We start from the raw sequence: 51,554 nt of genomic DNA, 5'->3' as shown, positions 1-51,554 counted from the left end.
CAGGGCGATTGCATGTTGATGTCGTCGTGCCGCCGCGTCGGGGCTTGAAAGCCCCGCCTACGATCCTGCAGTCGCTGCGCGACGCTCCAGTCGCACCAGTGCCTGCCGTTCCCGACGGCCGTCGCGCAGCGACGGCATGCGTGTAGGCGGGGACTTCAGTCCCCGACGAGGTCGCAGGACGTGCTCGTCATGCAATCGCCCTGGACCTCCATCCAGGGCGATTGCATGTTGATGTCGTCGTGCCGACCCGTCGGGGCTTGAAAGCCCCGCCTACGATCCTGCAGTCGCTGCGCGACGCTCCAGTCGCACCAGTGCCGGCCGTTCCCCACGGCCGTCGCGCAGCGACTGAATGACTGTAGGCGGGGCTTTCAAGCCCCGACCGCTCGTCTAGTCGCGCTTCGGGTACACGGACGAACATGCAATCGCCCTGGCCTACCCCCGAAACCTGAAACCCAGAACCCGACACCTCGTCCACGGCCCAGAACGCTACGGCGCCGGTGGGCCGCCGTCCGCGCCGCCCAGCGCGATCTGCTGCACCAGCCGCCGCGCCTCGGGGAGATAGCTCTCCAGCGTCACGCCGCCAGCCTCAGCCGCCCAGCCGCCGGCCGCCAGCTCGCGCTGCCGGAGCTGCTCCGCGACCGCCCGCACCGCCGGATGATCGTCGGTCAGCGGCTGACCGTCCACGATGGCCACGGCGGACCGGGGGCGCTCGGCGGGCGCGGGAGCGGAGCCGCCGCGCAGCCAGTTGGTAAGCTGTTCCAGGAGTGCCATCGCCGGATTTCGCTCCGCATGCTGAGATGTGGGGCCGTCGCGCCGTCAGTATACCGAACGGCGTCTATGATGTCCATAGCTGCAAGCCTATCCAGCGCGCGAGATCCCGTTCAGCGTGTCCGTCCGGACTGGCTGAGTCTGTCCTCCGCGTTTGCATCAACGCATCCTGGCTTGACGCCATCTCGCGGGCGGTGGCAGAATGCGGAGTCGTTTTTCCAGCAGCAGCCTGCTGGCCGCTCTCACTAACTCTCGCCCTCCTGGTCGCCGTCTGCGCGACGGTGGGCGCAGCCGGCTCGGAGGGTCTTCAATGGCGGTTCAACAGCACGCACCCGCGCAGGCGCTTGAGCGCAAGCTCCTTGAGCGGACCGCTCGCGTCGGGGTGCTCGGGCTGGGGTACGCCGGCCTTCCCATGGCCGTCGAGATCGCCCAGGCCGGCTTCGCGGTCACCGGGCTGGATGTCAACCCGGTCCGCGTCAACGCCGTCAACGGCGGCAGCAGCCCGGTCTCGGACGTCTCGGACGCCACGATCCAGGAGCTGCTGGGCGAAAAGCGGCTCCAGGCCTCAACCGATCTGACCAACCTGGCCGAGATCGACGTGGTGCTGATCGCGGTGCCGACGCCGCTCAAGGACGACCGTCAGCCAGACCTGCGCTACGTCCAGTCCGCCACCGCAGACATCGCCAGGCACCTCCACCCGGGCATGATGATCGTCCTCCAGAGCACCTGCTCGCCGGGCACCACCCGCGAGGTGATGCTGCCGAAGCTGGAGGCGACGGGCCTGGAGGTCGGCAAAGACTACTTCCTGGTCTTCGCGCCCGAGCGGATCGATCCTGGCAACGCCCGCTGGAACGTCCGCAACACGCCGAAGCTGGTGGGCGGCATCTCCCCGACCTGCACCGAGCTGGCCCAGATCCTCTACCGCTACTTCGTGGACCAGGTCGTGCCGGTCAGCTCGCCGGAGGTCGCCGAGACCTCGAAGCTGGTCGAGAACACGTTCCGCTTCATCAACATCAGCTTCGTCAACGAGATCGCCCAGTTGTGCGACAAGATCGGCATCAGCGTCTGGGAAGTGATCGAGGCGGCGAACAGCAAGCCGTTCGCCTTCATGCCGCACTACCCGGGCGCGGGCGTCGGCGGGCACTGCATCCCGATTGTGCCGTTCTACCTGGAGGCGATCGCCCAGCGGCACGGCGTGATGGCGGCGATGATCGAGGCGGCCGGCCGCATCAACGACCACATGCCGACCTTCGTCATCGACAAGACGGCGCGGCTGCTCAGGGAGCGCGGGAAGGTCAACGGCAAGGCGGCCAGGATCATGGTGCTCGGCGTCACCTACAAGAAGGACGTGGCCGACCTGCGCGAGTCCTCGGCGCTCGAAGTGCTGAAGCGGCTGGCGGCGGACAACTACACGGTCAGCTACCACGACCCGCTGATCCCAACCCTGAACCATGCCGGGATGTCGCTGGCGTCCACGCCGATCACCGCCGAGACGCTGGCGAACGTGGACGCGGTCATCGTCTGCGCGCCGCACACGGCGGTGGACTACGACCTGCTGGTGTCGAAGGCGGCGCTGGTACTCGACACGTCGAACGCGCTCAAGCGGTACCAGCAGGCGAACGTCGTCCCGCTGTAGGCGGCCCGGACCGGGAGCCGTGGCCGCCCTCACCCCCGATCCCTGAACGGGCCAGTGCACAGGGTCGTGCGGAGGGAGTCATGCTGCGAGTCGGGCTGGTCGGGTGCGGGTTCATGGGCCGGCAGCACGCCCTGGCCTACCGCGTGGTGGCGCGCCGGCTGGAGAGCGAGCATCCTGCCGCCATGCCGAAGCTGGTGGCCGTCTGCGACGCCGATCCGGGCCGGGCGGATGCCGTGGCCGCCGAGGTGGGCGCGGTCCCGTACACCGACCTCGGCGCGATGCTCACCAACGAGAAACTCGACCTCGTGGACGTGGTCACGCCCGACTTCGCGCACCGCGAGCCGGCCCTGACGGCGCTCGCGGCCGGTTGCCACGCCTTCGTCGAGAAGCCCATCGCCCAGACCACGGCCGACGCCTCGGCCATGATCGAGGCGGCCCGGCGGGCGAATCGCGCGCTGGCCGTCAACTTCAACCGCCGCTTCGCGCGGCCCTACGCCCTGGCACGGCAAGTGCAGCAGGACGGACGCCTCGGTCGTCTCTCCTACGCCATGCTGCGGGTCGCGCTCAAGGCTGGCCGTGCCGCCATCACGCCGTACGAGCTCGTCTACGACTCGCTGATCCACCTGCTGGATCTGGCGCGCTGGTACGGCGGCGAGGTGGCCGAGGTCTCGTGCACGCTCGACGGGCTGGCCGAGAGCGGCTACGGGCGCGCCTACCATGACGCGGCGATCTCGCTGCGGTTCGCCGACGGCGGCGTCGGGACGGTCGTCGGCTCGTGGCGCGGGAGCCGGCTGCACGGCATCGAGTACGCCGAGCTTCAGGGCGCCGGCGGGCGGGCGACGGTGGACAACGTCGTGTCACGATTCAGCTTCGCGCCGAACGACGACGGGCTGGCGTCGGTCTGGGAGCCGCGCCCATTCGGGGACGAGACCCGCCTGCTCCAGTTCTACCCGACGACCGTCGAAGAGCATCTGGCAGCGCTGCTGCCGGCCCTGGCCGAGGGGCGACCGGTCCCAGTCAGCGGCGAGGACGGACTGGCAGCGCTAAGACTGGTACGCGCTGCCGTCCAGTCGTTCGAGACGGGCCGGCCGGCGGCTCCGGCCGAGATCGTCTGATGCCGGGCCAGGACAACCTGCCGGGCCAGGACAACCTGCCGGGCCAGGACAACCTGCCGGGCCAGGACAACCTGCCGGGCCAGGACAACCTGCCGGGCCAGGACAACCTGCCGGGCCAGGACACCTCCAGCACGCCGCCAGCGCCAGCCCCGCAGCAGCCCCGTCTGCGCGTCGCCTGCCAGACCTACACCTGGCAGATGGTCGGCACACGCTGGCTCGGGCAGTTAGAACCCGTGCTGGATGCCATCGCGGCGGCCGGCTACGAGGGCGTCGAGATCACCTGGCAGATGCTCGGGCCGTGGCTGGATCGGCCGGACAAGGCCCGGCGTGCGTTCGACGCGCGCGGTCTGGCGCTCGCAGCCGTGGCGATGTCCCCAACCTCCGGCTGGACCGACGACAGCCTGATCCCCGAGGAAGAGGCGCTCGTCGGGCGGGTGCTGCGCTTCCTGGCGGCGTTCCCCTCGCCGCGCATCGGCTTCGGCGGCGGGCGGCTGATCGGCGGCCTGGCCTTCCCCGAGGATGTCGTGCCGCCGCCGAGCGCGGCCGACCCTGCCCGCTCGGCCGCGTTCGACCGCATGCTCGCGCGGTATCGCCTGACCGCCGAACGGGCGGCAAGCCGAGGCGTGTCAGCCCACATCCACCCGACCTCGACGGTGGACTCGCTGATCCGCGTCCAGGCCGACTACGACCGGCTCGCAGACGGGCTGGCGGACGCGCTCGCGGCCGGGCTGCTTCAGCTTGGCCCAGATACCGCCCACGTCGTGCGCGGAGATGAATCTCCCGCCCGCTACGTCGAGCGCTATGCCGCGCACATCGGCCACATCCACCTGAAGGACGCCGGCGCCCGGGGCGGCCCGTTCATGCCGCTCGGCGCCGGCGACGCGGAAATCTCCACCGTGGTCGAGAGGTTGCGCACGGCCGGGTACGGCGGCTGGGTGGTCGCGGAGGAGGAGTCTGAGAGCGCCGCCGACGATCCCGCAACCGCCGTGCGGGCCGCCCGCGCGTACCTGCGGAGCATCGGCGTGTAGCGCCTGTGCCGCTTCTCGCAGGAGGCGATACCCTTCTGGCTGGTCACGCAGATGTCGTCGAATGTGGAGCTCATTCAACCATGGGCGAAATCAGTCCCATTCAGCGTGCGCTCAATCATGTGACCACGCTCTCACACGGAGAACCGCTCGACCCTTCGCTACGCATCACCCTGCAGTTTCACCCGGATCGAAGGTCACGCGACGGGCGACCACTGCTGACCGCCCTGAGACAGGACGGGTGCTATCGATCCCAGTTCGAGACTGGCACGAGCAACGGGGGACTTACGGCCTATCCTGGGGGAGAGCGGTGGCGGTGGGAGAGCCGGATCTTCGCAGGGGCGTATGATCGCGCACCGGCCGCTCTTCGCCCGAAATACGGAGCGCTCAACGTTCGCCACAAGGCCATCGGCGGTGCTCCTCGGTACCGTGGTCACCACGTCGTAGAGCTGGGGCTTCGTCTAGCTCACGACGGTCACCTTGATGCACGGGTTATCGGCGACGCGGTCCGCCAGGGTGTCGACGACGAGCACATGCTCAAGCGTGTCTGGCACTACGTAGCACGTTTCGGCGAATCTGCTGACTAGTGGGTCAAGCTGCACTCGATTGAACCCATCACCTCCCGTTTCCCTCTCCCGCACGCCAGAGCGATCGCATGATGGGCACGTCGCGCAGCATCGTCGGGGGTTGATGACGTTTGACGAATTACTGCGGCAAACGCCCCCTCACCCCCCGACCTCCTCTCCCTGTGCGCGGGAGAGGGGGAGTCCACCTGCGACTCGTGTGTCTCCCCTCTCCCCTTGAGGGAGAGGGGCCGGGGGTGAGGGGTTCAAACGAACGCTCGTGCCGCCGGCACGACACTTCCGGTACAACCGACGCCGACCATCCAGCGCGCCTTGTCGGCGCACACGAAGCAGGGGGAAAAGCACTGAGGGCCGCCATCCGCGACGACGACACCTGCTTCTTCACCACGCCGGCCGCCCTGGAGCGCGTCTACGGCCGCTACTGGGACCGCATCCCGATCTCGTTGGCCGTCGTGCCCATCCATGCCAGCACGAGGTCGAAGGGGATCCCCCAGGAGCACTGGGAGGGCGGCGCCGAGTTCCCGCTAGCCGACAATCCCGCCCTGGTGCAGTTCCTGAAGGACGGCGCTGCCGCCGGCCGTCTCAACATCAACTTGCACGGCTACTCTCACAAGAACTACCCGACCGGCTGGGAGTTCGAGGTCGGACCGGACCTGGACGGACGGCTCCAGCGCGGTCGGACCTACCTGGAGTCACTGCTCGGCGTCACCATCCGGACGTTCGTGCCGCCGCACAACGCGCTGTCGAAGCGCGGCCTTCAGGCCATCGACCGGGCCGGCCTCAATGTCCTCGGCTCGTTCTACTCGTTCCGGCCAGACAAGAAGCCGCTCGACCGGCACGCGCTGGCGAACTACGCCCGCATCACCGCCCACCGCGTGCGGACCGGGCGCTCTCGGAAGCAACGGTTGATCTATCCGTGGCCCTTGCGTTACAACCGTCACGCCGAATTCGGTTGCCAGCCGCTCGTCCCGCGAACGACGCTCGACGAGTTGCTCTCTGCCTTCGAGGAGGCGCGGCGGTTCGGCGGTGACTTCTGCCTGGCGACCCATTACTGGGAGATCGACGATCGCCTGGCAGGCTTACTGGACGCCTTCATCGCGCACGCCGATCGTGCGGGCGTTGAGTGGGTGCCGGCCGACGCGCTCTTTGATGAGCCGTCGTCCGCTCGGGCGTCCAGGTGACCGGAGGCCGCGGATGAGGGGCCACGCATGAGTGCTGGCACGAACGGAACACACGGCGGAACCACCACCGGGGGGCGTCAGTTGACGGCGCTGGCGGTCATCCCGGCGCGCGGCGGCTCGAAGCAAGTCCCGCGCAAGAACCTCAAGCTGCTCGGCGGCAGGCCGCTGATCCAGTGGAGCATCGACGCGGCGAAGGCCGCCACCGAGCTTGACCGCTGCATCGTCTCGACCGACGACGAGGAGATCGCGGAGGTCGCCCGCTCGCTGGGGGCCGACGTGCCATTCTTGCGGCCGGCCGAGTACGCCCAGGACAACACGCCCGATCTGCCGGTCTTCCAGCACGCCGTGCGCTGGCTCGGCGAGCACGAGGGCTACCGCCCGGACATGATCGTCCATCTGCGCCCGACGCTCCCGTTCCGCGAGCCGCGCCAGATCGACGACGTCGTGCGGCTGCTGCGCGAGACCGGGGCCGACTGCGTGAAGTCGGTGTACCGCGAGCAGCACCACCCGCACAAGATGTGGAAGATGCACGACGGCCGCCTCGGGCCGTACGAGGACACGCCGCTCTGGCGACAGCTCGGGCCAGACTGCCCGCGCCAGATCCTGGAGCCGGCGTACTGGTCGGCCGGGCTGGTGGACGTGATGCGGACCGAGGTGGTGGAGCGCGGCTCGACCATCGGCGAGCACACCGTCCCATACCTCGTCAATCCCGAGCCGTGTGTCGACCTGGACACCGACCACGACTTCATCATCGCTGAGGCGGTCCTGGGGCTGCTGCGGCAGGAGGGAACGCTATGTCTCTGAGCACCATCGAGATCGCCGGGCGGCCCGTCGGCGAAGCGCAGCCGTGCTACATCATCGCCGAGGCCGGCGTGAACCACAACGGCGACCCGGCCCTGGCGAAGAAGCTGATCGACATCGCCGCCGACGCCGGCGCGGACGCCGTCAAGTTCCAGAAGCGGACCGTCTCGGACATCCTGATCGCGGCGGCGCTGGAGCGGCCATACACCGTCCCGACCTCCCTCGGCGCGACCTACGGCGAGCACCGCGAGAAGCTGGAGCTGTCGGCTGAGGTCTACGCCGACCTGATCGCCCATGCGAAGACGCGCGGCATCACCCTGCTGGCGAGCGCCTGGGATCCAAACAGCGTTGATTTCCTCGAAGCGCTGGGCATCCCGGCCTACAAGATCGCCTCGGCGGACTGCTCCAACCTGCCGCTGATCGAGTACGTGGCGAAGACGGGCAAGCCGGTCCTGCTCTCGACCGGTATGAGCGACCTGGCCGAGGTTGACGAGGCCGTGGCCACGGTCCGCCGCCACAACGATCAACTGGTGCTGTTCCAGTGCACCAGCACCTACCCCGCCGACAACGATCAGCTCAACCTGCGGGTGATCCTCACCTACAAGGCGCGGTACGGCTGCGTGGTGGGCTACTCCGGCCACGAGCGCGGGCTGGCCCCCACCGAGGCGGCCGTCGCCATCGGCGCGAACGTGGTCGAGCGGCACTTCACTATCGACCGCACGATGATCGGGCCGGACCACGCGGCCTCGCTGGAGCCGGACGGCCTCAAGCGGCTGGTCCGCAACATCCGGAACATCGAGAAGGCGCTCGGCTCGTCCGAGAAGAGGCTGCTCGACGCCGAGAAGCCGGTCCGCGACCGGCTCGCCAAGAGCGTCGTGGCGAAGCAGACGATCCCGGCCGGCACGATGATTACCGCCGACATGCTGACGGTCAAGGGGCCAGGCAGCGGCCTCCGCCCGAACACGTTGCCGTACCTGGTGGGCGTCGTGGCCGAGTCGGAGATCCCCGGCGACACGCTGGTCCCGAACGAGGCGATCAAGTGGCGGCGAGGGTAAGTGTCGATGTCGCCTGATGTGCGCGCACGCGCCCGCAAGATCAAACTCGTCGCCATGGATGTGGACGGCGTCCTCACCGACGCCGGCATGTACTACACCGAGAGCGGCGACGAGCTGAAGAAGTTCAACACTCGCGACGGCATGGGCGTGGCCCTGGTGCGGCAGGCCGGCCTCAAGACGGCGATCCTGACCCGCGAGAGCACCGAGATGGTCCGGCGGCGCGGCGCCAAGATGCGGATCGACCACGTGTTCATCGGCATCACCGACAAGCTCACCGTGATGAAGCAGCTGCTCGGCGAGCTGGGCCTGACGCTGGACGAGGTCGCCTACATCGGGGACGACGTCAACGACTACGAGCTGCTGGCCCACGTCGGGCTGGCAGCCGCCGTCAAGGACGCCAGCCGCCTGCCGAAGTCCGTCGCCCACGTCATCACCGAGGCGAAGGGCGGCGAGGGCGCGGTCCGCGAGCTGTGTGAGATCATTCTCGAAGCCCAGCAGGGGCTGACGGCGCTCGCCGACCACTGACAGGCGATGGTCTGCTGACGCGCCGCGCCGCTGCCCCGTACACTTTCCCCCAACACACTGCCGACGCGCCCCGCGCACGCCGACTGACACGAATGGACATGCATGCCTGATCGAACCTTCTGGACGGGCCGACGGGTGCTCGTCACCGGCCCGAATGGCTTTGTCGCGGCTCATCTGATCGAATCGCTCGTGGGGCACGGCGCGGAGGTGTACGGCTACGACCGCGCCCCGAACGGCTGCCTGGACCTGCACCCCGGCCTGCGCGAGAAGGTCAACCTGACCCTGGGCGACCTCACCGATCAGCCGAAGATCGAGGCGCTGCTCCAGAAGAACGGCATCCAGTCGCTGATCCACCTGGCGGCGCAGTCGAGCATCGCCATCTCGAAGGGCTCGCCGATCCCGGCGTTCGAGTCGAACGTGCGCGGGACGTGGTGCGTCCTCGACGCCGCCCGCAACTACGGCCACATCGACACCATCGCCGTGGCGTCCAGCCTGACGGCCTACGGCGACCAGGACCGGAGCCCGTTCGACGAGTCGTTCGCGCTGAACGGCAACGACCCCTATGCCGCGTCCAAGGCCTGCACGGACATCGTGGCCCGCTGCTACGCGGCGAGCTACGGTATGCCCATCGCCATCGCCCGGACGTCAAACATCTTCGGGCCGGCCGACGCTCATCTCGACCACATCATCCCTGGCACCCTGCTCTCGCTGCTGCGCGGCGAGCGGCCGGTGATCCGCAGCGACGGCTCCCCGAGCAAGGGCTACCTGCACGTCTCGGACATCGTGCAGGCGTACACGCTGCTGGCCGAGCGGGCAGCCGGCATGGACGTGCGCGGGCGGGCGTTCAACATCCACCCCGACCACCCGATCAGCGTGCTGGCGCTGGTGCGGCTGATGATTGAGGTGGCGGACCGCCCGGACCTGGAGCCGGTCATCACGCGGCAGGCCACGAACCACGAGCACGTCTGGCTGGCGAACGACCGTGCGAAGCGCATCCTCGGCTGGGAGCAGAAGGTCTCGCTCAAGGACGGCCTGCGCGACACGCTGAACTGGCTGCGCGACCACGCCGGCGCGCAGCTTGAAAAGGCAGCCCAGGTCTTTCATGGCTGATACGGGGAGTTCACTCCTCACCCCCCAGCCCCCTCGCCCTCAAGGGGCGAGGGGGGGCAATCCGAGGACCGTCTTTCTCTGCGTCCCCTCCGGGACGGCCGCCGCGAACATGCTGCGGACGGACGTCTTCCGGCTGCTGCGCGAGTCGCCGCTGCTCGGCAAGATCGTCATCCTCTCGCCACTGGTCCGCGAGGCCGCCTTCCGCGAGGAGCACGGCGGCCCGAAGGTCGCGTTCGCCGAATTGCAGCCGCATGAGCCGGGCTTTGTCGAGCGCCGCATCATCCGAATTCTCCAGGAGAAGTACGTCAAGACGATGCCCACGGAGAGCATGCGGATTCGGGTGGCTCGCGAGCGGCAGCTAGAGCTTGGCCGCGAGGTTCGCTACCTGGACCGTGGCGGGCTGGATGCGCCCAAGACGCGCGGTGTGCGGCTGGCCCTCGGCGCGATCGCGAAGCTGCCACTCTCGCTGCCGTTCCTGTTCAAGGTGCTGGACGTCGCCACGCTCGGCAAGAAGTACGACGCGCTGTTTCGGCGGGAGCGGCCGGCCCTGGTGCTGACCCCGACGACGGGCATCTACTTCGGCGAGGGTCCGCTGATGGGCCGGGCTGACGCGGAGGGCGTCCCGATCCTGGCGATTGACCTCTCCTGGGACCACTTCACCACCAAGACCGCCCCACTGCGCCGGGTGGCCGGCCTGACCGTCTGGAACGAGACGATGAAGCAGCAGGCAGTCACCATCCACAAGTACAAGCCAGGGCAGGTCTGCGTGGCGGGCGTCCCCCAGTTCGACATCTACGCTCGCCCGGACAGCTTCACGACCCGCGAGGCGTTCTGCCAGCGGATCGGGGCCGATCCTGGCAAGAAGCTGATCAGCCTGACGACGATCCCGCCGGTCCTGTACACCTACCACGACGTGGTGATCGACGAGATCGTGGCGGCGATGCGGAGCGGCCGGTTCGGCGGACCGACTCAGCTGCTGGTGCGCGTCCACCCCCGCGACGACATCGGCAAGTACGAGCGCTTCGTGGGCCAGCCGGATGTGATCGTGGAGAAGCCGTTCGAGCAGACCATCGTGGCCGAAGGCTCGAACGTGGACCCGAGCCGCGACAATCGGCTGCACCTGGCGAACACGCTCAAGCACAGCGACGCGATCGTCAACGTCGCCAGCACCATCGCCATCGAGGCGGCGGTGCTGGACACGCCGGTCGTGAACATCGCCTTCGACGGCCACGACGAGAAGCCGTTCCTGGACTCGGCGAAGCGGTTCTACCAGTACACCCACTACAAGCCGCTGGTGGAGATCGGAGCGGTGCGGGTAGCGCCCTCGCCGGCGGCCATGATCGACGAGATGGCAGCCTACCTGAACGATCCGACCCGTGACGCCGCCGGCCGCGCGCGCGCCGCGACGGACCTCTGCCATCGGGTAGACGGCCAGTCCGCCGAGCGCGTCGCCGCCTTCGTCCTGGACAGGCTGGCGAGCCTCCCGTGAGCGCACAGACGTTGCAGGCGATCCAGGCCGCCCACCCGAAGCGCATCATGGTGGTGGACAGCGAGGCCCGGTTCGCCCCGAGCGCGCTGCTCCAGCTCTGGGAGTACCGTGAGCTGGTCTTTGCCCTGACGCAGCGCGAGATCAAGGCCCGCTACCGGCAGTCCTTGCTGGGGATCGGCTGGGCCATCGTGCAGCCGCTGGCGTTCATGGTGGTCTTCAGCCTGGTGTTCGGGCGCTTCGCCCGGCTGCCGTCCGACGGCCTGCCCTACCCGATCTTCTCCTACACGGCGCTGGTGCCCTGGACGTTCCTGGCCAACGCCCTGACCACGGCGACCATCGGGCTGGTCAGCCAGCGGAGCGTGGTCACCAAGACGTACTTCCCGCGCGAGGTGATTGTGATCTCGCAGGTCGGGGCGCGGTTCGTGGACTTCCTGGCGGCGGCGCTGGTGCTGGCCGGCATGCTGGTCTGGTACGGCATCACGCCGACAGCATGGCTGCTCCTGGTGCCGGTCCTGGTGCTGGTCCAGGTGATGCTGATCCTGGGCCTGTCGCTGATCACGTCGGCGCTGCACGTGTCGTTTCGGGACATCGCGCCGGTCGTGACGCTGGGCCTGCAAGTCTGGCTCTACCTGACGCCCGTGTCGTACGCCCTCTCGCTGGTCCGCGACGCGATCCCCGCCGCCCTCTGGCCGATCTACATGCTGAACCCGATGGTCGGCATCATCGACGCCTTCCGCTCGGCGGTGGCCCACGGGCGCGCCCCGGACTGGAGCCTGCTGGGCGTGTCAACGGTGATGTCGATCATCATCCTGGTCGTGGCCTACCTGTACTTCAAGCGCGCCGAGCGCGCGTTCGCAGACATCATTTGAGCGTGTGGTCAGTGGCAGTTTCCGTACGACCCATGACCGGACCAGCGCGTCATCCTGAGCGCAGCGCGGCCACATCTGTCTGTCATCCTGAGCGCAGCACGGCCACACCCAAATGTCATCCTGAGCGCAGCACGGCCACACCTGTCTGTCATCCTGAGCGCAGCACGGCCACATCTGTCTGTCATCCTGAGCGCAGCACGGCCACACTCATCTGTCATCCTGAGCGTAGCGAAGGATCTCCCAAACTGACCGTCAAGGTTGGGAGATCCTTCGCTGCGCTCAGGATGACATCTGGTGCATCGTCGCGTACCGGGCCGCTGCCAACTTCCTCCCGCCTGCCGCTCGCCGATTCCTGCCTACCGCCTACTGTTCACCGCCTTCCGCCTCCTGTTCACCGCCTTCCGCCTCCTGGGTGACCCATGTTCGCCGTACGGTTTGAGAACGTCTCCAAAGTCTACAAGATCGGGCGGCAGCGCCAGTTCACCCAGTTGTTCGCAGCCTGGGCTGGCAAGGCTGTGGGCAAGGAGAGCGGCCGTCCGAAGCACTGGGCGCTCAACGATGTCTCCTTTGAGCTGCAGGAGGGCGACAGCCTCGGGATGCTCGGCTCCAACGGGGCCGGCAAGACGACCATCCTCAAGCTGCTCTCGCGCGTCACCTGGCCGACGGCCGGACGGGTGCTGGTGGCCGGCAAGGTCATCTCGCTGATCGAGCTTGGCGCTGGCTTCCACGCCGAACTGACCGGCCGCGAGAACATCTTCCTCCACGGCGCGATTCTCGGCCTCAGCTTCAAGGAGATCGCCAGCCGCCTGGACGAGATCGTCACGTTCACCGGCATCGAGAAGTTCGTGGACACGCCCGTCAAGTGGTACTCCTCGGGGATGTACGCACGGCTCGGCTTCGGCGTGGCAGCGCACAGCGACCCTGACGTGCTGCTGGTGGACGAGGTGCTGGCCGTCGGCGACACTGCCTTTCAGCGCAAGGCTATCGACGCTATGCGCGGCCTCGTCCAGAGCGGCAAGACGGTCATCCTGGTGTCGCACGATCTCGGCAACGTGCGGGGACTCTGCAAGCAGGTACTCTGGCTGGAGAAGGGCGAGGTCAAAGCACTCGGCCCGACCGACGAGATCGTGGCACAGTACCTCGACGACGTGAACGCGCGCGCCGCCGCCGAGCAGGGCGCCCGCGACCGCACCGAGACGCGCGGCGGCTCTGGCGACGCCCGCTTCACGACGGTCCAGTTGCTCGACCACTCCGGCCGCCAGACCGACGTCTTCCAGCCCGGCGAGCCGATCCGCATCCGCGCCGCCTACAAGACGTTTCGCCCCCTGGAGCGCCCGATCTTCCGCGTCCTGATCCGGGCCCCGCGCTTCGGCGTCAGCGTCTGCGCGGGCGACACCCACGCGTCAGATATCCCCGAAACGGTCGACGGCGAGGGCGTCCTCGAGGCCGTCTTCGACGGGCCGCCGATCCAGCCCGGCCTCTACTCCGTGGCGCTGGAGATCCGTGGGCCGGACGGCGTCGCGCTGTACGACTCGCTGGGGGTGGCCGCCGACTTCATGGTGCCGGTGACGGCCGGCAGCAACGGCTACGTCGTGGACCGCGACGACCTCGTGCGCGTGCCCGTGCGCTTCGAACACGTCTCCGGCCTGGGCTGAGCGGACGCGCGACGGCCCCTGCTCACGCCCCGCGTCGGGGTCTCACCCAATGAACAGGTCGGCGGCCGTCCGCGCGAGCAGCAGGAGCAGCATCCCGATCAGCAGCCAGCGCAACGGCCCCGACGGAATCCGCCGCGTCAGGCGGGCTCCAACCATCGTGCCCAGCGCGCTGCCCGTGACCACGATGGCCGCCTGGGTCCACGGCACCTGCCCCATCAGCGCCTTGCCGCTGGTCGAGGCGACCGCCGTAAAGATCGAGACCAGCATGCTGGTGCCGATGGCGCGGTGGATCGGCATCTTCAAGGCCGCTCGAAAGAGCGGGATCACCATGAAGGTGCCGCCCGCCCCGATGTTGCCAGCGATCACGCCCGTGAACATGCCGAACGCCGCCGCCTTCGTGTAGACGCGGGGCACGCGCCGCTGGACGCGCGCGGATGCGCCGCCGACCTTGACCAGCAAAAGGATCAGCGAGAGCGTGGCCGCCGCAAGGTAGATCAGCTTCACGGCGAAGGCGTCAACCCAGCCGGAGATCGCCGCGCCGATCAGCCCGCCGGCGACGCTGGCGATCCCGGCCGCCACGCCGATCCGGCCGTCCACCGCGCCGTACCGGCCGTGCACGAGATAGGCGAACACGCCGACGGCGAGGCCGTGCAGCGCCGCGATGCCCGTGGCAAGCTTGAACGGGATGCCGCCGACGAACGCCAGGGCCGGCACCAGCAGCAGTGCGCCGCCCATCCCGACGATCCCCGAGAGGAAGCCGCACGTCAGGCCAACGCCGAACAGCAGCACAATGTATCCCAGATCGATGCCTTGCAGCAGCTCCACAGCGCCAACTCCAGCGCGCGAACGAGCGACGATGCGGGTACACGCAAGAACCGGCGGAACCATAGCACGTCGGCCGGCCCCTCCTGGGGGCAGGGCCAGCAGCGCCCAGGGCGATTGCATGCTGGGTGCACCGTGCAGCGTCGTCGGGGCTTGAAACTCCCGACTGCGCGTCTCACGACAGTATGGGAACACCAACGAGCATGCAATCGGCCTGGCAGCGCCGTTCACGTGGCCCGCGCTCAGATGGCGGCGGTCGCAGGCTGGGCCGAGGATGCGCCATTCGTCTCGACGGCCGGCGTCTCCTGTGCGGGCAGCTTGAGCGACACCACCGTGCTCACGCCGACCGTGTCCATCGAGATCCCATACAGCGACTGGGCCGACTCCATCGTGGCGCGGTTGTGGGACACGACCACGAACTGGGTGCGGTCGCTCAGCTCGTTCAGGACGGCAGTGAACCGGCGCACGTTCGACTCGTCCAGGGCGGCGTCAACCTCGTCCAGCACGCAGAACGGGGCCGGGTTCGCCTTCAGCAAGGCGAAGATCAAGGCCACCATCGTCAGCGCCCGCTCGCCCCCGGACAGGCTCACCAGCGGCTGGAGCCGCTTGCCGGGCGGGCGCGCCACGATGTCCACGCCGCTTTCCAGCACCTCGTCCGGTTTGCTCAGCACCAGCTCGGCGTGCCCGCCCGCGAACAGCCGTGCGAAGTACTCCCCGAACGCCACGTTGACCCGCGCGAACGCCGTGTCGAAGGCGTCCTTCATCAGCCCGGTCAGCTCTTCCATGACGCCCTGCAGCTCCGTGCCGGCCTGCTCCAGGTCAGCCGTCTGGGTCACCAGGAACGCGTGTCGTTCGCTCAACTCGCGGAACTCGAGCAGCGTGGCCTCGCCGACGTCGCCGATGGAGCGCAGCTCGCGGCGCAAGGTCGTCATCCGGCGGCGGGCAGCATCCGGGTCGAACGGCGGACCGGCCTCCTCGGGCTCCTCCTCGCGCTCACCTGTCGGTTCGTCGCCCAGGTCGAGCCGCAGCTGGATCGTGTCGTCCAGGCCGGCCAGGTCGTCCACGTACTCCTGGGCTTCACGGCGGACCCGCTCCAGGCGGTCGCCGGCGCGGCTCTCCGCGATGGCCGCCGCTTCCAGGACTGTCCGCCCAGACCGGGCCACGGCCCGTAGCTCGCCGGCCCGCTGCTCGATGGCGGCGCGCTTCGCGCGGGCCTGCTGGCGGGCCTCGCGGGCAGCGGTCAGGGCGTCGAGCAGCGGCTGCACGGCCACCTCGGCAGCCTTGAGCGCCTGACGGAGCGTTCCGGCCCCCGCCCGCAGCTCCTGCCGACGCTGCCGCTCGCCGTCCACCCGCCGCTCGCTCTCAGCGGCCGCGCGGGCAGCGTTGGCGAGGTCGGCGTCGAGGCGATTGAGCAACTGATCCACGCCCTGGGCTTCGGCGCGGCAGCGCGCGAGATCGGCCTGGCGGCCGGCCCGCTCGGAGCGGCGCTCGGCCAGCCGGGCCGCCAGCGCGCCCTGTTCCCGTTCGGCCCGTTCCAGCGCTTCGACGCCCTCCAGCCGCTTCCGCTCGGCCTCGGTGCGGCGCGCCCCGGAGCCGTCGCGCTGCTGCCGGGCACGCCCGAGATCGGCCTCGATCGCCGGGCCGGCCGCCGTGGCCTCGCGTAGCTCACGCTCCAGTCGCGAGGCCTGCGCCGCCGCGTTGCCGGCATCCAGCGCGGCCTTGCGGTCGGCGGTCTCGGCGGCGGTCAGCGCATCGCGGACGGCCCGTTCCTCGCCGGCCAGCCCGGCCTGCTGGCGATCCGTCTCAGCCAGCCGCCGCTCGACGTCCGCCAGCGCCGCCCCGACCGCCTCCAGCTCTCCCTGGACGCGCTGCAGCTCGGAGCGTCGCCGCACCAGCCGCTCGGCCTGCCGGTCCCGCCCGACCCACCATTCGCCGGTCGCCCGAACCAGGACGCCGTCTTGCGCGGCCACCTGCCAGCCCGGCGGCACATCCGCCGAGGCCGCCAGCCGCCGCGCCGCCCTGGCGGCCTGCCCGGCGTTCGCCACGACCACGGTGCTGCCGAGCACCCGCCGCGCCACCGCCCCAAGCTCAGGCCCGATCTCGACGAGATCGTCGGCCCAGCCGGCGATGTCCAGATCGTCCAGGCCAGCCAGCGACGCCTCGACAGCCGCCCGCAGCCGGTCCAGGCTCGCGCCGCCCGCTGCATCGTCGGCGCTGACCAGCCCGACCCGCTCGTTGGCCCGCTCGTGGAGCAGTTGCAGCGCCGTCGGCAGCTCTCCGCTCTCCCCGAGCACGACCACCTGCGCCCGCTCACCCAGCGCCGCCTCGACGGCCGCCCGATGCTGTTCGAGCACGGACAGCTCGCCAGCCAGCAGCCCGCGCACGCTCGTGAGACGTCCACGCAGGGTCGCCGCAGCGCCGCCCTTCAGCCCGCTACCGCTCTCCTCCGCCGCCTGCCGCGCGATCTCCAGCCGCTGACGGTCGCCGGCCAGGCGGTGCTGCTCGGCCCGCAGACGGTCGAGCTGCTGGCGGATCTCCTCGCGCCGCCCCGTGAGCGCTTCGCGGCGACGGCGAGCGTCCAGCAGCGCGGCGGCGGCGCTCTCGGCGGCGGCGGCGCGTGTGGCGGCCTCACCCCTTACCCGTTCCAGGTCACGGGTCAGCCGTTCCACGTCCTCGCCCTGGCGGGACAGTCGCCGCTCCAGCCGCTCGACCCGCCCTGTAGCCTCGTCCAGCGAGCCGGCCGCGCCCCGCAGCTCGCCGTCCAACGCGCCCAGCCGCCGCCGTGCCCCCGCCACCTCGGCGTCGGCGCGGCGGGCGGCCTCGTCGTCGGCACGGTCAGCCTCCGCACCGGCCTGCACCGCCCGCTCGGCCTCGGCCAGGGCGGCGCGGGCGGCCGTCTGCTGGGCCAGCAGGGTCGTGCGCTCGGTGCTGAGGGCAGCCTCACGCTCGCGCTGCCGCTCCCACTCGGCCAGCAGGCGAGATTCGGCGTCGTCGGCCCCGGCCAGCCGCTCCTCGGCGCGGGCCAGCTCCCGCCCGACGCGCGCCACCTCCTCACGAGCCGCCGCGAGCTTCGGCTCCAGATCGGAGACCGTTGTCTCGGCCTCGGTGGCGGCGTGTTCGGCATCGCGGGCCAGCCGTTCGAGGTCGGCAACCTCGGCCTCCTGGCGCTCGGCCTGTTGGCGGGCGGCGGCGGCGTCTGTGCGGGCCCTGGTCAGCTCGGCGCGGGCGCCGGCCAGCGCGTGGCGCAGCCAGCGACCGGCCAGCCGCGCCAGCTCTTCGCGGAGGACTTTCGCCCGCTCGGCGCGCTCGGCCTGGGCGCGCAGGCGGATGACGTGCGGCTCCAGCTCGGCGATGACCGCTCGGCAGCGCAGCAGGTTCTCCTCGGTCGCGGCCAGCCGGGTGCGCGTCTCGTGCAGCCGCGCCTGATGACGGCGGATGTCGGCGGCGTTGTCGATCACCACCCGCCGTTCCTCGGGCCGCTGCAAGATCAACTGATCGACGCTGCCCTGGCCCACCACGACGTACGCCTCGGCGTCGAGCGCGGCGTGCATCAGCCACTGGTGGATGTCGCGCAGGCGGACCTTCGAGCCGTTGACGAGGTACTCGGCCTCGCCGGAGCGGTACAGGCGGCGGGTGATCTTCACTTCCGAGTAGTCGAGCGGGATGCGCCCCTCGGAGTTATCGAGCGTCAGCGAGACTTCGGCCAGCCCGAGCGGCTGCCGCCCCTGCGACCCGACGAAGATGACGTCCTCGCCGCGCCGGCCACGGATCGCACGCGGACTCTGCTCCCCGAGCGCCCAGCGCACGGCATCCGCGACGTTGCTCTTGCCGGAGCCGTTCGGCCCGACCACCACCGAGATGCCCGGCTCGAACAGGAACGTCGTCCGGTTCGCGAAGCTCTTGAAGCCGACGAGGTCAAGCCGTTTGAGGTGCATCAGGGAGCAGGGAGGTCGATGGGCTGGGGGGTGAGGGCCTCCCCCGATCCCGGCGTGAGGGCCAGCTCGGCCGCCTCGGCCCCGTCCTCGGCCGGCGGCTCGACGGGCATCGCTTCGATGGTCGCCAGGGCCTCGGCGGCAGCGATTTGCTGCGCCGACTGCTTGCTGCGCCCGACCGCTTCCGCCGAGACGCCGCCACCGGCAATCACCCGGACCGTGAAGATCGGGCTGTGGCCCGCGCCCGACACATCCAGCACCTCGTAGGTCGGCGTGACGCTGAAGCGAGCCTGGCTGACCTGCTGGAGGCGCGACTTGGCGTCCACCACCTGCCGCTCGCCCACCGTCACCAGCTCAGGCTGTACGAAGCGCTGCACCAGTTGTCTGGCCGCGCGGAAGCCCCGGTCGATGAAGACGGCCCCCAGCACCGCCTCGAACGCGCTGCTCAGGAGGGCGTCGCGGTTGCGGCCACCCGCCCGGCTCTCTCCGCGCCCGACCAGCACGAACGCCCCCAGGTCAAGCTCGCGCGCCCAGCCCGCCAGCGACGACGCCCGCACCAGCGCCGAGCGCAGCAGCGTCAACTGGCCCTCGTCGCGGTCCGGATAGGCCCGGAACAACTGCTCCGAGACGAGCATCCCCAGGACCGAATCCCCCAGGAACTCCAGCCGCTCGTTCGAGAGCAGGCCGCTCTCACCCAGGTCATTGGTCAGCGACTTGTGCACCAGGGCGTGCCGCAGCAGGGCCGGGTTCTTGAGCCGGACGCCAAGCCGGCGCTGTAGCTCCTCCAGGTCTGGCTCTGGCGGGAGGATGTGATCCTGCTCAGACATCACTCACCCCCGTGAACCGGAAGTGCGACAGCCGCATGGCCGGTGCCAGGACGGCCCCGCCCCACCCTTCGAGCAGTTTGCGCTCAGCCCCCAGCGCATCCAGGCCGCTCCAGGCGTCGAGCACGCCCTGGGTGAAGCGGAGGTTCCTGACAGGACGGGTGACCTCACCATGCTCGATCAGGAAGGTGCCGTCCTTGGTCAGGCCGGTCAGCACCGCCTGGTCGGACTTGACGACGTTCACGTAGTTGAAGCGCGTCACCCAGAGGCCGCGCTCGATGCCCTTCGCGAGATCGGCCCTGGGAGTGTCGCCGGCCGCCATCATCAGGTGCGAGGCGAACGGGCCGAACGTGTTCGGGGCCGGCAGGGCATGTCCCGTCGAGGCGCGGCCGGCACGCGTCGCCGTCCGGCTGTCGTAGACGACTCCGGCGCCAACACCGTTCGCGATCAGGTCGACATGCTCGGATGGCACGCCCTCGTAGTCGAAGCTCGACGGCAGCCCGTCCGACGAACGCGGATCGTCCACCACCGAGATGCGCGGATCGACGATCCGCTGCCCGAGCTTGCCGCGCAGGAAGCTGGTCCCCTCCAGCAGCGACAGCCCGCCGAACCCCATGTACGCGAGGTACATCAGCATCTCGCCGATGGCGTACTCCTCCAACACCACGGGGTACTCACCCGGCTCGACGCGGATCGCCCCTCGGCCGCGGACGGCCTTGTCCACCGCCTCACGGCCCAGCGCTTCGGCATCGACGCTGCCCACAGCGAGCGCCGTCTGCTCGGCGTACCCGCTGCCCTCGTCGTCCAGCACCACCGTCAACAGGCTGGCCCGCGAGCGCTGCTCGTACAGGCGCACCCCCCGCGAGCTGGCGATCCCGAGCTCGGTCGTCTCGGTGGCGCAGGCCCCGGACGCCTGCAGGCTGGCCTCGTTGGCGAGCCGGCAGACCACGCCAACCATCCGCGCCCGCTGCTCGGGGGTGCAGTCCGCCGTGGCCTGGTTGAAGCTCGCGACCGGCTGGACCGGCAACGGCGACGGCAGATCGGGCAGCGCCGGGTCTTCCGGCTGGCGCTGTGCCGCCTCGATGGCCCGCTCGGCCACCCGCACGAGGCCGGCGTCAGAGAGGTCGTTGGTGGTCGCCACGCCCGAACGTTTGCCGACGAGCGCCCGCACCCGCACCTCGGCGTTGCGCTCGGCCACGTTCTGGTGGATGCCGGAGTTGGCGAAACGGGTCAGCGCCGAGTCCGTCCCGAGCACTACGACCTCGGTCTGATCGGCGCTGGAGGCCGCCAGCACCCGGTCCGCGACGCGCTCGAAGGCAGTCTGCCCGAGCAGTTCACTCATCGCCATGCTACCGCATCACGCCGATCTGGACGTTCCGCACCCGGATCGGCGCGGCGCCGTGCCCGACGTGCATCGACTGCGACGGCTGCCCCTTGCCGCAGTTCGGCGTGCCCCAGACCGTCCACTCCCGCCCGACAGCGTCGCAGGCGCCCCAGAAGCGCGGGGTGATCCCGGTGTAGGTCGCGTTCTTCAGCATCGCCCCGAGCTTGCCGTTGCGGATCTCCCAGCCGATCTCCGTCCCAAACTGGAAGTTGAGGCGCACGTCGTCGATACTCCAGCTGCGGTTGGTCTGGAGGAAGACGCCACGCTCGGTGTCGGCGATCATCTCCTCCAACGACCAGTCGCCCGGCTCCAGGTTGATGTTCGTCATCCGGATCAGCGGGATGCGGCTCCAGCCATCGGCGCGCATCGTCCCGTTGCTGGACTCGCCCAGCCGCGCGGCGGTCTCGCGCGAGGTCAGGTAGTTCTTGAAGATGCCTCGATCCACGATGACCGTCCGCTGGGCCGGCACGCCCTCGTCGTCAAAGCCGAAGGTGCCCAGTGCGCCGGGGATCGTGGCGTCCGCGGCTATCGTGACATGGTCCGAGCCGTAGCGGTACGCGCCGCGCTTGTCGAGGGTCAGAAAACTGGTCCCAGCGTAGCTGGCCTCGGCGCCGTAGACGCGGTCCAGCTCGATCGGGTGCCCGCACGACTCGTGGACTTGCAACGCGGCCTGGCTCGAATCGAGGATGACCGTCGTCACCTCGTCGGGGCAGGGTTTCGCGGTCAGAAGCTGGGCGGCCTGCTCGGCGGTCTGGGCGGCGTGCGCGGCAAGGTTCATGGACAGGAAGTACTCGTAGCCGGCCGTCGAGTGCTGGCGTCCGAAGCTGTTCGGGTAGCTGCGGTGTTGGGCATCGGCGTCGCCGACGGCCAGCGCATCGATGCCGGCCCCGGTCTCGACCAGCGTCTGCTGCACGAAGCTGCCCTCGGTGGAGGCGAACGTCTTCGTGATCCGCTGGCACTCGAACGAGCCTTTGGCGACGGCGATGCCTTTGACGGACCGCATCTCGGCGTCGGCGGCCAACAGTTGCGCGAGCTTGTCGTCCACGGAGACGGTGAACGGATCGATCTTGACCGGTGTGGCGTAGCTGGCAACGGCGCGGATCGGCTCGCCAAGATCGACATGCTCGCTCCGCACCAGTGCGCTGGCCCGCGCGATCTCGACGGCCTGCCGCGCGATGCGCTCCAGCTCGCGCCCCTCGACCCGCGACGAGCTGGCGAAGCCCCAGGCGCCATCGACCAGCACCCGCACGCCGAACCCGTGGCTCTCGTCCTCGACGAGGCCATCCGGGCGGCCGTTCTTGACCGAGATGACCTGCCGCTCCAGCCGCTCGATGCGAACATCGGCATAGGCGGCTCCCGCGGCGACGGCAGCATCCAACGCGCGGTCTGTCAGGTCACGCATGCGGGCTTACCAGAAGGGGCCGTACGAGTGTTTCCATCTGTTGGAGTGTAAACGATGCCCGGGCCCAGCGGACTCACAAGCGCGTGACGGGCCGGCGGCAAGGGAGTTCTCACGACCGCGAAAAGCCCCCGCCCGAGCGTGTCGGGTGGGGGCCAGCGGCGTGCGAGAGTCGCTAGTTGGACGCAGCCGGGCTGGGCGACGGCTTGGCGGCCGGGCTGCCGGACGGCGCGGCAGCGGGGCTCGCGGCCGGGCTGGCAGCAGGGGAGGCCGCGGGCGACGCGGTGGGCGGGGTCGTCGGCTTCAGTGCCGGCGTGGGGAGCGGGGTGTTCGCGGGCGGGCTCGCGGTCTGGCAGGCGCTCAGGACCAGCAGGCCGGCGGCCGTCAGCCCGAGCAGACCACGGCGGCTGAAGAAGGCGCCACGAGACACAACCGATCGGACCTCAGACATCGACATGAAGCTCAATTCCTCCAACGCCCCACACTCCTGCCTCGCCGCGAAGCCACCGGGCACGACGAGGTCAGGCGCTATCGTTAAGGGGCGACGGCAAATTCTATAAGATTATTCGGCCAGATTGGCGGCGCTGCCCGCGGCAGTCCACTCAGCGGGCGCGAGCAGCCCGCCGCGCACGCCCCATGCCGGCCGCCAGGTCGAGCGCCACTTCCATGTTGACAGGCTGCGCCTTGCCCGTCCCGGCGATGTCGAACGCCGTGCCGTGATCGACCGACGTGCGGATGATCGGCAGGCCGAGCGTGATGTTCACGCAGTCGTCGAAGCCGGCCAGCTTGGCGGGGATGTGCCCCTGGTCGTGGTACATCGCCACCACCGCGTCGAACTCCCCCTTGAGCGCCCGCAGGAAGACCGTGTCGCCGGGGATCGGGCCGTAGGCGTCGATGCCCTCGGCCTGAAGCCGGGCAGCCGCCGGCCGGATCTCGCGCTCGTCCTCAGGACCGAAGAGGCCGTTCTCACCGGCGTGCGGGTTGATGCCCGCCAGCGCGATCTTCGGCGGCCGGCTGACCAGCGGCCCGACGGCCTCAGCAGTCAGGCGCGCCACCCGCACCACCCGATCCGTGGTCAGCGTCTGGACGGCCTCCATCATCGAGCAGTGGGTGGAGACGTGCGAGATCCGCAGGCGCGGCGAGGCCAGCAGCATCGTCACGTCGTCGTCGCCGATGTCGCAGAGGGCGGCCAGCGCCTCAGTGTGGCCCGGGTACATGTGCCCGCCGAGGTGCAGCGCTTCCTTGTTGAGCGGCGCGGTCACGATGGCGTCGATGGTGTTCGCCAGGGCCAGGGTCACGGCCGTGTCGATGTACTCGAAGGCGGCGTTGCCGTTGACGGCATCGACCTTGCCGCGCGTCAGACTCTCGAACGGCCGGTTCTTGAAGTCGAGCACCCAGATGGCGCCGTCATCCAGCGTGGCCGTGCCGATCTCGCTGGCGTCGCCGAGCGCCCGCACCGGCAGCGGACTCCCGACGATCCGCGCCGCGTCCTCCATGACGCTGGCGTCGCCGAGCACCACCATGCGCGCATTCGCCCGCAGTTCTGGCTTCATCAGCGCCATCGCGATGATCTCCGGCCCTACGCCGGCCGCATCGCCCATCGTGATCCCGAGTACTGGCCGTTCGTCCACGCTCATGCCGCCTCCCGCCACAAGGATATCTGAGGCCGTGTCCCTCTGGACGAACGACGCGCGCGGCAACCGGCTGGAGGCTCATCCGTTCTGTCGTGTGCATGGGACTGCGTGAACGGACGGTCAGGATGCACCGCGCATGAGGCGGGCGGTCAGCGCACGCTGGCGACGGACCACGCTGCCACGGGCCGCCGCCAGACTCTTCCTTCAGACGCTACTGGTGGCGGCCCTGCTCTGGCCGGCCATCCTCGGCCCGGGCAGCGCCCGCGCCGACGACGAGCACCAGGGGCTGCAAGCCGGCTGGGCCGTGGACGACCAGGGCAACGTCAACTTCACCTCGTCGTTCTCGCTCCAGAACCGGTACATGCACGAGGCCGAGGCGAGCTGGATTCGGCTCAACTTTCGCCTGGGGGCCTGCTTCACGGACTGGATCACCCCCGGCTGCAACGGTCGGACCGCCCTCCAGACCTACGACGAGGTGGTGAGCATCGCCCACGACCACGGGTTCCAGGTGCTCGGGCTGATCGGCCACGAGGCCTGGCGCGGCGAGCAGGCTGAGTGGACGGCGAACAACGCCGAGCATGCCGGCGGCAACGGCGACAACCCGTACCTTCGACGCTTCGCCGACGACGCGGCCACCGTCCTGGCAGCCCACTTCGACGACCGCATCCGCGCCTGGGAGGTCTGGAACGAGCCGAACGCCTGGACCGAGCAGGACGAGCGCGGCCGGCCCCGTGGCGGCAGCTTCATCTTCCCCTCGAACTTCGCGTGGGCGCTGACCCACGCCCACGCCGCCATCAAGGCCGTTCAGCCAGACGCCATCATCATCTCGGGCGGCCTCTTCGGGCACGATCTCGGCGATGCGGCGCTGCTGTTCGCGCGGACCGCCTGTCCGACCGGCGTCAACAGCGGCGCGGACTACCTCTGCGCCACCTACGAGATGGGCCTCCAGCACGCGGGCTGGCAGCCCGGCCGCTTCCCGTTCGACCACGTCGGGCAGCACCTCTACATCGACGGCGGCAGCCTGACCAGCGAAGAGAAGCTGCGGTTCTACCTGGACGACGTGCGCGACGCCTACCTGCAGTACGAGGGCGCGGAGACGACGAAGACGACCCACATCACCGAGTTCGGCTGGTCCACCAAAGACCTCTCGCAGGAGCTTCAGGCGGAGAACCTGGTGCTGGCGTTCGACACGTTCCGGCAGGTCGAGTACGTCGCGCGGGCCTACTGGTTCCACGCACAGGACGTCCCCGAGGCCGGGCTGTTCTACGGGCTGGCCGACTCAGCCGGGAAGCAGAAGCGCGCATTCGCGGCGTACCAGACGGCGACGGACTACCAGGCAGCGGTCGCGCGGGAGCAGGGCGGGGCGGTGGCCATCGGCGAGCAGCCGGCGGGCCAACTCACCGCCAACGCGCGGGCAGCGGGGCCAGCCGCGCCCCGCGTCTACGCTGCTGAGCCACCTCGGCCGGCCGCCAGCCCGACACCGAACCCAACCGCGCAGCCGACGCCTGCCGCAGTCACCACCGACGCGATCGTGCTTGACGCCGACGCGGACCCCACCAGCGGAGGACGACCATGATCCGGCCCCCTGCGCGCCTGCTGTCCATCCTGGCCCTCGTGGTGGGCCTGACCGGCCTCCCCGTCCCTGGCGCCACGGCTGAGGCGTTCCAGTCGCCCACGACGGCGGCGGGTACGGATGGTCCGGCCCGCTGCCACCTGATCGGTCGGGCCACGAAGCCGGCCGAGCGGCTCAGCTCGACGCAGTTCGCCGTGACGCTGGCCGTCGAGCGCGATCTGCGCCTGCCGCCGGGAACCGACCCGTCCGCCGCCCAGAGCGACGCCACGATCCTGGTCAACAGCACCTACGGGGCGACCTTCTACCGGCCCTTTGACGTGAAGACGGGGACGCCGCTGGAGGTGGCCGGCTACGTGCGGGCGGGCGGCCAGTGCGTGGTGGACACGCTGAACGTCGGGACGCTGGCCCCTGGCTACGAGGGGTACATCCGCCCGCCGGCGGTCTGCCCGACGGCCGGCGATGAGACGATCTCCGTCTACGAGCAGGCCAGCGTGCCGCTCGGGTGCGGGGTCGCCCCGATGTTCACGGCCCCGACGGCGGTCCAGCGCTTTGAGCACGGGCTGATGCTCCACCTGAAGGGGATCTACGTGTTGCAGTACGGTCCGGCCGCGCTGAACGGCACGCCGCTCGACGGCGGCCCCTGGGCCGGCGCGCGCGACGCCTGGCGCGAGCCGGAGCCGCCGAGCGGAGGCCTTCAGCCGCCGGCCGGCCTGTTCGAGCCGTTGCGCGGCTTCGGCAAGGCCTGGCGAGAGCAGGCCGGCGGCCCCGAGGGCGGGCTGGGCTGGGCTGTTGAGGAGGAGGCCACCGCCGACGCTAGCTGGCAGCTCTTCGAGAAGGGGATCGTCATCGTCACCCGGGCCGGCGAGGGGTTGATACTCTACCACGAGGGCCGCGTCTGGGAGCTGAAAGCCCGGTAAGTTCATCCCCCGTCCCTGCCCGCCGTACCGGCCAGGGCGATTGCACGTTGGGCGCATCGTGCAGCTTCGTCGGGGCTTGAAAGCCCCGCCTACCATCCTGCAGTCGCTTCGCGACGCAACGGTCTCACCAGTCCCTGCCGTTCCCGACGGCCGTCGCGCAGCGACTGAATGCGTGTAGGCGGGGACTTCAGTCCCCGACCGCCCGTTCCATGATGCTTCGGGGACACCAATGAACATGCAATCACCCTGAGCGAGGGGGCAGGGCAATCGTGTGTTGCGCACATCGTGCAGCTTCGTCGGGGCTTGAAAGCCCCGCCTACCATCCTGCAGTCGCTTCGCGACACAACGGTCTCACCAGTCCCTGCCGTTCCCGACGGCCGTCGCGCAGCGACTGAATGCGTGTAGGCGGGGACTTCAGTCCCCGACTGCCGTCTGGCGACGTTCACGCCCCGCGGCCTCGGCCAGCCCGCTCCCGGACGATCTGCAGCACCAGCCGGCCGTCGCGGACGCCCAGCAGCTCGAGCAGGACGAGGTAGACCACCCCCGCCACGCCCGCCAGCCCGAGCAGCAGCCCGCCCAGCATCAACGTCCCGTGGACGCCCGGCAGCAGCGCCGCCTCGGCCAGCCAGACCACGACGCCCACGCCGACCGACGCCACCAGCACCCGGACCGTCCACAACACGAATGGGCCGTCCAGCAGGCCCGCCCCCGAGCGCTCCAGGATCAGCAGCAGGATCACGCCATGCGCGCTGTTCTGGATCGCGTTGGCCAGCGCCAGCCCGGCCACGTCCAGCGGCCCGATCAATGCCAGCGCGGAGACCAGATAGAGCAGCACCGTCGCCACGCCCACCAGCACCGGCGTCCGCGTGTCTTTGCGCGCGTAGAACGCCACGATCAGCAACTGGTCGAGCGCCGTCAGCGGCAACTGGGGCGCGTACGCCAGGAAGACCAGCGCCGTCCGCGCCGTCTCGATCTCGCCGAAGCGACCCCGTTCGAACAGCAGCTGCACCAGCGGCTCGCGCAGCACGATCAGCCCGACCGTCGCCGGCAGCATCAACAGCAGCACGATCCGCGCGCCGAAGCGGAGCGTCTCGCGGTAGCCGCCGGCCGCCTCGTCGTCCGCGCGCCCGACGGCCACGGCCGCCGCCAGCGCGCTCGCGTGCTTCGAGAGCAGCGGCAGCACCGCGAACGAGGTCGCCGTCGCCACCAGCCCGAGCGGGAACTGGATCAGCCGCGTCGCATAGTTCATCACCGACAGGCTGCCCTCGGCCAGCCCGGACGCGAGGTTGCGGTCGATGACGATCCCGGCGATGGTCACGATCATCCCGGCCGCCACCGGGCCGTACAGCTTGAGGATCGCGCGGACCTCGGGTCGGTCCAGTTCCAACGCTGGGCGGTAGCGCAGTCGGCCCAATCCCGGCAGTTGCAGCAGCACCTGCCCGAGCGCCCCCAGCACCACGCCCAGCACCAGCGCGTAGACGTCCAACACCTCGTGCAGGAGCAGCGCGCCGAGGATCACGCCGCCGTTGTAGACGGCCACGGCGAAGGCCGGCAGCGTCACCCGGCGACGCGCGTACAGCACGCCCGTCAGCACGCCGGCGATCCCCTGGAGGATGACCGCCACCAGCATCAGGCGAACCATCGGGACGGCCGCCGCGCGCGTCTCGGCCGAGAAGCCGCTCGCCAGCACGTCCACCACCAGCGGCGCGGCCAGCCCGAGCACCAGCGCCACGCCCAGCAGCACCAGCGCCACCAGGGTCAGGACGGTGCTCAGAAGCCGCCACAAACGCTCCTCGTCCTCGGCGGCGTCCACGAAGACGGGCACCAGCGCTGCGCTGATCGCCCCGCCGACCAGCAGGTCGTAGACGATCATCGGGACGGCCGAGGCGGCGACAAAGGCGTCGGTGGCGGCCGTCGCCCCGAACAGGGCCGCCATGACCTGCTCGCGGGCCAGCCCCAGCAGCCGACTGACGATGTTCCCCAGGGCGATCACCGCCGCCGCGATGGCGACGCTACGCACGAGGTTCCTCCAGCCCTCGGTGAGGTGACCGCCCCCCACCCCCCGCCCCGCAGCGGGGCGGGGGGTGGGGGGTGTTCTTGAAGCCGCTCAACCGCGGCTCAGCCGGTACAGGCGGAAGTCGAACATGCGGCCACTCTCGACGGCCGGGCGCGGGTCCAGCGACTCGACCTTCAGCCGACCGCCGGCCGTCTGGGCATCGCGGGCGTTCAGGATCGCCAGCACACTCGGCCCGCCATCCCGCCCATCCCGCCCATCCCGCCCATCCCGACTGTCCAGGGCGTCCTGGAGCCGCCCGACGCTCGGACGGATCGTTCGGTACGGCACACGCTTGAACACGAGCAGATGCTCCAGGCCGCGAAGCTCGGTGACCCCGGTGTCGGGCAGCTCCGACCCGATGCTGTCGTCCACCAGGACCGTCTCGCCCGGGCTGCGGGCCGCCTCGATCTCGGCGGTCAGCTTCAGGACGCGGTCGTTGGTGTCGGTACGCTCCAGGGCGCGCTCGTAGTAGCGGTCCAGCGAGGCCAGTGGCAGCGCCGCCAGCAGCAGCCCGATCAGCAAGGCCGCCAGCAACGGTCGGCGGCGCGTGGAGGGCCAGCGTCGCAGGATCACCGTCGTGAGCCAGACCAGCCCCAGGGCCGCGCAGGCGAACAGCAGCGGCGCGATCGGCATCAGGTAGCGGCTGGTCAACAGCGTCTGGAACTTCGGGTTGGCGGCGGGCAGGATCAGCAGGAAGCCGCCGCAGGCCAGCAGCGGCAGCAGATCGCGCCGCGCCGCCAGCAGCCCGACGCCGAGCAGGGCCAGCCCGCCGACCAGCAGGACAGAGGGATCAGCCAGGTAGGCGGCGGCGCCCTCGCGCTGATCGACGGCCCCGCCGACCACCCGCCCGAGCAGCAGAAGCATCGAGGCGGCGGTCGGGCCGTAGCCGCTGGCCGACGCCTGATCCTGGGCGTACTCGGAGCGCATCCGCTGGGCACTCGTCAACGACTCGAACCCCTGCTGGGCGTTGTAGAGGATCACGTTGGCGTACCCGACCAGGAACAGGCCGGCCGCGAGATAGGGCCAGGGCGTGCGGAGGATGCGCCAGTCGCGCAGGAGAATGGCGAGCGCGACGCCCGGCAGCAGCGCGGCGACCAGCGGGTGCGTCTGGAGCGCCAGCCCGAGCACGAGTCCGGCGAGGGGTAGATCGAGGCCCTCACCCCCCAGCCCCCTCTCCCTGTGCGCGGGAGAGGGGGAGATGGCTCCCCCTCTCCCGCGCACAGGGAGAGGGGGCTGGGGGGTGAGGGCCCTCATCGGAGGGGGCTGGGGGGTGAGGGCGCTTTCGGACACTGGGGCAAGGGTTCTGAGCAACAGCCAGAACGCCAGCGTCGTCAGCAGCGGCGTCAGGCAGTTCGACCACGCGATGTGGCTGTTCACCACCACGTGTGGGCCGTTCGTGGCGAGCAGCGCCGCCGCCAACAGCCCCACGATCCTCGGCCCGACCGTACCGGCCGCCGCGTCCCCGACCAGCGGCAGTCTCGGGAGCCGCTTCCCCACCTCGACGCCCAGGAAGTAGGTCGCCACGACGGTCAGGATGGCGGCGGCCAGCACCACGACCCGCGGGGCCAACGGACTCTGCCCTGACACAGCCAGCCCGAGCGCGACCAGGTAGTTGTAGAGCGCCCCGTAGTAGCTGTCGTAGTTGGTGAGCGGGCGCGCGCCGTCGCGGACGATGGCGAGGCTGTGAAGCACCTCCAGCGTCTCATCCGTGAAACGGGGAATGGTCCAGAGATACGGCCAGCGGACCACCAGCGCCAGCACGGCGAGGCCGGCAGCGAGCAGGAGGTCGAGCCGCCAGCCGCCCCGGGCGCGCGCAACGCCACCCGATGCGGGCACGGTTGACGGCGGCCGATCTACGAGGGCGGTCATGATCGACGCGGGTGGTACCGGCTGCGAGCGCCGCCTGTCAACCGCGGGTCAGCTCGCACGAGGATCTGAGGCAAGGTCGTCGGGCACGTCGGCGACCGCGTCGGTGAGTCCGGCCTCGCCAGCGGCCAGGGCATCACGCGCCAGGGCATCACGCGCCAGGGCGTCTCGCGCCAGAGCCGTGGCCTGACGGGTCTCGGCGTCGCTGGCCGCCGCGCCCCCTGCCGCATTGTCGGCGTCACCTTCGCCGGCCAGCGGCGCCTCAGCCAGCGCGTCCTCGTCTTGCTCGTCGGCGGGCGCGTCCAGATCGGCCAGGGCGGCGTCGCGCACGCTGGCCGAGGCCACCCGGTAGAGGTCGTGGAGCGTCGCCTGCAGCTCCTCCTGGCCGCCCCAGCCCGGCGGTCGCCCGAGCAGCCGCAGGACCGCGCCGGGCACGTCCGGACCTCGGATCTCGAAGTGGAGGGTGTCCAGCTCCGCGCCGATGGTCCAGAACCGCTCGATGGCCAGCGGCTCGCTGGCGGCGGCCTCCTGCTCGGCGGCAGCGGCGGCGGCAGCGCTCTCAGCGGCCATCCGCGCAGCCCCAGCCGAGCCGAAGCTGCCCCGGCGTGCGCGCAAGGACGCCGTCAGCTCTTCGCGGGTCCGACCGCGCAGGCGAAACAGCAGGAACGGGTCGCGGTCCAGCTCGGCGGCGAGCGCGTAGTGGACGGCTGCGACATGCTTGCAGGGGACGGCCCAGTCCGGGCAGCTGCACTTCATGGTGATGTCGTTCGGGTGGGACGGAAAGAGGGGCGCTTCGGCCGTGTCGCACAGCTGCACGACCTCGGCCGGCAACTCGCCGGCCAGCAGCTTGGCGGTGTAGAGCGCCTGCCGCGCCAGCGCCCCGATGACTCGGTCCCAGACGGCGTCGGGGAAGCGTTCGAGGGTCATCTCGATCCGGTACGGCTGGCGCTCGGAGCCCTGGACGCGCGCCTTGACCGTGCCCGGTGTGATCTCGACGTCCACCACCCGGCCGTTGCGCGCGTACGACCGCCCACGACTCAGGCGGCCAGTCCAGCCGAAGCCGTCGAGCGCCGCCATCCAGCGACGCGCCCACCAGCTGGTCGCAAGCTCAGGCCCGCGCGCCATACCGTTCCTCGTTCATTCGTCCAGAACCGCCTCGGCCCGCAGTGTCAGCAATTCGCGCAATTCCGTGCTGGACAGCTCCGTCAGCCAGGTCTCGCCCGCGCCCACCACCTGCTCGGCCAGCTCTTGCTTGCTCTCGATCAGCGCGTCGATCCTCTCTTCAAGGGTACCGGCGCAGATGTACTTGTGCACCTGAACGTTCCGCAGCTGTCCGATCCGGAACGCCCGGTCGGTCGCCTGATCCTCGACGGCCGGGTTCCACCAGCGGTCGAAGTGGAAGACGTGCGTGGCGCGCGTCAGGTTCAGCCCGATGCCGCCGGCCTTCAGCGAGAGCAGGAAGATCGGCGGGCCACCTTCCTGCTGGAAGCGCTGCACCATCGCATCGCGAGAGCGGACCGGTGTGCCACCGTGCAGGAACATGACCTCGCGGCCGAGCCGACCCTGAAGGTACTCGCGGAGGCGCACGCCGAACTCGGCGAACTGGGTGAAGACCAGGGCGGCCTCGCCCTCCTCGATGACCTCTTCGAGCATCTCTTCGAGGCGCGCCAGTTTGCCCGAGCGTCCGCCGAGCGGCCGGCGATCCCCCTCGCCCAGGAAGCTAGCGGGATGGTTGCAGACCTGCTTGAGCCGCAGCAGCGCCGCCAGCACCCGCCCGCGCCGCTCGATCCCCTCGGCGGCGTCGATCTCGCGCAGCATCTCGTCCACGACGGCCTGGTAGAGGCTGGCCTGCTCGCGGGTCAGCGTGCAGTAGACGCGTGACTCCAGCTTGTCGGGCAGATCCTGGATCACGTTCGGATCGGTCTTGACGCGCCGCAGCACGAACGGCCGAACCAGCTTCCGCAGCTCGCCGGCCCGGTCGGCGTCGCGCCAGCGCTCGATGGGCACGGCGAACGACCGACGGAACGCCTCGCGCGAGCCGAGGTAGCCGGGGTTCAGGAAGTCGAGGATCGCCCACAGCTCGGACAGCCGATTCTCGACGGGCGTGCCGGTCATGGCGAAACGGTAGCTGCCGGAGAACGTCCGGACGGCCTTCGCGCGGCGGGTGGCCGGGTTCTTGACGTTCTGCGCCTCGTCCAGCACGATGCCGGCCCAGGGGATCGGCTTCAGCGACGTCTCGTCGCGGTCCAGCAGCGAGTAGGTCGAAAGCACCACGTCGTAGCCGTGGATCGCCTCCAGCAGCTGCTTGCCGAGCCGTCGGTCCGGCCCGTGATGGGTCATCACCTTCACGTCGGGGGCGAACCGCCGCAGCTCCCGCCGCCAGTTGCCGATCACCGAGGTCGGGCAGACCAGCAGGGCTGGCCGGCGGTCATCCTCCGGGAGGCGGTTCGCCAGCAAGAAGGCGATGTACTGGATCGTCTTGCCGAGGCCCATGTCGTCCGCGAGGCAGCCGCCCAGCCCGTGCAGAGCCAGAAAGCTGAGCCACGCTGCCCCGCGCGTCTGGTACTCGCGCAGCTCCCCCTCGAAGCCGTCCGGCGTCTCGAACGGCGCGGCGGCGGGCGTCCCCTCCCCGATCCGCTCCAGCAGGTCGGCCAGCCAGCCCTCGGCGGTGACGTCCACCACCGGCAGGCCCGGCGACTCGGTCGGCGGGGCCAGCGCGACCCGCAGCGCCTCGGCGGCGCTGACGCCCTTGCCGCGCCGCCGCTTCTCCCAGTACTTGATCGCCTCTTCGACCTTCGTCGCGTCGATCTCGACCCACTGGCCACGCACCTGGACCAGCGGCATCTTGAGCTTCGCCAGCCGCTTCAGCTCGCGGGCGTCCAGCTCTTCGTCGCCAATCGCCAGCTTCCAGTCGAAACTGACCAGCGACTCCTGCGTGAACTTGCCGTGGCTGTCCGTGCCGGCCGCCCCGGCCATCGCCTGCCGCGCCCCGAGGCGCAGCCGCACGCCCAGCCGCCGCGCGCCGCGCGGCGTCCACCAGCCGGGCACCAGCACGCCGAAACCGCTCTCCTCGAGCATCGGGACGGCTTCGCGCAGGAAGGTGTACGCCTCGACAGTCGTCAGATGGCACGAGCTTGGAGCCGCGCCGATCAGCCCCAGCTCGATAGGTGGAAAGAGGCGCGCCGCCCGCCCCAGATCGGCCAGCAGCCGTTCCTGGGGCCGCTCCAGCCGCCGCCCGAAGACGCCGAGCACATCGCCGGTCTCTTCCCAGACGCGCTCGGCCGGGACGATCAGGCTGGGATCGTCGGCGGCCTGGAGCAGGAAGCGCAGCGTCCAGGAGCGCTCGTCGCTGGTGGCCGCCGAGCCATCCGGCGGCGGCTCAAGCTGGAGGCAGGTCCGCAGCGCACTCGCCACGCCGACCCCGCCAACGGGGGCGGACCACTCGGTCACGCGCTCGCCGTACGAGCCCAGGTCATAGCCCCCTTCGGGCACGGCGCTGTTGCCCGTCGAGAGCGCCCAGACCCAGGCGTCGGCGGCGGTCGGCGGGCGGGGCACGTCGCGCGCATTGTGCAACTCGGCGGCGGCCAGCCCGTCCACCACCAGCGCGTCGACGGCCGCGCCGAGCGCTCGACTCAGCACCGTCTCGGCGCTCTGGGTGGCGTCGCCGATGGCGCGGCAGGCCGGCGGCATCGCGCGGGCCAGCAGTGCGAAGCGGCTGGCGTCCCGTGGGTCGATGAGGACTGGACGCCAGCGGGCGCGCAGGCCGGCCCGCGCGTCAAGGGTGGGCACGAAGCGCTCGCGGGCCACGAGTTCGAGCGCCAGCTTCGCGACGGAGCGCCAGTAGCGGGCATCCGATCCGAGCGCAAGCTCCTGGTTCAGCGGGCCATCGTCGGCGGGCAGCAGTGAGAGCAGCCAGACCGCCTGGCTGGCCGGGACGGCCCGCCCCCGCACGCGCCAGGGGACGAGGGTCGGAGCGGTGAGCGCGTCCTCTGACCCTCTCTCCGATGGAGAGACGGGCAGTTCGGCGGCGCCGCCTGCCACGGCTGGCTGGCTGGCGCGGACGGCCAGCGCGAGGTCGGCTCCGGCCGCGGCCGCCTCGGGCGAGGGCAGCGGCTGACCGTTCAGCGTTGGCAGGGTCACCAGCCACGAGGCAGCCCCTGAGCGCACCGGCTCGCCGGCACGGCCAGTCAGCGTCGCGAGCGTCTGGAGGGCAGCGCGCAAGCTTGCCGTGGCGGCCTGGAGCGGATGCATCGGGGCAGCATCGGATGCAGCCGAGGCGGATGCGCCCGACTGGTCCGGCGTCAGCGCCGCATCTTCGGCCCAGAGCAAGAACGCAGCGTCGCCTGTGTTCCGCTCGACGCCCCAGGCTCCATGAAGGACCAGCACCGCCGTTGCGACTCCTGGTGAGAGTTATACTCCGAACGCGAATTGGCCAGCGTGGTCGCAAGAGGGTACGCGAACCGATGATCGAGATCAACATCGACCCGACGCTGCTCAGGCTCGGGCCTCTGATGATTACGTGGCACGGGTTTTTCACCGCCGTGGGCGTGCTGGCCGGGATCTGGCTGGCAACGCGCTTCGCCGTGGAGCGAGGGTACACCGAAGACGACATTATGTCGATTGCCCTCTGGTGCGTCGTGGGCGGCATCGTCGGTGCGCGCCTCTTCCACGTGATCGACGCCTGGGAGTACTACGCGGCGGACCCGCTGGCCATCCTGCGCGTTAACGAGGGCGGCCTGGCGATCTGGGGCAGCATCGTCGGCGGCCCGATCGGCGGCGCGATCTACGCGCGCCGGCGCGGCTTCGCCGTGACCGAGCTGATGGACATCTGCGGCCTCGGGCTGATCCTGGGCATGGCCATCGGCCGCCTCGGCGACATCGTCAATGGCGAGCACCACGGGGCGCTCGCGCAGGCGTTCCCGTTCTCGGTGACGTTCACGCACCCGCTGACTCTCGGCGAGATCGGCATCCCCGTCCACCTGGCCGTGGGCTACGAGCTGATCTGGGACATGCTGGTCTTCGCCGTCTGCGCGTGGCTGCTCCACCGGCGGGCGCTCCCGCGCCATGGGATGGTCTTCTGGGCGATGATCGCGCTGTACTCGCTGGGGCGGTTCTGGGTGCAGTTTTTCCGGCTGGATCAGCCGTTCGTCTTCGGTCTGAGTCAGGCCCAGTTCCTGTCGTTCGCGGTGGGGGCGCTGGCAGTCTGGATCCTGGTCTACCACTGGACGAGCGCGAACCGTTCCGGCGCGAACGCCACCCTCGAAGCCTTCGAGGACGAATGGGACGAGCGCCAGGAGGCCATCGCGGCAGCCAGCGCCGCCACGAAGGCGTAGCACGCGCTCCGTCATCAGCGGCTCGGCGTCAGCCTGTCGTGCGGCAGGACCCCTGTCGTCCTGAGCCTGCGAAGGACCTCACCCGCTGACCGTCAATGTTTGCATCAGCGGGTGAGGACCTTCACGTCACTCGCATGCTCGTTCCGTTCAGGCTGACAGGCGCACTGGCAGGCGCCAGACCATTCGGGCATACGAAAAGAGCCCGCCATTCGGCGGGCTCGGTGCGTGTTCGACACGCTCGCGGGGGCATTCTGAGTGGCATCCCCCAACAGCTTGGGCTAGGAGGTCAAACCTCCCAGGATGCCCCCACGACTGTGACTACTCATGTGGCATCACCTCCTTTCACTGTTGGAGAGCATACCGATCCCCGCCCGGCCTGTCAACCCCCGAAATGGACGAGCCAGGGCAATCACATGTTGAGCGCGTTGTGCGGCGTCGTCGGGGCTTGATGGCGTTTGACGAAAGAACCACGGAGTCCGCGCGTCAGGTCGGGGGGTGAGGGTCATTCGTCAGGCGCAGACCGCGGACTCGCTGTTCCAGCGGGTGAAGCGCAGCTCCTCCTCGATGCGGGCCAGCCGCTCGCGCGTGTCGAGCCAGAGCCGCGCCCAGCCCGCTGGATCGCTGAGGACCGTCTCGGGGTGGGCGGCGCTGCGGGCAACGAAGCCCGGGAACGCCGGCCGTCCCGTCGGCTGTCCGATGGGCTGATAGCGCAAATCGAAGCTCAGGCGGACCTGATCCTCGGTCACGTTGTCCAGCGAGGCGTGGACCGTCTGCTGGTTCATCAGGATGACGCTGCCAGCCGGCATCGGGAGTGGGCGTGACCGCTGGGCCGGCAGGAGGATGTCCGGGATACGCATGCCGCCGGTGGTCGAGCAGTGCTCGATCAGGGTGTTGCGGTGGCTCCCCGGGATCACCTCCAGGCAACCGTTCTCCTCGGTGGCGTCGCTCAGCGGGATCCAGACGGTCAGGATCGTCGCCACGTCCGCCTCTTCCAGGATGACGCCAATGTCCTGGTGCCAGCCGGTCTTGGACATCAGGCTGCTGTTGCGAAACGCGTCGGAGACGGCCCGCCTGGGCAGCTTCATCCGAACATGCTGAACCGGGTTCGAGAAGATCTCCGGGCCGATGATGTCCTCGACGGCATCCAGCAGACGCGGGCTGGTCATCAGGCGGAAGACGGACGGCCCAAGGTGGATCGGCGTGTCGCGCTGGACGCCCTTGAAGGGCAGGCTGATGTCGAAGCGGTCCGGGAAGTTTCGCCCGCTCTCGGCGCAGATCCGCGTGAGGCGGTCGCTGAACGACAGCTCCGGATACGTCGAGGCGATGGCCCCCTCGGCCCGCAACGACGCCGCGACGTCGTCCAGGACACCCGAGAACTCGTCCATGACCGGGGCGATCTCGCGGGCCGGATCGAGCACCTGATCGACGACGACGTAGCCCTCGTCCTCGAACTGCTGGCGCTGGGCGGGTGTCAGTACCTTCACAAGCGTCCTCCGTTGGAGCCTTGCACTGCACGACATGCTAGCACCGTCGTCGGGGGGTGGACGACTGCCAGCAACGTCCGGGACGGACCGCCGCAGCGCTGGCAAGGGGTCCGGCCGGTCCGGTATCGTCCTCGCCGTGAGTGAGGCAGAGGACGCCGTCGATCTCGCTGCGATCCGTCGCCAGGTTGACGATCTGGATACCCAGATCGTCGAGTTGCTGGTGCGCCGCACCGAGGCCGCGCGCCAGATCGGGCAGCAGGCCCAGGCTGCGGGCGGAGCCTTGTTCGCCCCGGCCGCCGAGGCCGATCTGCTGGCCCGCCTGACGGCGCAGACCGCTGGCCGCGTCAAGCCCGAGCAGCTCCGCACCGTCTACCGTGAGATCCTCTCGGCCTCGCGCGAGGCCGTGCGCCCGCCGCGGATCGCCTTTCTCGGGCCGCGCGCCACGTTCGGGCACCAGGCGGCGATCCAGCGCTTCGGCAGCAGCGCCGTCTACGTCCCGACCCCCACCAACGCCGACATCGTCACCGAGGTCGAGCGCGGCAACGCCGACTACGGCGTGATCCCGATTGAGAACTCGACGGGTGGGCCGGTCGAAGAGAGCCAGGACCGGCTGGTCGAGACGCGCCTCCAGGTCTGCGATGAGGTCACGATCCACATCTCGCAGTGCCTGATGTCGAACTCGCCGATAGACGAGGTCAGGACCGTCTACTCACACGCGCAGTCGCTGGCGCAGACGCGCCGCTGGGTCGCCGAGCACCTGCCCGGCCGGGCGCTCCAGGCCCTGCCGAGCAACGGCCTTGCCGCCGAGCGCGCCAGCCAGGAGGCTGGCGCGGCAGCCATCGCACCGAGGCTGGCGGCCGAAGAGTACGGCATGAACGTCCTGGCCGAGAACATCCAGGACAACCCCCACAACTACACCCGATTCTGGGTCGTCGGGCCACACATGAGCGAGCGCCCGACCGGCAACGACAAGACGGCCATCGTGTTCAGCATCCACGACCGGGCCGGCACGCTCAGGAGCGTCGCCAGCGTCTTCGCCGACCGCGACATCAGCCTCAGCTCGATCCAGTCCCGGCCGGCCCGCCACACCGGCTGGGGATCGACCTGGGACTACCTGTTCTTCTTCGAGCTACGGGGGCACGCCGCCGAGCCGCACGTCCAGGAAGCCCTCGCCGCGCTCGAAGAGTACACCGTCTTCGTCAAGGTGCTCGGCTCCTGGCCGCTCGAAACGGCGGACGCGACGGCCTGACGCTCCGGCGCCGGGTGTCGCCCCGGTGCGAGTTGGCCGTCCCGAATCTGCGCCGGACACAGTTCCATAAGGAACAGGTTGGGCGCAGCGCTCAGTGCCATTTGGAACGTTCATGCTGCGCCTGACGTTAGATGATGTACCGGCGGTTGGTGGAGCTGTCGGCGACGGATTCAGTCGCATGGAGGGGGTGCAGGGGTGTTCGGCGTGTGGACTAGGAGACTGTCTGTCACGAGCGCGAACTGGCACGGCTCGTGCAACGACGGGCACGTTCTGAGCGTTGTTCCGGATGCACCGTCGAGGTGATCCGGCGCCACTCGTGGCCGCACGGCGCTTCGAGTGCCATGCGGCGACGACCGCTCACCGTCAGGCGGGCGATTGTGGCCGGATTCGGAATAAATCCGCGACCGGATCGTGTTGATAACGTTGACACATCGAACGTAGCGCGAGCACCGCGCAGCACGCGCGGCTGAGAAACGGAGCAACGCCCGAGAGCAAGCGTCGCTGGCATGCCGGCAAGGAGGAGCATCCGTCGGTCGAACGGCTGGCAGACCCAGCCAGAAGAGCGCCCAGGAAATGTGCTTGACCTGGAAAGCAGGCCTTGCTATGATGGCAGCGCCCGCTGAGCCAGGCTCACGGGTACTTTTTTGCGACCGGACGGTAGGTCCGAGTTCTGGCACCGTTCACATTTGGATGCAGGTATGACGCGGCTCAAGGTCGAGCAGCAGGGAATTCCCACGGCCGGTGCGTGGGAGGCCAGGTCAGGTAGCTGACGTACGTCTGGCCTCACGCCCCGCCGGCCGCTCGAGAACCCCCATCGAGCGGCTTTTTCGTGGCCCGCCCCAGGGAGACAGAAGAGCGGGACGGGCGACAGGAGGAACGAGATGGCTATCAATCTGGACTACGATATCGACCTCCAGTTGGAGGCCGCTGCCACCGAGGCAGAGATCGCGGCGACCTCCGAGCCTGAGCTGCAGACTGAGGACCATCTTGCGGGTACGCCCGAGGATCTGAGCGCGGCTGCCCTCTACCTCCGTGAGGTTGCCAGGAACCCCCTGCTGACCCCGCAGGAGGAGATCGACTTCGCCCAGCGCAATGAGAAGGGCCGCGAGGCCCGCGAGCAGCTTCTGAACGCGAGCGATGACCTCGCCTTCGAGCAGCGCATTGAGCTGGAGCGCGTCGCGGCGGACGGCGCCTGGACGCGGCGGCGGCTCGTCGAGTGCAACCTGCGGCTCGTGGTCTCGGTGGCGCGCAAGTACATCGGGCGTGGCCTGCCGTTCCTGGACCTCGTCCAGGAGGGGAACCTCGGCCTCGACCGGGCCGTCGACAAGTACGACTGGCGGAAGGGCTTCCGCTTCTCGACCTATGCCTACTGGTGGATCCGACAGTCGGTGAGCCGGGCGGTGGCCGAGCAGGCGCGCACCATCCGCCTCCCCGTCCATGTCGGCGAGTTCCTGTCGAGCATCGCGCGGGCGCAGCGTGAGCTGGCCAGCCGGCTCGGGCGCGAGCCGTCGCTGGTCGAGGTGGCCGAGTATCTGGAGCTGCCGATCTCGCGCGTCGAGGAGACGCTGCGGGCTGCGAAGCTGCCGATCTCGCTGGAGACGCCGGTTGGCGAGGATGGCGAGACGTCGGTCGGCGATCTCGTGCCGGACCTGGAGGCCACGGACCTGCAGGCGGCGGCCGAGCGCTCTGACCTGGCGCGGCGGCTGGACGATGCCCTCGGCGCGGCCCTGACCGAGCGCGAGCAGGCGGTCCTGCGGCTGCGGTTCGGCCTGGGTGGCGGCGAGGCGCAGGCCCTCGGCGACATCGGCCAGGAGCTGGGCATCAGCCGCGAGCGGGTGCGCCAGATCGAGGCTGAGGCGCTGCGAAAGCTGCGCCGAACGGACATCCGCTCTCGGCTCGCCGAGTACCTGGAGGGCTAAGCCGCCCCTCCTCAGCATTCCCAGTCTCGTTCTTCCAGCAGGGCGCCGCTCCCATCAGGAGCGGCGCCCTGTTTTGCTGTCGGCGGCAGGAAGTGACCGCGAGGTGAATCGCGGGTGACGAATCCGTGGACACTCCGGCGCAAAGGCTCATCGCGAGATCCGGTGGCGATGGCGACACGGTATGCTTCGAAGGCGCGAAACCGGGCCAGCGGTCGGTTCTCACCGACGTCCGTGGATCGTGCGTGTCCTGATGCGTCGGGAGGCAGCGATGTCCGTCACCGTTGTCGGCCGGTGGCAGGTTCCAGCCGGCTTCGAAGAGGCAGCCAGCACGCGAGCGAGCCACGAGCTGGCCGCCCGTAGTGGCGCGCCGCCGGCCCGACGGCGCGTCCACGTCTTCCAGGCGCTGGATGACCCCCAGAGCATGCTCTACGTCGCCGAGTGGTCCAGCCGCCCGGCCTTTGAAGCGTACCGTGACCAGGGCGACCCGGATACGTTCGAGGCCGTCCTGCGGGATCGCGAGGCCGTCAACATCTGCGAGCGGCTGATGTTCTTCGGCAACTACGCCTACCGGGCACAGGTGACGCGCTGCATCGTCGTCGATCTCCCGGCAGGCGCAGCCGCCGACGTACAGCAGGTGCTCCTGCCCAACGGACGCTGGGCCATGCACGGCTCAGCCGGGCTGGTGCGCTACACCGTCTATCGTGAGATCACCCATGCGCGCCGCTACGTGATCGTCCACGGCTGGCAGAGCACGGCGGACCTCGAAGCCCAGAGCCCCCGCAGGGCGGCGCTGGAAGCGGCGCTGGCGGGCTTCAGCGTCACCCTGCGCCAGTTCGTCGGGCACGAGTACGCCTCCACCGATCCTCTGTAAGCGCTTTCACGCCAACGTGCGCGGCCAGCCGGTACCATTGAAGCATGTCCTCAAGCCAGCACGACCCCCTCGCAGACGCTGAAACATCGGCCGCCGCGCCCACCCCTGCCGTCGCCGCGCCTTCCGCTGCTGGCCGCCCGGCAGTCGATGCGCGCACCCTCCTGTTCGGGCAGGACGAGACGCCCGGGATCGTCTCGGTCAGCGCCTCCCGCGATGGCCGAGCGCGGGTCTGGCGTCGGCTCCCTGCTCCTGATGGATCGGGCAGCCGCGTGGTGCTCGAGGAGGACACGTTCCCGAGCTGGCTCTTCCTGGCAGACGCCTCGGTGCTGGCCCCGCTGAAGCCGGAGAAGCTGGATCGCAGCGTCCTGCTGGCCGGGCATCCGGCGCTGCCGCCGTCCGGCCTCGCGGTGGTGGATCTCGAAGGCGGCGGCGTCTACCGCCATCTCGTGCTGACCGCGCGCATGGCCGATGTCGAGTCCTGCGTGCTGGCGGCCTACCGGAAGCGCAACGGCAGCGTGCCCGCCCGTGGCATCTCCGACCTGCGCGGGGTGGCCTACTCCCGCCCGCTGGTCGAGCAGTACCTCGCCGTGACCGGCCGCACCTACTTCAAGGGCATGGCCTACGCCGACGTGCGCCGCTTGCAGTTCGACCTGGAGACGACCGGCCTCAGCTCCGAGCGCGACCAGATTTTCATGATCAGCATCACCGACTCGGACGGCTACCGTGCGCTGATCGACGTGGCCGACTACGACGAGCGCGGCCTGATCGAGCGGTTTGTGGAGATCGTCCGCGAGCGCGACCCCGACATCCTGGAGAACCACAACATCTTCGGCTTTGACCTGCCGTTCCTGGTGCAACGAGCCAGAACCCTCGACGTCGATCTGGCGCTCGGACGAGACGGTACGGCGCCCGGCAGCTACCAGGATGTGGTGAAAGTCGGAGAGAAGACCGACTCATTCAATCGGTCGATTGTGGCCGGCCGCGAGGTCGTGGACACCTTGCACGCCGTTCGCCGGTACGGCGCGATCGTGCGCGACATGCGCCACCAGGGCCTCAAGGAGGCGGCGCGTTACTTCGGCGTGGCGAAGGACGACCGGGAGTACGTGCCGGGGCCGGAGATCTGGTCCACCTTCCAGCGCGATCCGGAGCGGGTGCGCCGGTACGCCCTGGACGACGTGTTGGAGGTGGACGAGCTGTCGCGGCTGCTGCTCGGCACGTCGTTCTCGCTGGCCCAGATGGTGCCGAAGCCGTACGAGCGGATCGCTACCTCAGGGACGGGGCAGGGGCTGATCGAGCCGTTGCTGGTGCGCGCCTACCTGACCCACGCTCGGGCGCTGCCGGGCGGCAGCAGCCGGGGCGGCACCTACCCCGGCGGGCGCACCGAACTGTTCACCAGCGGCGTGGTGCGACACGTCGTCAAGGCGGACGTTGCATCGCTCTACCCCAGCCTGATGCTGACCTACCGCATCGGCCCGAAGACGGACCACCTCGGGGCGTTCCTGGCGCTCCTGCGCGAGCTGACGACGCTGCGGCTGGCGCACAAGCTGGAGATCAGGAAGCACCCGCCGGGCAGCCTGGAAGCACACGGCCACGAAGCGGCCTCAAACGCCATGAAACAGCTCATCAACTCGTTCTATGGCAGTCTGGGCACCAGCATCGCGCTGTTCGGCGACCTGGACGCGGCCGGCGAGGTGACCCGCCGTGGCCGCGAGGTGCTCGGGCAGATGCTCCTGGCGCTGGAGCAGCGGGGCGTCCTCCTGGTGGAGGCCGACACCGACGGCGTCCTGTTCAGCGTGCCGTCCACCTGGACCGAGGCCGACGAGCGCCGTCTGGTGGACGAGGTCAGCGCCTCACTGCCGGAGGGCATCAGCGTCGAGCATGATGGCCGCTACGCCGCGATGTACAGCTACGCGGAAAAGAACTACATCCTGCAACGGTACGATGGACAGGTTCGGATGGTGGGCGGCTCGTTCCGCTCGTCGCGCAGCGAGCGGTATGGCGAGCAGTTCCTGCGGTCGGCCGCGCCGCTGCTGCTGGAGGGCCGCTTCGAAGACCTGCGGGCGCTCTACCTGGACACCGTCGACCGGCTGCGGAGCCATCAGGTTCCGATTGAGGATCTCTGCCTCTCGGTGATTCTCTCGAAGAGTCCGGACGCCTACGCCAAGAGCGGCCGGCGCGAGGAGCAGTACGAGGTGCTCCAGGCGGCCAGGCGGCGCTGGCGGGCCGGCGACCGCGTCACCTACTACCAGGGGCGCGGCAACCGGAAGCGCCTGCTGGACCAGTTCGACCATGATGAGGACGCCGAGTACTACGTGCGGCGGCTCAAAGAGGTCTACGCCCAGCGGTTCGTGCGGGCGCTGACGCGCGAGGACTTCGAGGCGCTGTTCGGCGAGAACCTGAGCCTCTGGGAAACCAGCCTCGCCGACATCGTGCCGCTGACGACGCGCGAGCGGACGCCGACGCCGTATTAGTACCGCCCGGGCCAAGTGCACCTGGCTGCCCCATGACCCGTTCAGTGCCGCGGTATACCCGCAATGCCGTTCAGTTGGACGCCATCCGTACCGCGAGCATCAGCGCGTGGACCTGCATGGCGAAGGTCCGACTTGCTGACGCTCGCGGTATGGCAGCGCGACGCGTGCCAAACTGAACGGCACTGGGGAGCATATCCCCCGTTGTGTACACGGAGCGGTCGGGGTCAGCCCCGGGCTGGCTCGGCGCGCAGGCGCTGGCGGGCGACTGACGCTCCGGCCCGCAGGCGGCAGCGGGACAGAGCGGCGGGCTACGCTTTCGGTCGTGAAGGGGCAGACGTGACGTCAGAGGCGCACCCGGAGGCGGAGCCAGTGCAAGACGCCCAGCAACTCGCGGCGTGGCCGGTGCTGCTGCCGCGTCGCGCACTGCTGGCCGAGCTGGCGCTCGTGCTGCTGCTGGCCGGGCTGGCCTTGGGCGTGCTGCGCTGGCAGGCCCACGAGCAGGACTTCTCGGTTGACGAGAGCCGCTGGATCGCCACGAGCCGCTACTTCTGGATCACCTTCCTCGAACGGGATCTGTTCGGGCAGGCCTGGGAGCCAAACTACCTTGTGCTGACCCATCCGCCGGTCGCGCGCTACGTCATCGGGTTCGGGCTGTGGCTCCAGGGGTGGACCCCGGACACGCTCAACGGCCGCTACGACACTGACCGCAGCCGCGACTTCAACCGGCGGCAGGGCAACATCCCCTCCCGCGAGCTGCTGGACGACGCGCGGCGGGTCGTGTTCGTCTTCGCGCTCGGGGCCAGCCTGCTGCTCTACCCGATTGGCCGCCTGCTGGCCGGGCCAGCCGGCGGCGCAGCAGCCGTCCTCTTCGCGCTGGCAAACCCACTGCTGCCCGCGATCTGGACGCGGACGCTGGCCGAATCGGTCCTGGCGTTTCTCACGCTGCTGGCGTTCTGGCTGGCGACGCTGGTCGCGCGGCACGAAGGGCGCGCGCGGGTGGCCTTCTGGTGGGCGGTCGGGCTGGGCGTGAGCCTCGGACTCGGCGCGGCGACCAAGCTGACGGGCGTGCTTGGCGGACTCGGGCTGGCGCTGTTCGCCCTCGGGCAGTACGCGCTGCGCTGGCGGGCCACGCGGCGCTGGCCGGGCCTGGGGTTCTGGCCGGATGCAGCGCTGGTCACGGTGTTGACCTTCTTCCTGGTCAATCCGCTCCTCTACCCGGATCCGCTCAGCCGGACGGTCATGCTCTTCGAGCACCGCCGCGACGAGATGCAGCAGCAGGCCATCGGGACACCGCGCCTCGCCGTCCCCGACGACCTGACCGTGCGGGCCGCGCTGATGCATCGCCGGACGTTTGTAGACTTCGGCACGCTGCACCGGTGGCTCGGCCTCCCGCTCGATGCTGGCCTGACAGTCCTCGGCGCGGGCGTAGCGCTGGCCGCAAGCTGGCGCGCTGCCCGGCGCACGGCGACGCTCGGACCGCCGGCGCTGCTCCTGTGCTGGGCGGCATCGACGTATATCATCAGCACCGTGGCGCTCGGCTTCGATTCATCGCATTATGTCGCGTTGCCGCTGCTGTGGAGCGTACTGTTCGAAGGTCTGGCGGCAGCGGCGGGCCTGACGGCCGGCTGGTCATGGCTACGACAGCGGCGAGTGCGGCGCGTGCCTCCTGACCGGCGCAGCGTCGGGGCGTGATGCCGTCACAGCATGTCGCATGCCGCACCCTGGAGGCGGTGGGAGCAGCGCTCCGGACGGGGCGCGCACGGTACACTTCACGGGCACCGATGGAAGGAGACGCGCCAATGGCGATGGACGCTCTCAAGATTCAGGAGCTGCCAACACTCCGCAGGCCCATCCTGATCGCCTCGTTCGCCGGCTGGCCTGACGCGGCAGAGGTCGCCTCGGGTTCGGCGCGCTACCTCGCCAGGAAGCTGCGCGCGCGCCGCTTCGCTGAGATCGACCCTGAAGAGTTCTACGTCTTCACCGAGACCCGCCCGAACACGATCATCCTGGCGCCCGGTCAGCGCGCCCTTGAATGGCCGAGCAACGAGTTCTTCGCCTGGAACAACCCGGACGGGGAACACGACCTGGTCATTTTGCAGGGACGTGAGCCGAACCTGAACTGGCGCGAGTACGTCGATCTCGTGCTCGACCTGGCGAAGCGGCTGGATGTCTCGCAGGTCATCGCCCTGGGGGGCACCTACGACGCCGTCTCACATCGCGGGCAGGTCAGCCTGAGCGGCCACGCCACCAGCGACGAGCTGCGCGAGCGACTGGCCGGCGAGTTCAACATCTCGCCGTCCGGCTACGAGGGGCCGAGCAGCGTGCAGTCCGCCCTGTTGGACGGCTGCCGCGAGAAAGGCATCCTGGCCGCGAGCCTCTGGGGGCACGCGCCACACTACGTGCGGGCCGCGCCGAACCCGAAGGTGACGCACGCCATGCTCAAGGTGTTGCGGACGCTGCTGGAGATCGAGCTTGACATCAACGAGCTGCACGCCCAGGGCGAGCAGCTTGAAGAGAAGGTCGACGCGGCGATGCTGGAGAACCCGGAGCTGCGCGACTACATCGATCAGCTCGACGTGGTGGACAGCGATGGCGACGACGACGATGAGTCCGAAGTGACCGTCGATCAGCTGATGGCTGACCTGCCGCTGAGCCGGCCGGATCCGGCCGAGGTGATGCGGGAGCTGGAGGAGATCCTGGGGATGAACCGCCAGGAGCCCGACTCCGAGCGCCCGCCCGAGTCCCAGAATTAGCCCGCCCCTCGCCTCGCCATGCGCGACACCGCTCGGGATGAGGCCGGTGGGATAGGCACTCATTCCTGTCGTCCTGAGGAGGGCGCCCCTGTGACCACCGAAGAGCTGAAGGCGGCTGCCTGCGCCGCCATCGACGCCCGTCGAGACGACCTGATCGGCATCGCCAGGGAGATCGCCGGGCACCCGGAGACGGGCTACCGCGAGGTCAAGACGGCGGCCGTCGTCTCCAGGGCCTTTCGCGAGCTTGGGCTGGAGCCGCGCGAAGGTCTGGCCCTGACCGGCGTCCGCGCCGACGTGCCCGGCGGCAAGGACGGCCCGACCGTCGCCGTGCTCGGGGAGCTGGACGCCCTCGGCGTGCCCGACAACAAGGCGGCAGACCCCGTCACGGGAGCCGTCCACGCCTGCGGCCACAACGCGCAGATCGCCAGCATGCTCGGGGCGGGGATCGGACTGCTGGCCGCCGGGGTGATGGAGCAGTTGGCGGGCAACGTCGTCCTGTTCGCCGTGCCGGCCGAAGAGTACGTCGAGATCGAATACCGCCTGGATCTGAAGAAGCAGGGCCAGATCGAGTTCCTGGGCGGGAAGGCTGAGCTGATCAAGCTCGGCGAGTTCGACGACGTCGACATGGCCATGATGGTGCATGTGACGGCGAACGCCAGCGACGGCCGCGTCGGTCTCCAGAGCACCAACAACGGGCTGGTCGCCAAGTTCGTGCGATTCCTGGGCAAGGCGGCGCACGCCGGCGGCGCACCAGAGCGCGGCATCAATGCCCTCAACGCCGCCTCGCTGGCCCTGACGGCGATCCACCACCAGCGGGAGACGTTCCGCGATCAGGACCATATTCGCGTCCACCCGATCCTCACGCGCGGCGGCGAGACCGTCAACATCGTGCCGCGCGTGGCGACGATGGAGACGTTCGTGCGCGGCGCAACCATCGAGCCGATCAAGGACGCCAACACGAAGGTGGATCGGGCGTTGCGCGGCGCAGCGATGGCCGTCGGCGCGGGGGTCGAGATCACCACGCTGCCGGGCTACCTCCCGCTCGCCCCAGACGCGGCGATGGTGGCGCTCTACGGCAAGAACGCTGAGCAGCTCGTCGATCCGAAGGACATCAACCCAGACCTCGGCCACCGCAGCGGCTCGACGGACATGGGCGATATCAGCCAGATCATGCCGGCGATCCATCCCTACGCCGGGGGAGCAGTCGGGAACGGCCACGGCTCAGACTACGAGATCGTGGACTACGAGACGGCGGCTATCGTGCCGGCCAAGGCGATGGCGATGACGGTCATCGACCTGCTGGCGAACGGCGCAGCGGCCGGCCGCAAGGTGCTGGCCGAGCACACGCCGGCGATGACCAAGCAGGAGTACCTGGATCTGCTGCGCGGGCTGGAGTCCGAGAGGCTGTACCAGGAGTCCTGAGGCTGGCGGGACGATTGCACGTTGGGCGCATCGTGCAGCAGCGTCGGGGCTTGAAATCCCCGACGCCATTGCACGACGCGCTCAACATGCAATCGCCCTGGGCACTGCGCGGCATTTCCCCACCCGCCGCCGGCCGTTCTGCTACCATTCGCGCGCCGCGAGATGCTGGACGCCATTTCGTCCACCAGTGTTGTCCGCGAGCCTGGGCCATGAGGCCATGCGTGAGCTCTGCTGTTGCGCCAGCGCCCGATACCAGGGCTGCCACGACGCTGTGGGTGCGCGTCCAACGGTTGCTACCACTCGGCCTGAGCCTGCTCATCACGCTCACTGCCGCGCCCATCGCCATCTTCATCACCCAGGAGACGGGCGAGCTTCGGCGCTACGGCGCACTGGCCTACCCGATCCTCTTCGTGCTGCAGACGCTGTTCAGCGCCACCCTCTTCCTGCCCGCCCCCGGCATGGCCATCGTCGCGGCGGCCGGCACGGTTCTCGATCCGCTCTGGGTCGGCATCATCGCCGGTCTCGGCAGCGCCACCGGCGAGCTGAGCGGCTACGTGCTTGGCTACTACGGGCGGCGCGCCGTTCCGACCGACAACTCGCGGGTCTGGCGGCTGGCCGAGCGCGCCTTTCGCAACTGGGGATTCCTCTCGCTGATCCTGCTAGCGGCGATCCCCAACCCGGTTTTCGACGCAATGGGCATACTGGCCGGCGGCCTCCGCTACCCCCTCGGGCGCTTCTGGCTGGCGACCGCCGCCGGCAAAATCCTCAAGTTCCTCTGCACGGCCTACGGCGGCTGGTTCGTGAGCACCTGGTTCCGCGTCGCCGGCTGACACAGCACGCTGCTCCGCTCCGCGCTCTGCTCGATTCCTGAAGGTGGTCTGACCGTGCGCGTTCCCTACGCTTTCCTCGACCAGCAGTTTGCCGATCCAGAGCCGTACTTCGAGGAGATGCGCGCGCTGGTGGCCCAGGGCGCGTTCACGCTGGGCGCGCCCGTCGAGCAGTTCGAGCGGCAGTTCGCGGCCTACTGCGGGCTGCCGCATGCCATCGGCGTCGCGAGCGGCACGGACGCGCTGATGCTGGCGCTCCAGGCGGTCGGCGTCGGGCACGGCGACGAGGTCATCACCGTCTCGGCGACCTTCATCGCCACGGTCGGGGCGATCGCCTCGGTGGGGGCGCGGCCGGTCTTCGTGGACGTGGACGACGGCATCGTCATGGATCCGAACAAGATCGAGGTGGCCATCACGCCGAAGACCAGGGCGATCCTGCCCGTCCACTGGACCGGCAACATGGCCGACATGGGCCGGATCGCCGAGGTGGCGCGGCGGCACGGGCTGCCCATCGTCGAGGACGCCTGCCACGCCATCGGCGGGCGGATCGATGGGCAGGCGGCCGGCCACATCGGCGACATCGCTTGCTTCAGCTTCCACCCGGTCAAGCATGTCAACGCCTGGGGCGACGGCGGCATCATCGTCACCCGCTCTGACGAGTTGAATGCCAGCATCAGGATCGCCCGGAACTACGGGCTGGTGGACCGCGACGAGGCCGAGACGTTCGCGCGGAACTCGCGGCTGCACACGCTCCAGGTCCCCGTGCTGCGCCGCCAGTTGGAGACGTTTGAGGAGGTCGTGGCCCGCCGCAACGAGATCGCGGCCCGCTACGACGCGGCGTTCGCGGAGTTGGGCGGGGCCGTCCGCATCCCGACCCGCCGCCCAGAGGTGCGCCACAGCTACGTGATCTACGTCATCCTGACCGAGCAGCGCGACGCGCTGCTGGCCCATCTCCGCGCGCACGGCGTGGACGCCCGCATCCACTACCCGATCCCGATGCACCTGACACGGGCCGGCCGCAAGCTGGGCCACCAGGAGGGCGACCTGCCCGTCAGCGAGGCCTACGCCCGCGAGACGATCACGCTGCCGGCCCACCAGTATCTTGACGACGGACAGGTAGTCCACACCATCGAGGCCGTGCGGTCGTTCTTCGCCTAACGCCGTGCAGCCGTGTCCAGCAGCCGCTGCTTGATGAACGCCACGGCCCCGCGCACACCGGCCTCGAAGTCCTGGCGCGAGCACTTCGGCCGCCGTTCCGCCTGCCTGTAGACGTCACCAGCCTCGATCTCCAGCGCCGCCAGCGTCCCGGTGATCGTCCGTTCGAGCGTCTCCTGCACCCCGACGACCAGGCCCTTCGGATCGTGCAGCCAGAAGGGGCCGCTCTTGTACTCGTACGGTTTGGCGTAGACCTCGAGGATCGGGATGGCCGGCCGGGCGTGACGGTCGTCCTTGACGGCAGACCAGGAGTGCGCCCGCTCCGTCTCGGTGGACAGCGCGACGCCGGCGGCCAGTCCGCGCTCGTCGACGACCAGCACATCCACGCCCTGAAGCTGATCCAGCCAGCGGTCCCACGACACGACCGGAAAGTGATCGCGCAGGGCCAGGACGGCGTGATGCTGCCGCACGAACGATGGATACGCCCGGCAGGCCCGCGCAAAAATGGCCGAGCGGCGCAGGCCCGGCAGCTTCGAGCGGACCTTGTTGGTCACGTCGTCGGCGAAGGCGCTCTGGGCCGGCGGGAAGTAGCCGTCCACGAGGCCCCGGTAGATGCTGACCATGTCCGGGAACGCCGTCTGCTCGACGGCGTGCTCGCGCTCGTCTGGAAAGTCGAGGGCGTAATCCCGGATGGCGATCTCAAGGATACGGTGGGCCGGCGGGAGCGTCGTCTCGATGGTCACAGCCCGGACATTGTACGGCGGTGGATCGTGGGGCGTGGGGAATGTATGCGGGTGACCATTGTCATCCTGAGCGCAGCGAAGGACCTCACCCGCTGACGCGAACGTTGCCGGTCAGCGGGTGATATGAGTGTTGCCGGTCAGCAGATGACGCGACACTTGACGGTCAGCGGGTGAGGTGCACGATGACGGTCAGCGGGTGAGGTCCTTCGCTGCGCTCAGGATGACAATGGGGAGTTGCACGCTTTCACCAACATCTTCGCACTCGTTCCGACGCACCTTCGCCGACCACAAAGCTCGAGCGGGGATCCCCTTGCCGGACCTGATGGACTGGATGGGCCACAAGAAGCTCTCGACGACCCAGGGGTACATCAACCCGAATGCGGTCAATAAGCGGAAGCTGATGGAGGCGACCAGTCTATGACGCCGCGTGAGCCTGACCATCGACCTCAGCGGCGGGCGGTCGACCCGAAGACGGGGCGGCTCTATCGGATCGTACGGGCATTCAAGGCACCGCCGCAGGCTGTCCGCAAGGCGCGGCTCGACAATGTTGCTCTCGTCCCAGCCTCACTCCTGCCCTATAAGGCCCAGTACCAGGCCATCGCTAACCGGCAGGTGCCGGGCACGACCCTGTTGGTGCTTCCGGAGGGTGACTCGCTGCCTCGGCAGACATTGGAACGGGTCGCCACGCGCATGCGGACGAAGGGTCAACTGGTGCGGACGATGCTAGGCAGCAAGTTCCGTGAGGGCCCGCGATGACGGACTTGACGGGAATTTGCGCGGGAGACAACTCACCACCTCCTTCTCCGGTGAGCCCGTCCGTCGGGGCACATACTACGAATTACCCGTGTTGCTATCCGACGGACCCGCTACGGCCCGTTGGTCCACTACGTATTGGGGAAACGGTCAGGGTACACCAAGCGTCGACTCACCGGATCCACGATCACGGTAAAACCACACCTGTCCATCAGACAAAAGAACGAATACAGCGGCTTTCAACAAAGGTGATCGAAGAAGATGCGGGACGGTAGCCGGAGCGTGATGACGGGCGGAGCGTCTGGAACGCGTGGGAGGACAACCGGAGCCGTGCGGCGGCGTGGTGAGTGCGTG

General features: G+C 69.6%; 40 protein-coding genes. 25 read left to right on the top strand and 15 right to left on the bottom strand.

Going from position 1 to position 51,554, the window contains the following annotated elements; translation table 11 throughout:
- Nucleotides 1–486 precede the first annotated feature (486 nt).
- Nucleotides 487–771, bottom strand: a complete 285-nt coding sequence (locus tag IT306_22510) for a hypothetical protein (GenBank protein MCC7371206.1) — start codon at nt 769–771, stop codon at nt 487–489.
- A gap of 307 nt (nt 772–1,078) precedes the next feature.
- Between IT306_22510 and IT306_22505 the strand changes: the two genes are divergently transcribed.
- Nucleotides 1,079–2,404 (top strand): nucleotide sugar dehydrogenase, encoded by a 1,326-nt coding sequence (locus IT306_22505; GenBank protein ID MCC7371205.1) that lies wholly within the window; start codon nt 1,079–1,081, stop codon nt 2,402–2,404.
- A gap of 80 nt (nt 2,405–2,484) precedes the next feature.
- Complete coding sequence (locus IT306_22500; GenBank protein ID MCC7371204.1) at nt 2,485–3,519, top strand: Gfo/Idh/MocA family oxidoreductase; 1,035 nt, start codon at nt 2,485–2,487, stop codon at nt 3,517–3,519.
- Here IT306_22500 and IT306_22495 read toward each other — a convergent pair.
- Nucleotides 3,448–3,729, bottom strand: coding sequence for a collagen-like protein (locus tag IT306_22495; protein MCC7371203.1), 282 nt, complete (start codon nt 3,727–3,729; stop codon nt 3,448–3,450). The two genes, IT306_22500 and IT306_22495, sit on opposite strands and share 72 nt — an antisense overlap.
- A gap of 23 nt (nt 3,730–3,752) precedes the next feature.
- Here IT306_22495 and IT306_22490 point away from each other — a divergent pair, with 23 nt between their 5' ends.
- From IT306_22490 to IT306_22445, 10 genes are all read left to right on the top strand, one after another.
- A complete protein-coding gene (locus IT306_22490) occupies nt 3,753–4,547 on the top strand; it encodes a sugar phosphate isomerase/epimerase (GenBank protein ID MCC7371202.1) in 795 nt (264 codons plus the stop codon).
- An 80-nt stretch (nt 4,548–4,627) separates the two neighbouring features.
- Nucleotides 4,628–5,131 carry a DUF3626 domain-containing protein gene (locus tag IT306_22485; protein MCC7371201.1) on the top strand — a complete coding sequence of 168 codons (504 nt, stop codon included), beginning with the start codon at nt 4,628–4,630 and terminating at the stop codon, nt 5,129–5,131.
- A 233-nt stretch (nt 5,132–5,364) separates the two neighbouring features.
- Entirely contained in the window at nt 5,365–6,309 is a 945-nt protein-coding gene (locus tag IT306_22480; GenBank protein ID MCC7371200.1) for a DUF2334 domain-containing protein, read from the top strand.
- Nucleotides 6,310–6,336: 27 nt separating this feature from the next.
- Complete coding sequence (locus IT306_22475; GenBank protein ID MCC7371199.1) at nt 6,337–7,113, top strand: acylneuraminate cytidylyltransferase family protein; 777 nt, start codon at nt 6,337–6,339, stop codon at nt 7,111–7,113.
- On the top strand, nt 7,104–8,165 hold the full coding sequence (locus IT306_22470; protein MCC7371198.1) for an N-acetylneuraminate synthase family protein: 1,062 nt from the start codon (nt 7,104–7,106) through the stop codon (nt 8,163–8,165). Before IT306_22475 ends, IT306_22470 begins: the two co-directional genes overlap by 10 nt.
- 6 nt (nt 8,166–8,171) lie before the next feature.
- Nucleotides 8,172–8,690, top strand: coding sequence for an HAD hydrolase family protein (locus IT306_22465; protein ID MCC7371197.1), 519 nt, complete (start codon nt 8,172–8,174; stop codon nt 8,688–8,690).
- 102 nt (nt 8,691–8,792) lie between these two features.
- Nucleotides 8,793–9,800: a GDP-mannose 4,6-dehydratase gene (locus tag IT306_22460; protein ID MCC7371196.1), complete on the top strand. Its 1,008-nt coding sequence runs from the start codon at nt 8,793–8,795 to the stop codon at nt 9,798–9,800.
- Between the two features lie 109 nt (nt 9,801–9,909).
- Nucleotides 9,910–11,289 carry a hypothetical protein gene (locus tag IT306_22455; protein MCC7371195.1) on the top strand — a complete coding sequence of 460 codons (1,380 nt, stop codon included), beginning with the start codon at nt 9,910–9,912 and terminating at the stop codon, nt 11,287–11,289.
- Entirely contained in the window at nt 11,286–12,158 is an 873-nt protein-coding gene (locus IT306_22450; GenBank protein ID MCC7371194.1) for an ABC transporter permease, read from the top strand. The genes IT306_22455 and IT306_22450 overlap by 4 nt, the downstream gene beginning before the upstream one ends.
- 419 nt (nt 12,159–12,577) lie before the next feature.
- A complete protein-coding gene (locus IT306_22445) occupies nt 12,578–13,813 on the top strand; it encodes an ABC transporter ATP-binding protein (protein MCC7371193.1) in 1,236 nt (411 codons plus the stop codon).
- 42 nt (nt 13,814–13,855) lie between these two features.
- Here IT306_22445 and IT306_22440 read toward each other — a convergent pair whose 3' ends face one another.
- From IT306_22440 to pdxA, 7 genes are all read right to left on the bottom strand, one after another.
- Nucleotides 13,856–14,638 (bottom strand): sulfite exporter TauE/SafE family protein, encoded by a 783-nt coding sequence (locus tag IT306_22440; GenBank protein MCC7371192.1) that lies wholly within the window; start codon nt 14,636–14,638, stop codon nt 13,856–13,858.
- 239 nt (nt 14,639–14,877) lie between these two features.
- Entirely contained in the window at nt 14,878–18,570 is a 3,693-nt protein-coding gene (gene smc, locus IT306_22435; GenBank protein MCC7371191.1) for a chromosome segregation protein SMC, read from the bottom strand.
- The gene (gene rnc / locus IT306_22430; protein MCC7371190.1) at nt 18,570–19,394 is read right to left on the bottom strand and encodes a ribonuclease III; all 825 of its coding nucleotides are present in this window, start codon (nt 19,392–19,394) and stop codon (nt 18,570–18,572) included. The genes smc and rnc overlap by 1 nt, the downstream gene beginning before the upstream one ends.
- Nucleotides 19,387–20,739 carry a TldD/PmbA family protein gene (locus IT306_22425; GenBank protein ID MCC7371189.1) on the bottom strand — a complete coding sequence of 451 codons (1,353 nt, stop codon included), beginning with the start codon at nt 20,737–20,739 and terminating at the stop codon, nt 19,387–19,389. Before IT306_22425 ends, rnc begins: the two co-directional genes overlap by 8 nt.
- 1 nt (nt 20,740) lies before the next feature.
- Nucleotides 20,741–22,177, bottom strand: a complete 1,437-nt coding sequence (locus IT306_22420; protein MCC7371188.1) for a TldD/PmbA family protein — start codon at nt 22,175–22,177, stop codon at nt 20,741–20,743.
- A gap of 172 nt (nt 22,178–22,349) precedes the next feature.
- Nucleotides 22,350–22,625, bottom strand: coding sequence for a hypothetical protein (locus IT306_22415; GenBank protein ID MCC7371187.1), 276 nt, complete (start codon nt 22,623–22,625; stop codon nt 22,350–22,352).
- 151 nt (nt 22,626–22,776) lie between these two features.
- Complete coding sequence (gene pdxA / locus IT306_22410; protein MCC7371186.1) at nt 22,777–23,811, bottom strand: 4-hydroxythreonine-4-phosphate dehydrogenase PdxA; 1,035 nt, start codon at nt 23,809–23,811, stop codon at nt 22,777–22,779.
- Between the two features lie 133 nt (nt 23,812–23,944).
- Here pdxA and IT306_22405 point away from each other — a divergent pair, with 133 nt between their 5' ends.
- Both IT306_22405 and IT306_22400 read left to right on the top strand, forming a co-directional pair.
- Nucleotides 23,945–25,384, top strand: a complete 1,440-nt coding sequence (locus IT306_22405; GenBank protein ID MCC7371185.1) for a hypothetical protein — start codon at nt 23,945–23,947, stop codon at nt 25,382–25,384.
- Nucleotides 25,381–26,298, top strand: a complete 918-nt coding sequence (locus IT306_22400; GenBank protein MCC7371184.1) for a hypothetical protein — start codon at nt 25,381–25,383, stop codon at nt 26,296–26,298. Before IT306_22405 ends, IT306_22400 begins: the two co-directional genes overlap by 4 nt.
- 442 nt (nt 26,299–26,740) lie before the next feature.
- Here IT306_22400 and murJ read toward each other — a convergent pair whose 3' ends face one another.
- The 4 genes from murJ to IT306_22380 are packed head-to-tail and all read right to left on the bottom strand — an operon-like array spanning nt 26,741 to nt 34,099.
- Complete coding sequence (gene murJ / locus IT306_22395; GenBank protein ID MCC7371183.1) at nt 26,741–28,357, bottom strand: murein biosynthesis integral membrane protein MurJ; 1,617 nt, start codon at nt 28,355–28,357, stop codon at nt 26,741–26,743.
- Nucleotides 28,358–28,405: 48 nt separating this feature from the next.
- Nucleotides 28,406–30,223, bottom strand: a complete 1,818-nt coding sequence (locus IT306_22390; protein MCC7371182.1) for a hypothetical protein — start codon at nt 30,221–30,223, stop codon at nt 28,406–28,408.
- Between the two features lie 48 nt (nt 30,224–30,271).
- Nucleotides 30,272–31,345: a hypothetical protein gene (locus tag IT306_22385; GenBank protein MCC7371181.1), complete on the bottom strand. Its 1,074-nt coding sequence runs from the start codon at nt 31,343–31,345 to the stop codon at nt 30,272–30,274.
- A gap of 12 nt (nt 31,346–31,357) precedes the next feature.
- Nucleotides 31,358–34,099 carry a DEAD/DEAH box helicase gene (locus IT306_22380; GenBank protein MCC7371180.1) on the bottom strand — a complete coding sequence of 914 codons (2,742 nt, stop codon included), beginning with the start codon at nt 34,097–34,099 and terminating at the stop codon, nt 31,358–31,360.
- Nucleotides 34,100–34,683: 584 nt separating this feature from the next.
- Here IT306_22380 and lgt point away from each other — a divergent pair.
- Nucleotides 34,684–35,553: a prolipoprotein diacylglyceryl transferase gene (gene lgt, locus IT306_22375; GenBank protein ID MCC7371179.1), complete on the top strand. Its 870-nt coding sequence runs from the start codon at nt 34,684–34,686 to the stop codon at nt 35,551–35,553.
- 509 nt (nt 35,554–36,062) lie between these two features.
- Here lgt and IT306_22370 read toward each other — a convergent pair.
- Entirely contained in the window at nt 36,063–37,037 is a 975-nt protein-coding gene (locus IT306_22370) for a phytanoyl-CoA dioxygenase family protein (GenBank protein ID MCC7371178.1), read from the bottom strand.
- A gap of 136 nt (nt 37,038–37,173) precedes the next feature.
- On the opposite strand from IT306_22370, the gene pheA reads away from it, so the two are divergent.
- From pheA to IT306_22325, 9 genes are all read left to right on the top strand, one after another.
- Nucleotides 37,174–38,286: a prephenate dehydratase gene (gene pheA / locus IT306_22365; GenBank protein MCC7371177.1), complete on the top strand. Its 1,113-nt coding sequence runs from the start codon at nt 37,174–37,176 to the stop codon at nt 38,284–38,286.
- An 881-nt stretch (nt 38,287–39,167) separates the two neighbouring features.
- Nucleotides 39,168–40,205 (top strand): sigma-70 family RNA polymerase sigma factor, encoded by a 1,038-nt coding sequence (locus IT306_22360; GenBank protein MCC7371176.1) that lies wholly within the window; start codon nt 39,168–39,170, stop codon nt 40,203–40,205.
- Nucleotides 40,206–40,473: 268 nt separating this feature from the next.
- Complete coding sequence (locus IT306_22355; GenBank protein MCC7371175.1) at nt 40,474–41,076, top strand: antibiotic biosynthesis monooxygenase; 603 nt, start codon at nt 40,474–40,476, stop codon at nt 41,074–41,076.
- A 44-nt stretch (nt 41,077–41,120) separates the two neighbouring features.
- Nucleotides 41,121–43,547, top strand: coding sequence for a ribonuclease H-like domain-containing protein (locus tag IT306_22350; GenBank protein MCC7371174.1), 2,427 nt, complete (start codon nt 41,121–41,123; stop codon nt 43,545–43,547).
- A gap of 336 nt (nt 43,548–43,883) precedes the next feature.
- Nucleotides 43,884–45,239 (top strand): glycosyltransferase family 39 protein, encoded by a 1,356-nt coding sequence (locus tag IT306_22345; GenBank protein MCC7371173.1) that lies wholly within the window; start codon nt 43,884–43,886, stop codon nt 45,237–45,239.
- A 107-nt stretch (nt 45,240–45,346) separates the two neighbouring features.
- Complete coding sequence (locus IT306_22340) at nt 45,347–46,300, top strand: PAC2 family protein (protein MCC7371172.1); 954 nt, start codon at nt 45,347–45,349, stop codon at nt 46,298–46,300.
- Between the two features lie 18 nt (nt 46,301–46,318).
- A complete protein-coding gene (locus IT306_22335) occupies nt 46,319–47,722 on the top strand; it encodes an amidohydrolase (protein ID MCC7371171.1) in 1,404 nt (467 codons plus the stop codon).
- Between the two features lie 221 nt (nt 47,723–47,943).
- Nucleotides 47,944–48,552, top strand: coding sequence for a VTT domain-containing protein (locus tag IT306_22330; protein ID MCC7371170.1), 609 nt, complete (start codon nt 47,944–47,946; stop codon nt 48,550–48,552).
- A 54-nt stretch (nt 48,553–48,606) separates the two neighbouring features.
- On the top strand, nt 48,607–49,707 hold the full coding sequence (locus IT306_22325) for a DegT/DnrJ/EryC1/StrS family aminotransferase (GenBank protein MCC7371169.1): 1,101 nt from the start codon (nt 48,607–48,609) through the stop codon (nt 49,705–49,707).
- Here IT306_22325 and IT306_22320 read toward each other — a convergent pair.
- The gene (locus IT306_22320) at nt 49,704–50,447 is read right to left on the bottom strand and encodes a hypothetical protein (GenBank protein MCC7371168.1); all 744 of its coding nucleotides are present in this window, start codon (nt 50,445–50,447) and stop codon (nt 49,704–49,706) included. The genes IT306_22325 and IT306_22320 overlap by 4 nt on opposite strands.
- A 226-nt stretch (nt 50,448–50,673) precedes the next feature.
- On the opposite strand from IT306_22320, the gene IT306_22315 reads away from it, so the two are divergent.
- Nucleotides 50,674–50,868 carry a tyrosine-type recombinase/integrase gene (locus IT306_22315; protein ID MCC7371167.1) on the top strand — a complete coding sequence of 65 codons (195 nt, stop codon included), beginning with the start codon at nt 50,674–50,676 and terminating at the stop codon, nt 50,866–50,868.
- The last annotated feature ends 686 nt before the right edge of the window (nt 50,869–51,554 follow it).

The sequence above is a fragment of the Chloroflexota bacterium genome (assembly GCA_020850535.1).
GTDB lineage: Bacteria > Chloroflexota > UBA6077 > UBA6077 > JACCZL01 > JADZEM01.
This window is presented reverse-complemented; position numbering and strand designations above follow the sequence as displayed.

Coding starts and splice junctions, on each gene's coding strand:
- IT306_22510 (MCC7371206.1), bottom strand. CDS start 771: ATGGCACTCCTGGAACAGCTTACCAACTGGCTGCGCGGCGGCTCCGCT.
- IT306_22505 (MCC7371205.1), top strand. CDS start 1,079: ATGGCGGTTCAACAGCACGCACCCGCGCAGGCGCTTGAGCGCAAGCTC.
- IT306_22500 (MCC7371204.1), top strand. CDS start 2,485: ATGCTGCGAGTCGGGCTGGTCGGGTGCGGGTTCATGGGCCGGCAGCAC.
- IT306_22485 (MCC7371201.1), top strand. CDS start 4,628: ATGGGCGAAATCAGTCCCATTCAGCGTGCGCTCAATCATGTGACCACG.
- IT306_22475 (MCC7371199.1), top strand. CDS start 6,337: ATGAGTGCTGGCACGAACGGAACACACGGCGGAACCACCACCGGGGGG.
- IT306_22470 (MCC7371198.1), top strand. CDS start 7,104: ATGTCTCTGAGCACCATCGAGATCGCCGGGCGGCCCGTCGGCGAAGCG.
- IT306_22465 (MCC7371197.1), top strand. CDS start 8,172: ATGTCGCCTGATGTGCGCGCACGCGCCCGCAAGATCAAACTCGTCGCC.
- IT306_22460 (MCC7371196.1), top strand. CDS start 8,793: ATGCCTGATCGAACCTTCTGGACGGGCCGACGGGTGCTCGTCACCGGC.
- IT306_22455 (MCC7371195.1), top strand. CDS start 9,910: ATGCTGCGGACGGACGTCTTCCGGCTGCTGCGCGAGTCGCCGCTGCTC.
- IT306_22445 (MCC7371193.1), top strand. CDS start 12,578: ATGTTCGCCGTACGGTTTGAGAACGTCTCCAAAGTCTACAAGATCGGG.
- smc (MCC7371191.1), bottom strand. CDS start 18,570: ATGCACCTCAAACGGCTTGACCTCGTCGGCTTCAAGAGCTTCGCGAAC.
- rnc (MCC7371190.1), bottom strand. CDS start 19,394: ATGTCTGAGCAGGATCACATCCTCCCGCCAGAGCCAGACCTGGAGGAG.
- IT306_22425 (MCC7371189.1), bottom strand. CDS start 20,739: ATGGCGATGAGTGAACTGCTCGGGCAGACTGCCTTCGAGCGCGTCGCG.
- IT306_22420 (MCC7371188.1), bottom strand. CDS start 22,177: ATGCGTGACCTGACAGACCGCGCGTTGGATGCTGCCGTCGCCGCGGGA.
- IT306_22415 (MCC7371187.1), bottom strand. CDS start 22,625: ATGTCTGAGGTCCGATCGGTTGTGTCTCGTGGCGCCTTCTTCAGCCGC.
- pdxA (MCC7371186.1), bottom strand. CDS start 23,811: ATGAGCGTGGACGAACGGCCAGTACTCGGGATCACGATGGGCGATGCG.
- IT306_22405 (MCC7371185.1), top strand. CDS start 23,945: ATGAGGCGGGCGGTCAGCGCACGCTGGCGACGGACCACGCTGCCACGG.
- IT306_22400 (MCC7371184.1), top strand. CDS start 25,381: ATGATCCGGCCCCCTGCGCGCCTGCTGTCCATCCTGGCCCTCGTGGTG.
- IT306_22390 (MCC7371182.1), bottom strand. CDS start 30,223: ATGACCGCCCTCGTAGATCGGCCGCCGTCAACCGTGCCCGCATCGGGT.
- IT306_22385 (MCC7371181.1), bottom strand. CDS start 31,345: ATGGCGCGCGGGCCTGAGCTTGCGACCAGCTGGTGGGCGCGTCGCTGG.
- lgt (MCC7371179.1), top strand. CDS start 34,684: ATGATCGAGATCAACATCGACCCGACGCTGCTCAGGCTCGGGCCTCTG.
- IT306_22360 (MCC7371176.1), top strand. CDS start 39,168: ATGGCTATCAATCTGGACTACGATATCGACCTCCAGTTGGAGGCCGCT.
- IT306_22355 (MCC7371175.1), top strand. CDS start 40,474: ATGTCCGTCACCGTTGTCGGCCGGTGGCAGGTTCCAGCCGGCTTCGAA.
- IT306_22350 (MCC7371174.1), top strand. CDS start 41,121: ATGTCCTCAAGCCAGCACGACCCCCTCGCAGACGCTGAAACATCGGCC.
- IT306_22340 (MCC7371172.1), top strand. CDS start 45,347: ATGGCGATGGACGCTCTCAAGATTCAGGAGCTGCCAACACTCCGCAGG.
- IT306_22335 (MCC7371171.1), top strand. CDS start 46,319: ATGCGCGACACCGCTCGGGATGAGGCCGGTGGGATAGGCACTCATTCC.
- IT306_22315 (MCC7371167.1), top strand. CDS start 50,674: ATGGGGAGTTGCACGCTTTCACCAACATCTTCGCACTCGTTCCGACGC.